The 57671-nt window shown below is 44.1% G+C and carries 48 protein-coding genes (1 of these 48 only partly in view); 16 read left to right on the top strand and 32 right to left on the bottom strand.

Features of this window, described 5'->3' with window-relative positions; genetic code table 11:
* From J699_RS12840 to J699_RS12860, 5 genes are all read right to left on the bottom strand, one after another.
* Positions 1–4382: the 5' portion of an RHS repeat-associated core domain-containing protein gene (locus J699_RS12840; RefSeq protein WP_032882769.1), read on the bottom strand. Its footprint begins 412 nt before the window's first position; only the first 4382 of its 4794 coding nucleotides appear in the window; the start codon lies at positions 4380–4382; its stop codon lies beyond the left edge, outside the window.
* Positions 4383–4452: 70 nt separating this feature from the next.
* Positions 4453–7641 carry a type VI secretion system Vgr family protein gene (locus J699_RS12845; protein ID WP_032882767.1) on the bottom strand — a complete coding sequence of 1063 codons (3189 nt, stop codon included), beginning with the start codon at positions 7639–7641 and terminating at the stop codon, positions 4453–4455.
* Positions 7642–7824: 183 nt separating this feature from the next.
* Entirely contained in the window at positions 7825–9009 is a 1185-nt protein-coding gene (locus J699_RS12850; protein ID WP_032866968.1) for a cyanate transporter, read from the bottom strand.
* Positions 9010–9012: 3 nt separating this feature from the next.
* Positions 9013–9474, bottom strand: a complete 462-nt coding sequence (locus J699_RS12855) for a nucleoside deaminase (RefSeq protein WP_032882782.1) — start codon at positions 9472–9474, stop codon at positions 9013–9015.
* A 16-nt stretch (positions 9475–9490) separates the two neighbouring features.
* On the bottom strand, positions 9491–10159 hold the full coding sequence (locus J699_RS12860) for an ankyrin repeat domain-containing protein (RefSeq protein ID WP_032866966.1): 669 nt from the start codon (positions 10157–10159) through the stop codon (positions 9491–9493).
* Positions 10160–10373: 214 nt separating this feature from the next.
* Here J699_RS12860 and J699_RS12865 point away from each other — a divergent pair, with 214 nt between their 5' ends.
* The 3 genes from J699_RS12865 to J699_RS12875 all read left to right on the top strand — a co-directional run bounded on the left by J699_RS12865 (position 10374) and on the right by J699_RS12875 (position 13203).
* Positions 10374–11237: a LysR family transcriptional regulator gene (locus J699_RS12865; RefSeq protein ID WP_032866964.1), complete on the top strand. Its 864-nt coding sequence runs from the start codon at positions 10374–10376 to the stop codon at positions 11235–11237.
* A gap of 180 nt (positions 11238–11417) precedes the next feature.
* Positions 11418–12281 carry an alpha/beta fold hydrolase gene (locus tag J699_RS12870; RefSeq protein WP_032866962.1) on the top strand — a complete coding sequence of 288 codons (864 nt, stop codon included), beginning with the start codon at positions 11418–11420 and terminating at the stop codon, positions 12279–12281.
* A complete protein-coding gene (locus tag J699_RS12875) occupies positions 12271–13203 on the top strand; it encodes a metal-dependent hydrolase (RefSeq protein ID WP_032866959.1) in 933 nt (310 codons plus the stop codon). The genes J699_RS12870 and J699_RS12875 overlap by 11 nt, the downstream gene beginning before the upstream one ends.
* A gap of 116 nt (positions 13204–13319) precedes the next feature.
* Here the strand turns inward: J699_RS12875 and J699_RS12880 are convergent, their stop codons facing one another.
* Positions 13320–14801, bottom strand: coding sequence for a flavin-containing monooxygenase (locus J699_RS12880; RefSeq protein ID WP_032866957.1), 1482 nt, complete (start codon positions 14799–14801; stop codon positions 13320–13322).
* Between the two features lie 343 nt (positions 14802–15144).
* Between J699_RS12880 and J699_RS12885 the strand changes: the two genes are divergently transcribed.
* Positions 15145–16140: an AraC family transcriptional regulator gene (locus tag J699_RS12885; protein WP_032866955.1), complete on the top strand. Its 996-nt coding sequence runs from the start codon at positions 15145–15147 to the stop codon at positions 16138–16140.
* Positions 16141–16212: 72 nt separating this feature from the next.
* Here J699_RS12885 and J699_RS12890 read toward each other — a convergent pair whose 3' ends face one another.
* The 14 genes from J699_RS12890 to J699_RS12955 form a co-directional block, all read right to left on the bottom strand.
* On the bottom strand, positions 16213–17406 hold the full coding sequence (locus J699_RS12890; protein WP_032866953.1) for a hypothetical protein: 1194 nt from the start codon (positions 17404–17406) through the stop codon (positions 16213–16215).
* Positions 17407–17553: 147 nt separating this feature from the next.
* On the bottom strand, positions 17554–19194 hold the full coding sequence (locus tag J699_RS12895) for a thiamine pyrophosphate-binding protein (protein ID WP_032866950.1): 1641 nt from the start codon (positions 19192–19194) through the stop codon (positions 17554–17556).
* Between the two features lie 38 nt (positions 19195–19232).
* Positions 19233–20699 carry an aldehyde dehydrogenase gene (locus J699_RS12900; RefSeq protein ID WP_032882766.1) on the bottom strand — a complete coding sequence of 489 codons (1467 nt, stop codon included), beginning with the start codon at positions 20697–20699 and terminating at the stop codon, positions 19233–19235.
* Between the two features lie 12 nt (positions 20700–20711).
* The gene (locus tag J699_RS12905; protein ID WP_032866946.1) at positions 20712–21503 is read right to left on the bottom strand and encodes an aspartate dehydrogenase; all 792 of its coding nucleotides are present in this window, start codon (positions 21501–21503) and stop codon (positions 20712–20714) included.
* A gap of 9 nt (positions 21504–21512) precedes the next feature.
* Complete coding sequence (locus J699_RS12910) at positions 21513–22307, bottom strand: SDR family oxidoreductase (RefSeq protein ID WP_032868222.1); 795 nt, start codon at positions 22305–22307, stop codon at positions 21513–21515.
* Between the two features lie 22 nt (positions 22308–22329).
* A complete protein-coding gene (locus J699_RS12915) occupies positions 22330–23145 on the bottom strand; it encodes an alpha/beta fold hydrolase (protein ID WP_032866943.1) in 816 nt (271 codons plus the stop codon).
* Positions 23146–23178: 33 nt separating this feature from the next.
* Positions 23179–23700, bottom strand: a complete 522-nt coding sequence (locus tag J699_RS12920; protein ID WP_005231167.1) for a cupin domain-containing protein — start codon at positions 23698–23700, stop codon at positions 23179–23181.
* A gap of 34 nt (positions 23701–23734) precedes the next feature.
* Positions 23735–24958, bottom strand: a complete 1224-nt coding sequence (locus tag J699_RS12925) for an MFS transporter (protein WP_032866941.1) — start codon at positions 24956–24958, stop codon at positions 23735–23737.
* 40 nt (positions 24959–24998) lie between these two features.
* Positions 24999–26210: an NAD(P)/FAD-dependent oxidoreductase gene (locus tag J699_RS12930; RefSeq protein ID WP_032866939.1), complete on the bottom strand. Its 1212-nt coding sequence runs from the start codon at positions 26208–26210 to the stop codon at positions 24999–25001.
* Positions 26211–26237: 27 nt separating this feature from the next.
* Positions 26238–27170: a VOC family protein gene (locus tag J699_RS12935; protein WP_032866937.1), complete on the bottom strand. Its 933-nt coding sequence runs from the start codon at positions 27168–27170 to the stop codon at positions 26238–26240.
* 11 nt (positions 27171–27181) lie between these two features.
* Positions 27182–27946: an SDR family oxidoreductase gene (locus tag J699_RS12940; protein WP_032866935.1), complete on the bottom strand. Its 765-nt coding sequence runs from the start codon at positions 27944–27946 to the stop codon at positions 27182–27184.
* The gene (locus J699_RS12945; protein WP_032866933.1) at positions 27939–29006 is read right to left on the bottom strand and encodes an aromatic ring-hydroxylating oxygenase subunit alpha; all 1068 of its coding nucleotides are present in this window, start codon (positions 29004–29006) and stop codon (positions 27939–27941) included. Before J699_RS12945 ends, J699_RS12940 begins: the two co-directional genes overlap by 8 nt.
* 17 nt (positions 29007–29023) lie before the next feature.
* On the bottom strand, positions 29024–29323 hold the full coding sequence (locus J699_RS12950; RefSeq protein ID WP_009516007.1) for a recombinase-like helix-turn-helix domain-containing protein: 300 nt from the start codon (positions 29321–29323) through the stop codon (positions 29024–29026).
* 24 nt (positions 29324–29347) lie between these two features.
* Complete coding sequence (locus J699_RS12955; protein WP_005231180.1) at positions 29348–29653, bottom strand: non-heme iron oxygenase ferredoxin subunit; 306 nt, start codon at positions 29651–29653, stop codon at positions 29348–29350.
* A gap of 268 nt (positions 29654–29921) precedes the next feature.
* Here J699_RS12955 and J699_RS12960 point away from each other — a divergent pair, with 268 nt between their 5' ends.
* Positions 29922–30734 (top strand): IclR family transcriptional regulator, encoded by an 813-nt coding sequence (locus J699_RS12960; RefSeq protein ID WP_032866931.1) that lies wholly within the window; start codon positions 29922–29924, stop codon positions 30732–30734.
* A 61-nt stretch (positions 30735–30795) separates the two neighbouring features.
* On the opposite strand, the gene J699_RS12965 is transcribed toward J699_RS12960, so the two are convergent.
* The 3 genes from J699_RS12965 to J699_RS0218590 form a co-directional block, all read right to left on the bottom strand.
* A complete protein-coding gene (locus J699_RS12965) occupies positions 30796–31602 on the bottom strand; it encodes an SDR family NAD(P)-dependent oxidoreductase (RefSeq protein WP_032866928.1) in 807 nt (268 codons plus the stop codon).
* A gap of 139 nt (positions 31603–31741) precedes the next feature.
* The gene (locus J699_RS12970; protein ID WP_032866925.1) at positions 31742–32191 is read right to left on the bottom strand and encodes an SRPBCC family protein; all 450 of its coding nucleotides are present in this window, start codon (positions 32189–32191) and stop codon (positions 31742–31744) included.
* A gap of 268 nt (positions 32192–32459) precedes the next feature.
* On the bottom strand, positions 32460–32735 hold the full coding sequence (locus J699_RS0218590; protein ID WP_032866923.1) for a hypothetical protein: 276 nt from the start codon (positions 32733–32735) through the stop codon (positions 32460–32462).
* A gap of 225 nt (positions 32736–32960) precedes the next feature.
* Here J699_RS0218590 and J699_RS12975 point away from each other — a divergent pair, with 225 nt between their 5' ends.
* Entirely contained in the window at positions 32961–33383 is a 423-nt protein-coding gene (locus tag J699_RS12975; protein WP_032866920.1) for a hypothetical protein, read from the top strand.
* A 64-nt stretch (positions 33384–33447) separates the two neighbouring features.
* Here J699_RS12975 and J699_RS12980 read toward each other — a convergent pair whose 3' ends face one another.
* Positions 33448–34170, bottom strand: a complete 723-nt coding sequence (locus tag J699_RS12980) for a hypothetical protein (protein WP_032866918.1) — start codon at positions 34168–34170, stop codon at positions 33448–33450.
* A 260-nt stretch (positions 34171–34430) separates the two neighbouring features.
* On the opposite strand from J699_RS12980, the gene J699_RS12985 reads away from it, so the two are divergent.
* Positions 34431–35504, top strand: a complete 1074-nt coding sequence (locus J699_RS12985; protein WP_032882764.1) for an AraC family transcriptional regulator — start codon at positions 34431–34433, stop codon at positions 35502–35504.
* A 6-nt stretch (positions 35505–35510) separates the two neighbouring features.
* On the opposite strand, the gene J699_RS12990 is transcribed toward J699_RS12985, so the two are convergent.
* Positions 35511–36452, bottom strand: a complete 942-nt coding sequence (locus J699_RS12990; protein ID WP_032866914.1) for a LysR family transcriptional regulator — start codon at positions 36450–36452, stop codon at positions 35511–35513.
* Positions 36453–36549: 97 nt separating this feature from the next.
* Here J699_RS12990 and J699_RS12995 point away from each other — a divergent pair, with 97 nt between their 5' ends.
* The 3 genes from J699_RS12995 to J699_RS13005 all read left to right on the top strand — a co-directional run bounded on the left by J699_RS12995 (position 36550) and on the right by J699_RS13005 (position 40433).
* Positions 36550–37749, top strand: a complete 1200-nt coding sequence (locus tag J699_RS12995; protein WP_032866912.1) for an MFS transporter — start codon at positions 36550–36552, stop codon at positions 37747–37749.
* Between the two features lie 271 nt (positions 37750–38020).
* Positions 38021–39310 (top strand): serine hydrolase domain-containing protein, encoded by a 1290-nt coding sequence (locus J699_RS13000; RefSeq protein WP_032866910.1) that lies wholly within the window; start codon positions 38021–38023, stop codon positions 39308–39310.
* Positions 39311–39518: 208 nt separating this feature from the next.
* Positions 39519–40433 (top strand): LysR family transcriptional regulator, encoded by a 915-nt coding sequence (locus J699_RS13005; protein ID WP_032866908.1) that lies wholly within the window; start codon positions 39519–39521, stop codon positions 40431–40433.
* Positions 40434–40538: 105 nt separating this feature from the next.
* On the opposite strand, the gene J699_RS13010 is transcribed toward J699_RS13005, so the two are convergent.
* The 3 genes from J699_RS13010 to J699_RS13020 form a co-directional block, all read right to left on the bottom strand.
* The gene (locus tag J699_RS13010; protein WP_032866906.1) at positions 40539–41933 is read right to left on the bottom strand and encodes an amino acid permease; all 1395 of its coding nucleotides are present in this window, start codon (positions 41931–41933) and stop codon (positions 40539–40541) included.
* A 96-nt stretch (positions 41934–42029) separates the two neighbouring features.
* On the bottom strand, positions 42030–43592 hold the full coding sequence (locus tag J699_RS13015) for a CoA-acylating methylmalonate-semialdehyde dehydrogenase (RefSeq protein ID WP_032866905.1): 1563 nt from the start codon (positions 43590–43592) through the stop codon (positions 42030–42032).
* Positions 43593–43654: 62 nt separating this feature from the next.
* Positions 43655–45037 (bottom strand): aspartate aminotransferase family protein, encoded by a 1383-nt coding sequence (locus J699_RS13020; RefSeq protein ID WP_165569289.1) that lies wholly within the window; start codon positions 45035–45037, stop codon positions 43655–43657.
* A 96-nt stretch (positions 45038–45133) separates the two neighbouring features.
* Here J699_RS13020 and J699_RS13025 point away from each other — a divergent pair, with 96 nt between their 5' ends.
* Positions 45134–46066: a LysR family transcriptional regulator gene (locus J699_RS13025; RefSeq protein ID WP_032882763.1), complete on the top strand. Its 933-nt coding sequence runs from the start codon at positions 45134–45136 to the stop codon at positions 46064–46066.
* Between the two features lie 91 nt (positions 46067–46157).
* On the opposite strand, the gene J699_RS13030 is transcribed toward J699_RS13025, so the two are convergent.
* From J699_RS13030 to J699_RS13045, 4 genes are all read right to left on the bottom strand, one after another.
* On the bottom strand, positions 46158–47444 hold the full coding sequence (locus tag J699_RS13030; protein ID WP_032866899.1) for a DcaP family trimeric outer membrane transporter: 1287 nt from the start codon (positions 47442–47444) through the stop codon (positions 46158–46160).
* A 238-nt stretch (positions 47445–47682) separates the two neighbouring features.
* A complete protein-coding gene (locus J699_RS13035; RefSeq protein WP_032866897.1) occupies positions 47683–48357 on the bottom strand; it encodes a class I SAM-dependent methyltransferase in 675 nt (224 codons plus the stop codon).
* 73 nt (positions 48358–48430) lie between these two features.
* Positions 48431–50125 carry an AMP-binding protein gene (locus J699_RS13040; RefSeq protein WP_032866895.1) on the bottom strand — a complete coding sequence of 565 codons (1695 nt, stop codon included), beginning with the start codon at positions 50123–50125 and terminating at the stop codon, positions 48431–48433.
* Positions 50126–50234: 109 nt separating this feature from the next.
* Complete coding sequence (locus tag J699_RS13045) at positions 50235–50852, bottom strand: TetR/AcrR family transcriptional regulator (RefSeq protein ID WP_032866892.1); 618 nt, start codon at positions 50850–50852, stop codon at positions 50235–50237.
* Positions 50853–51000: 148 nt separating this feature from the next.
* Here J699_RS13045 and J699_RS13050 point away from each other — a divergent pair, with 148 nt between their 5' ends.
* Genes J699_RS13050 through J699_RS13070 form a run of 5 tightly spaced genes read left to right on the top strand, consistent with a single transcriptional unit; the run spans position 51001 to position 57514 of the window.
* Positions 51001–52173, top strand: coding sequence for an isovaleryl-CoA dehydrogenase (locus J699_RS13050; RefSeq protein ID WP_032868219.1), 1173 nt, complete (start codon positions 51001–51003; stop codon positions 52171–52173).
* A 24-nt stretch (positions 52174–52197) separates the two neighbouring features.
* Entirely contained in the window at positions 52198–53799 is a 1602-nt protein-coding gene (locus J699_RS13055) for a carboxyl transferase domain-containing protein (RefSeq protein WP_032866889.1), read from the top strand.
* A gap of 9 nt (positions 53800–53808) precedes the next feature.
* A complete protein-coding gene (locus tag J699_RS13060; protein WP_032866886.1) occupies positions 53809–54612 on the top strand; it encodes an enoyl-CoA hydratase/isomerase family protein in 804 nt (267 codons plus the stop codon).
* Between the two features lie 11 nt (positions 54613–54623).
* On the top strand, positions 54624–56615 hold the full coding sequence (locus J699_RS13065; protein WP_032866884.1) for an acetyl/propionyl/methylcrotonyl-CoA carboxylase subunit alpha: 1992 nt from the start codon (positions 54624–54626) through the stop codon (positions 56613–56615).
* Entirely contained in the window at positions 56612–57514 is a 903-nt protein-coding gene (locus J699_RS13070; protein WP_032866882.1) for a hydroxymethylglutaryl-CoA lyase, read from the top strand. Before J699_RS13065 ends, J699_RS13070 begins: the two co-directional genes overlap by 4 nt.
* The last annotated feature ends 157 nt before the right edge of the window (positions 57515–57671 follow it).

Here is a 57671-nt window from a genome sequence, read left to right as displayed (position 1 = left end):
TGCAAATTATAAATTTTAGAACCTCCTAATACTGAAAAACCGCCTGAGCATATAACATAATCAAAAAGTGGCTCTACGGCTATTTCACATTGCTTTCCTGTTTTTAGCCAACAATCGTAATTCCGTTGACCTTGATATGCTATACCCGACTGGGCACTAGCAGGAATACCAAACATTTCACCATAATTAAAACTATTCAACCCTTCTGGATCAATCCATTGATTCGGATTATTTACATAAGCGGAGGTATTCATACCGCCCTCAAGTCCTATCGGATCTTTACTCATATACCTTGCACTATACGGCTCATAATAACGATAACGGTTATAATGCAGTCCTGTTTCATTATCGTAATACTGACCTTGGAATCTGAGATTACTCTGCTCAAATGGATTGTCCTTATTGAGCATTTGAATCTCCAGTGCAGTCCCCCATGTATCCTGAGTAATTTCCCAAACACATTCACCTGCGGCATTGCTCAGTGTTTGCGGTGTTCCGACTTGATCACAATGATAAAAAGCTGTTTGCTCTAAAGCCACACGGTTCTTACGTGTATCGCAGCTCCAAATTGGATCTTTATAAACCGAATAAGGCTTGTTGAGATATTCACTATAATCAGGTGTTTCTATGAGCTGAATAAAACCCTGATCCCCCGCCTGCATTAACGGTACAAAACTATCAGGCTCGTAAACATAATGTTTAGTATAGCTGTTCTCGGGATGGTTCGAATTTTGGCTAGATTCCCAAATCATCAAATCACCATCCCAACCAAATAAGGTGAAGTCTTGATTTGATGATTTCTTATATAAACGACGTCCAAAGACATCATAACCATACTGAGTTACTTGCCCATTAAAATTACTTTGAATTAAGCGGTTATGATTGTCCCACGTCAGCTTTAAGGTTTTACCATTTTGCGTGGTTTCAATTACATTGCCTTGTACATCATATTGATAATGCTTGCCTTGATACTGCTTGATTAAATTGTTTTTGGCATGTGTTGTCTGGTTCATTGGGTCAACCAGATTCCCCGCTGGATCGAACTTAAAACTCTCGTTTTTATGCTGACTTTGCGTTGAAATCAAACGTCCAATCGGATCATATTGATAATTAAGCTGTCCTAAACGACTGTCTTCAACTTGGGTGAGCAAATAGTTTTTATCGTAATGATAATGCCTATGCGCTTGATAACGGAGTCGATCTGAGGTTTCTTGCTCAGGCGCAATCTGTTGAGAAATCAATAACCCGACATCATTATAATGCTTGGTTTGTACCAAACCATTTGCCAAGAAACGTACCGTTTCACGATGAAAATCATCACGTTGGAAAGAAACAACATCCTGCTGGTTAAACGCAATTCCGTAGATATGTCCTGAACCATAGCTCAGATTGGTCTGCTGCTGTCCATCTGGGCGAATGATTTTAACCAGATTGCCCAGTTCATCATATTCATAACGTAGTACAGCCGTTAGATTCAACATCTTATAATGCTGGTGTTCACGCACCAATTGCCCAAGCTGGTTGCGATACATTTGAACTTGGCTCTCAGCATTACTGGCTGAGCTTAATTGTTGATTTAAATTATATTCAAATTGCTCTGTCTGGCTTTGGTGAGTATGCAGATTGGTATAAGTTTTTGAAGCAATCTGTCCATCCTCATAATAGCTAAATTCGGTCAGAATATTGGGTTGTCGAATCTGGAATAATAGACCATTTTCACTATAGCTATATTGCTTTTCTTCACCATCAAATGCTTGTTCACGAACTAACTGACCAAACTTGTTATAGCTGAACTGGTATTCAGCCTGATTCTGGTTAATAAGTTTTTGGATACGACCCTGCTTATCCCATTGATAGCCCACACGGTGTTGATTGGCATCAATGCGTTGTTCTAACAGGCCGACAGTATTGTATTGATATTGAGTGGTTAAGCCATTGGTATCGGTGTGTTTGAGTAGACGCCCTTCTTGATCATGCTCAAATAGTTCTTTCAAGCCATCTGGATAAACAATCGCTTGAAGTTGCCCTTTATCTTTACCTTGCATACTATACAGATATTGAACTTTCTGTTCATTTGCCGCTTGCTGGGCACTTAGATCACCTTCCTCATCATATTCCCATGTACTGCTTTTGCCCGAACAATCAGTATAAGACAGCATTTGCCCTTGATCATTATATTGGATTTTCTTGATACCTCCTTTGGCATCAATCACTTCCACCACTTGATTATTGCTATTGTATTTATATTGAGTGACATGACCTAAAGGATTAATCTCTTTACTGACATTGCCTTGTGCATCATATTCACGTTTCCAGATATTGCCTTCTGGATCTTTGGTCTCGGTTAAATTGCCTTGTTCATCATAAGCAAAGCGAATCACACCACCATTCGGCTGTACAATTTTCGCCAGTTGGCCCTGATCATTATATTCTTGCTGAGTTTCCCGACCTTCAAAGTCAATCTGTCGGGTGATGCGTTTTTCACCGTCACGAGAATACCAAGACTCTCGACCATCGGCTAAACGAGTACGATAGGTAAAACCATCCAGATCGAAATAATAATAGGTTGGTACATCATAGGCATCGTAAACTGCAACTTGACGTAAACGCGGATGCCATTTCAGTTTGGTATGGAAACTGCCGTCATCCGCCCATTCTTCAATGGCTTTGGCATTTGGCAACGTCGATTCATAGCGAATATTTTGTCCACGGCCTGTACGATCGGTATAGCGCGTTAGCTGATGCGCCTGATTATATTCGTATTGACGTGCGTGCCCATTTTGATCGAAAGCTGTGATCAGATTACCTTGTGCATCATAGTGATAGCGTGCCCAAGGCTCAATTTGATCATCCACAAATACAGCAATAATCTTAACTTGCTCATTAAAAGCAAATTTTAGTTGGTGCTGAGCCTGTTCAAACTGGAAATCAATAGCTTGAAGATAAGCAACACCATCTGCCAAAAGGTAACTTAGGCTAATTTTTTCATTGGTGTTTTCATTGAATTGTTGGATTAAATGATAGGGCTGACCAAGACCAAATTGATGAAAATGGAAACTCCAGTCACCACCAAAATTTAATAATAAATCACCATTTTCAATTGGGTGAACTGTCATTCCCTCAAAAGGAACCGTGTAAGCCTGCTGCAAAATCGTGGATGGTAAGGCATGTTTACGCCCCTTCGCATCAATGAAGATATAACCTTGTGGCTTTGGCAGGATCACATTGGAAAAAGGCATCATCCAACGAGCACCCATCATCCCCTGATCAAACTCATCCATTTGCGAGTTATATTGGCGGCTAAATACAAAACCAACTTTAGGTAAATAGAAATCGGCATGCTGAACCCGCTCTGTGCCAATTGAATAACTGATACTCTGACCCGTCTCTGAACCATTACCTTCACAAGGCGGTGCATTCAACGCATCTGCCTGTAAGCTCACAAACTCTAAGGTATCCCCTTTGGTATGGCGCTCATATTCTCCCGTCTGGTTAATCGGCACACTGGCATTGCCTTTATTTTCGCTGGCCTGAATCGCAGTTAAAGTTTGTTGTAATAACCAGGCCAAGCTGTATTTCTGCCCTGCATTGGCTTGCTGCTGTAAAGTCTGGCTTAAGGTTGCGATTGCTTGTATTGCTTCTTGTTGCAGGCGTGTTTGAATATTTGGTTGTAGTTTAGGGTTTAAATCTGCCTGACTCGGTTTACCGATTAAATCAATCAGTGGTGCAGCCCAATTGCTAAATTTAAGTTTGGGGTCTCTTTTCTCGGCTGTCACACCTGCCGACGTTGCAGTCATGCTCGCACTTATTGGTGTCGCAGGCACGGACAAACTCGTAAGAATACTGCTGCCTAAGATCGTTGCCTGTGAGAGCAAGGTCGCTAATTTGGCTTGCGTTTCTTGTAAAAACTTTTCTAAATCACCTGCGACCATCGCATTCAGATGCAGGCCCAAGCGTTTAATATCCGCTTCTTTAATTTTTCCATTTTCTGGATATAAACATTGTGACATTAGACCAAACATCGGACGTAATGCCATACGCGCATGTGCTTCATTGCTTGGTTCCGCAAATAAACCAATTAAATTTGCAGCGAGCAATGCACCCTGTTGTACTGCAGCATCCTCTGTCTTGCTGTCAGTCGCGTATAAAATTAAATCCAGCACACTGCCTGTTAAAGCAAAAATATTGGCTACCGTTGCCGTATTTGCACTACCTTGTAATTGTTCTAAACTAGTATTGCCACATACCTGTAAATAAAGCTGGATTTGCTTGGCAATCATTTGCAGGTCAGTTACCGTGTGTACGCTGTCCAAATTAAAAACAGCAAGTTCAACCTTCGATGCTTTTTGATCTGTTGCCTGTTGTCTTTTTTCCGTAGCCATCAATCTCAAACCCTTAATTTATTTCAATACATCTATTTTTTAAATTGCTGCGTGTGAATTAAAATCTGTCCTAACCATTGTTCTGACCATGAAAACGATCAACGATGCCTTGTTGAAGAATCGAATCCATTTGGGTGGCCTCCGCCAATTTTGTAGCCGCCTGATCTTTTACAAAACCCACACCCTGTGCTTTGATCATGTCAACCGACTGGCTCGAATTCATGGCGAGTTGTGCCAAGCTTTTCATTTGGTCTGGAGAAATATTAAGGTTCAGTTGCTTTGAAACAGCACTTAAAGCGGTATTACTGACTTGATCCTTGATTTGCCCAACCGTCTGCTCAACCAAACCATTTAAGGTATTTTTACCTATATTTTTAAGACTATTTTTATCCATTGAAACTAAACTGCTGGTCAGCTGTTGCTTCATGTTCTGTCCCAATGCATTGCTTAATGAGGCGGCAACTTTTTCTACCGGCTCTGCCCAAGTATAATCACGCTTAAAGTCACTACTTGATGCCCATGCACTAGTCTCATCTTTTTCAAAAATGACCTTGGCTGCGCCTGGTGCAATGCCTGTCACTTGAGCAAAACCATTTCCATCCAGTTTGCCAGTCAGTTGCTTACCCAGAGAATCAATCACTTTATAGCTGTTCTGCTTAAAGAAATTATCTCCCCCATAACTTCTTAATAACTGTAGCGCGCCTTTTAGTGATTTTGCTTGTGGTAACTGGGGTGCATTGCTGTTTGCACTCGCGCCTGAGGCCAGTAAATGCTGTCCCGCTTTCACCTCAAACTTGCCACCTGTAGTCGGAAAAATTCCTGAACCATTCAGTTTGATCTGGGAACCTCCGGCAGTAATCATAATCTCTTTCGGACTAGTAATTTCAATCCGATCTTCGGTCGAGATAATTTGAATACCTTGCTTGGCAAGTAAATCCATACCATCTGACTGAGCATGCGCTTCAAATTTACCTTTCGCAGCCACCTGTTTAATCCCATTCTGTGCAGCAAACACACTGATTCTGTTTTGCGCATGCGTAATCAGATTTTTCTGCGTGCTCAGATTGATACTGTCACCGGCAAACTGGTTGATCTGCCCATCTGCAGATAAATGAATATCTTCATTGCTACTTAAACCGATACCCGCAGGTGAGTTCAGCAATAATAATGATTTTTTAAATTGCGCAATTTTCTCTTGAATCTGTTCAGCGAATTCTTTGAGTTGATCAACGGATTCAATTTCATCGGTCTGCTGGTTCTTGGCCACTTCGCTTAAGGCTTTAGCATTGTTTTGGTTGCCTTCAAGCTGTTGCTTGGCAGGTTGCGCATCCAGATGTTCGCCTTGCGCCTGATCCTGTTTGTGCGTGGAAAGCAACAAACCTTCGCCAGCACGAACCGCACCCCATTGATCGGTACGCAGCTCAAAACCTTCACCGCGGTCTTCACTTTCCGCTGTGGCTTTCGGATGGCTCAGCTTCCCAAGGTTCAACTGGCTGGCAGCATGGCTGCTTTGCAGTTGTGCGCTGATCTGTCCAGTAGTGTCATCAAAGCGTAGCTGGTTAAAGCCTTCGCCCTGATATTCTTTCGATTTGATCCCGGCCAGTTTTTTGGTATCTGGCAGCTTACCGGCATTGTCGAATTTGCTTGGACTGCGATGCGCTTCGTGAATGCGTCCGACCACAAAGGGACGGTCAATATTGCCATCAAAGAAATCAATCACCACGATTTCATCGATACGGGGCAAGAAGCGTGCACCATAGCCTTCTCCTGCCCACGGGGTCAGTACATCGACCCAGGCTGAATCAGTATCGTTGTCATTGGCCCCTGCACCACCGTCGTGGCTGTGGTCTTCACTACGGGTAAACAGGAAACGGACTTTGATCCGTCCCCATTCATCCACGTGAATTTCTTCGCCGCTTGGGCCAACCACTTTGGCACGTTGCGGTGAAGCGGCTGGACGGTGTTGTAATGGGTTAAATTCAGGAACGGTTTTGATATTGCGGCGTTGCAGGATCAGTTGGTTGGCTTGGCGTTCGTCACTCTCTTTTATTTGCCAGTTACTTTGAGTCAGTAGCTGATGAATCTGCTGGTGCAGATCTTTAGGCAAGTTGTTCTGGTTGTAGAAGTGTTTGCCTGTGATCAGGAATTCTTTATCACTGCCATCGTGTTGGTCTATTTCAGGGTGTTCGGCCAGTTCAAACCAGTAACCGACATGGGTGTCACGGACGGTGGTCTTCGCCACGAACTGTTTCGATTGCAGATCGTAATATTGTCCGAGGTTCTGATTGAGCTTTTCTATCTGTGCATTGCCGGACTGGGTTGCACCATCTTCACTATTCAGGTCTTGCATCCATGCCGGTGAAAAATGCCAGGCCTGTTCCAGACCAAGACTGGCATTGTCGTGTTGTTCGCTGTGTTTATGCGTGCTTTGGACACTGCCTGCACCATCTTCCTGTTCCAGTGCATCGGCTTGCCAGCGTTGTACATGTACGCTGCTCGGTTGTAATGAGCGTTGTCCGACCAGACTGGTCATGCTGTCGTATTGTTCGGTGGCACTGCTGCGGTGATAACGGATCTGGCGACGCTCTAAAGCTTGGTACTGGCTATTGTCGTCAATCAGACGCAGTTTTTGTGGCTGAATCGCAGCACTACTTTGTGGAACGGTTCGTTCTGCTTCATCTACCAGCCAGTTGATGCCTTCGCTACGTAGCAAACGGGTGAGAAAGTCATAGTCGCTCTCATTGGACTGCATTATGAATGGGCGGACATCGGAATCCTGACTGAGTCCACTGAGGTCCAGCGTTAGGCTAGAGGCAAATAAGGGGCTCTTTTGTTGCCATTCTTTAAAGACAACTTCCACCACATCACGCACACTCTTGTTCATAAACACGCGGCTGTTACGGCGTTGTTTCCACAGTGCGGTTGGGTCTTCGAGTGTGAGTTTATAGAGGGTTAAACTACCGTCCGACTGGCCTTGCAAGGCTTGGGTGATAATGCCCGTGACACGGCTGAGTTGTCCCTGATCGGTGACGGTATCAATCGCGGCCTGGCTGCCGATGAACTGTTTCAAGGGAATGCTGGCATTGGTCGACAGGCAGATCAGCTCAGCCTTAAAACCGGCATTCAGCGCATGCTGGCCATCAATGCGTTGCAGGAAAACTTGAGTATTTAAATTTTGATTCGAAAACTGAATATGAATGGCACGTTTTTGTGCTGTAAGGCCTAAACTTTCCAGAGCCTGAAAAATATTGTTCAGCATTTTTTATAGAACATTTCATTAAATTTGCCATATTTTACTCAAAAAAACGATTTAATGTCTATACAGTTCTGTCTATAGATGACCATAATTGTCACATTCTATTTATTTTTTTAAACTTCCCTGTTAAGTACCGCATACGCTGCTGCTCAAAAAGATGTTTCCCTTTGTTCAACTGCTGCGAATTTATTTTTTCAAACAGATGGCTTTACCGTAATGTGTTGGGTTGAGCCTGATCACCAATATGGCCACCAGCACGACCATGGCAAAGTGCCAGATCCAGCCGAGCGTATAATGACCTGTGATGCCATGAAATACTGCAAGCAGCCAAGGCGCGAACGCTGCAAGCAAAAATCCGCCGCCCTGCATCAAGGCGGAAAGCTGTCCGGCATGGGCAGGATCAGCCAGATGATCAAGTACCACAATCATCAGCAAGGCAAAACAGCCCCCCAAGCCTGCACCTAAAGTCACCACCCAAAAATAAGGCAAAGATTCGGGGATAAAAGCCAGACCTGCAAATCCAAGCAATTGCATGATCAGGGTTAAGGCAATCCAGAGACGGCGATCCTGATTGCTTCGGGATAAATAAGGCAACAGCAGCGCTGCCGCAGCCTGACTCAGTGTCAGTAGCGCCATCAGATTACCGCTCGCGGTCGCACTCCAGCCCAGTTCCTGATAGGCAGGCGCCAGCCAGGCCACGATCGAACTATAGCCGCCATTAATCAGTCCAAAACAGCAAATCAATAACCAGGTACGTGGCTGTCTCAACAACACCCCAACCGATGGCAGGGTGTATTGAGCTTTTGCAGGTCGAGCTAAAAAACAATTAGCCAGTACAAATGCAGCCATTGCAGGCACGCTAAACACAGATAAACCAATTTTCCAGTTTCCGGTCATGCCGGTTATCAGAGGTGCAATCAAGGCGCCCAAAGCGCCACCGCCCATCAACATGGCAGAATACAGTCCCATCATCGGCCCCAGATGATCCGCAAATTCTCTTTTGATCATGCTCGGAAAACTGGCCTGCACAATCGCCACACCAAAGCCAATAATGGCCGCGGTCAGAATCAGGAATCCGCCATTCGGACTGATAAAACGTAATGCACAGCCGAGACAGATAATTGCTAAAGCCGTCAGAATGGCCTTACGTTCACCCAAGGCACTTTGTATCGCCGGTCCAACGAAGGCAATGATGCCCATCAGCAGCATCGGCACCAAGGTGAGTAAGGCGATGCCTTGCAAACTCAGGCCAGTTCCCGTTCTTATCGAATTCGTGACCGGCCCGATACTGGTCATAAAAGGTCGCAGATTTAGCCCGACCAATGCCACGGTCGCGATGAGTAACGGACGATGTTGAGGAGAAGTCAGCATGATTCAGACCAGTGATTTCCAGTATGCATACAAATCGGGCTTGTGCTCCAGCCGTACAGGAACATAGCGAATCTGCATCGACTGCTCGGCAAAAGGCTTGGCCAGGTCGGCATAAATTGCAGCGGTAGATAAGCCAAAGGGTTCACCCGCTTCATTTGAGTAGGCATAAGTCACGGCTTGTATACCTGCCATACGCATGGCAGCCATACACATCGGACAGGGATGTCCACTGGCAAACACCGAACATCCTTCCAGATTGGCCGAGTTCAGCTGTTTGCTGGCTGCACGGATGGCCTGTAACTCTGCATGCGCAGTGGGATCATTGCTGCTGAGAATCTGATTCACACCAGTCGCAATGACCACGCCATCCTTGACGATCACTGCCCCGAATGGACGGCCACCCGTCTCACTATTTTGATAAGCCAGTTCAATGGCCTGACGAAGAAAATCTGTATCGTTATTCATGTTCATACTCTCAGCCTTATTTTGCACCAGCCGCCAATAATGCATTTTCAATCGTCTTGTAACCGCGTGCCTGAGCATGAGCCAATGGCGTTACGCCATCACGATCAGCCAGATTGACATTGGCACCTGCCTTAATTAGAAGGTCGACGATTTGCTGATATCGCGTGTCGCCATTGCCCAGCATGATGGCTTCCAGTAATGCCGTCCAACCCAGATGATTGACATGATCAACATTCACACCAGCCGCAATCAGGGTTTTTACCGTGTCTACATGTCCCCGCTCAGCCGCAGGAATCAAGGCTGTCCCACCATAACGATTGGTACTTTTCAGGTCTGCACCATGTTGCAAGGTCATGGTCAATATCTCCAAATGGCCTCTTGCACCTGCATAGAGATAAGGACTGTCCTGAATATCGTCCTTGGCATTGACATCAGCTCCCGCCTTGATCAATGCCTGTGCCGCCTGAATATGGTTGGCGCGTGTAGCAATCATCAGCGCGGTTGCACCCGACGGGTCACGTGTATCAATGTCTGGACTTTTAGACAAAAGTTGCTCGATTCGGGCCACATCATTGTGTGCTGCCGCCTGATGTAAAGCATTATTTTGCATCGTATCTCCTGAGCTGGCATTACCACAGGCAGATAATGTCATCACCAAAGCAGCCACGATTAAAGACTTGTTCATCGACTTCCTCCAAAGCAACAACAGAAATACAGCAAAGATCGGGACACCCCTGTTGGTTGCATCATTGCTATCCTTCCAGTCAACCCATTTATAAGTTGAGCATAGCGAGATTCCCTACTATTTAAAAATTAAATTATTGAATCAAATGTATTAAGATAATGAATACCCAGGTAATGTTTAAATCTTAAAAAATCCCCATCAATGAGTGACGGCCATGTTTGATCCACGTTTACTCCGTGCTTTTGTCACGATTATTGACGCAGGTAGTTTTACTCTCGCGGCCGAACGCTTGCACATGACGCAATCAACGGTTAGCCAGCAACTGGCAAGGCTGGAACAAGCTACAGGAAAGCAGCTGATTGATCGTCATGCCCGGCCAATGCAGCTGACCAGCGCAGGTGAATATCTGATTAGTTATGCCCGACGCATTCTGGCACTGCAGCAAGAGGCCCAGAATGTGCTCGGTGATCCAACAGGCACCATCCCGATTCATATCGGTTTGCCGGAAGATATTATGAATACTGACATGGCGCTGGCATTAAGTGCATTTAGCAAACAGCATCGTAGTATTCGGCTAGATGTAACCGCTGGACTGAGTCGGGATCTGATGGAAGGCTATCGAAGTGGACAATTTGATCTGGTGATTGTGAAAGAAGCCATTGCCAGTGCGGATCGTCATGCGACTTTTCCAGAGCAAATGGCATGGTTTGAAAGTATCGATCATGGCGGGAACTGGTCTGATCCAGTTCCACTGGTGACCTTTCCACAAGGCGGGCTGTATCGGGAAGACATGTTCGAGCAAATTGAACGTGAACGGCGACATTGGTATATCGCATTTACCAGTAATAGTCTCGCCAGTGTACTGGTGGGCGTTGAAACAGGGCTGGGCTTGTCACTGCTCCCGGTGGCAACCACCTGGGGCTATCGGGTACGTGAATATTCTGGGCTGGGTCAGGCTCATCCCATGACGGTTTCGATCTATGCCTGGGATAAGGAGGGTCCGGTAGCTCAGCTGGTCGAGCAAATGACTGCGGTGCTGCAACATCGTTTTGATCAGAGCAGAACCGCAGGAGGATGAATCTGAACTAACCTCTCCAATCCATCCATCTACCGTCTTTAAGTGCCAAGTCTTAGGCCAAATGTGCCAAAAATAATAGCCATGGCACAGGAAGTTAAATCCCTTCATTTACTGTCAAGACAGCCTCCACAACGCTGACTACTATCCAGAGCAATAGACAGCTTTGATGAGTAAGTCAGTATGGTCAAACAGACAGAGAAACGATATAGCCAGTATAGCCGTAATAATCTGATTTTTAATGTGATTGATTCAGGACCAATCGATGGCAAACCGGTTATCCTATTACACGGTTTTCCCGAAACGGCACACAGCTGGCAAGCCACCAGCGCACTACTGAATCAGCAAAACTTCCGCACCTTTGCCATTGAGCAACGTGGCTATAGTCAGGCAGCGTCACCCAAAGGCCGTTTTCAGTATGCCATTGCCGAGCTGGCTGCCGATGTCAAAAGCTTTATTGATCTGCTGGGCCAACAGGTCTATGTGATTGGTCATGACTGGGGGTCCATTGTGGCCTGTGAGTTGGCCCGGCAACATCCCGAGCTGGTCAAACATCTGACCTTGATCTCGGTGCCACATACCGGCGCATTTCTAAAGGCGATGCTCACTAGCACACAGTTCTTTAGTTCTTACTACATTGGCTTTTTCCAACTGCCCTTTATTCCTGAACTGTTTTTTAAAAGGGCCACCACACTCAGCCATTTGTTGCTGAAAAACTCAGGCATGAATGCCGAACAAATTAAAAATTTCCAGCAATATCTCATTCAAGAAAACCGGATCGGTACAGCGATTCACTGGTATCGCAGTATGCCACTGACACCGATTCTCTCGACTTTTCAAAAAGTAAACGTGCCGACCCTGTTTATCTGGGGGGATAAGGATATTGCCGTGGGCAGGAAAAGTGCCCAACTCAATAAAAAGTTTTTTACTGGCTCATATCAAGAGATCTATCTGGATGCCACGCATTGGATTCCTTCCCAAAATGCCGAGCAATTGAGCCATCATTTTATCAATGCCGTGAATGGAGGAGAAGCTCATGCATCCTAAACAACGACTGGAAAATCATTATCTTGAACAGCGCCGTGTTCAATTTGATTTTAGTATCACCCCCGAACACTGGATTTATGACAATCCATTTGCCACCCACTTAATCAATGCGGTTCACTTGATTTTACCGGTTGGCGAGTTATGGATGTGCCGGACCTTTAATCAGGCACTGCCTTATGTGACAGATGAGAAGCTTCGCGCCGATGTCAAAGGCTTTATTCATCAAGAAGCCCACCATGCTGCTGCACATAAAGTGGCACAAGACTATTTAAGGCATTATGGCTATGAAATTGATGAGTTTATTGCCTCATTAGATACGATTGCCAAACAGATCAACACTGCTCCTTTAGGCTTGGGATTTTCCAAAAATCTGGAACATCGCTGGCTGATTATACGCGTGGGCATCTCCGCCGCGGTGGAACATTTTACCACCATGCTAGGCACCTGGTGCCTGAATGACCAGCCATGGCAAAATAAGACTGCGGACGAGATGATGTCTGATCTGATGACCTGGCATCTGGCGGAAGAAGTTGAACACCGCAGTGTTGCTTTTGATTTATATATGCACTTATGCGGTGAGGAAAATAAAGTCTTTGCCTACTTGCAACGTCAAATCATCATGACGGCGGTGGCCCCTGGCTTCACCTTGGCCATTTATCAATGCTTCAAAAAATTGGCACAGCAAGATGCTCAAGCCAAAAGCTTTCATCGCTATGGTCTGCTGCGCTCGTTAGCGCAAACTGTCATTGAAAATGGCCGTAGCAAACAGGTGCCGAGCTTTTTCTCGATGATGTTGAGCCTAAGGCATTGGCTAAAACCGAGCTATCATCCATTTTATGAGGGCGATACTTTTAAAGCCTTACAGGTTATCGATAACTCGCCTGCAGTCAAAGCCTTAACCCAGCAGTTGCGAGTGTGTTAAGCAATTCGATAGTACTTTCCCCCTTTTAGGCACGTCCCCGTGCCTTTTTTTATTTCTTCTGTTTAGCGCATAAATAAAAAGCCTTATTTTAAACAAGGCTTTTCAAAACAGGTTTATTATCGGTAAAAGATATAACTATAATGATCAAACTGCTTTAAATCATTTATCATATATTGAGTGGTCCAGGGATAATTCACCACATTGGTTTTATGCTCATCAAGATAATAACTGGCACATCCACCCTGATTAAATACAGTACCGGCAAGTTTATGCTGTAGCTTCTGGTTATACTGCTTATCGGCATGGCTATTTAACTCAAAACCTTTCAGCTGATTATCCAGAATAAATCGAATGGCTTTAACCGCATAATTGACCTGATTTTCAGCAGCGCTAATCAGGGAATTATAACTGATACTATTTGGACTCAGCAGCATAAAGGCATTTGGCAAATCTTTAACTACACAACCTTTATAAGCTTGAACGGTCTGATCTTGCCAGACCTCATCCAGTATCACGCCATTTTTGGTCATGATCCGCTTGGCAATCGGTGGTTTTGCCACCTCAAATCCGGTACTCCACACAATAATGTCCAGTGGAATTTCTTTGCCGTCCACAAGCACGCCGTTTTCTGTTACTTGGGTAAGACCTTGATCAAACAACTGTACATTGTTGGCCGCTAATGCCGGATAATAGGTATTGGAAAATAAAATCCGCTTACATCCCAGGGTAAACTTCGGTCGGACCTTTTCTCGTAATACCGGGTCCTGAATCTGGTAATGCATCCAGTTAATCAAGCCTTTACCGACCAGATCCAAGGTCTTGGGTTGATTGACGCTGGCACTGAACATATCCATGGAGATACTGGTCACTTTACGTAGCGAATGCATGGTAAAAGGCACTTTTTGCTGAACATTCTTAGAGGCATCATGAAGCGCCAGATTCGGTTTTGGAATCACCCACGGTGCGGTGCGCTGAAATACATACAGCTGATCAACAATCGGCTGGATTGCAGGAATAATCTGTATCGCAGATGCCCCGGTTCCTACCACCGCAACGCGTTTATGGCTTAAATCGACCGAATGATCCCATTGTGCCGAATGAAAGACTTTACCGTTAAAGCGATCCAGTCCCTCAACTGCCGGGGTCGTAGGTTCACTTAAAGGCCCGGTAGCAAAAAACACAAATCTGGCGGTATAGTTGCCCTGACTGGTTTCGACCGACCAGACATGATCTTCAGTTGACCAGTGTGCCGTATACAGTTCGGTATTAAATAAAAGATGTTGATGCATATTAAAGCGCTTGCTGACATCTTTAATATATTGCTGGATCTCCTTCTGTTTTGCGAAAATATGACTCCAGTTGGGATTCGGTGCGAATGAGTAGGAATAAAGCGATGAGGGAACATCACATTCACAACCGGGATAGGTATTTTCTCGCCAGACCCCACCGACCTCGCTTGATTTTTCAATCACAATAAAATTATTGATGTTTTGCTGTTGCAGCCTGATGCCTGCTGCAAGTCCAGAAAAACCGGCACCGATAATGATCACATCAAATTGATGTTTATTTACCACAGGCTTTTGCTTTAAATCTGGCATTTTCCACTCCAAAATATAAAAATCTTGTTACCTCAATCAGTTAATATATTCACTAAATTATTAACAGACCTAGCTATGGAAAATAATTCGGTTGCCTGATAAAGACTTGACCTTGAATGCCAAGTTAAAATAAGCAAAGTCAAATAAAGAAATGAGAAAAACATTATATTTTATTAAGTTTAAATTTATCCTATCATGTACTTTGAGTATTAAATTCTGTCCTATGATGATAAATATCTCGAGCACTATATCGGTTAAAATAATAGATTGATTTAATCATGATAATCGACTGACGGATCGAGACAGAGTTAAAGTATTAAACTTTAAAATGAGCTGAGTAATTATGACTGAAATTCCAAGCATTCCCTCAGTTCTTCTGGAACTGATTGAAAAATATCTCCAGCAAAAAAAAATATCGAATTTACAGCTCAGTGAATTGAGCAAGCAATATGCGCATCAACAGCGAATGCCCTTGTATAAATGGAGCAACCTGCTTGAAGAAATCTACCAGCAGCATCCTGTGCCAGTGATGGGATATTATATCGGTGAGTTGGTCGAACCGCATCATATCCATATCATGGGCTATCTGGCACTTTCAAGTCCTGATTTATATGGTTTTTTAAACAGCTTCAAGAACTTTCAACTGATCCTGCAAAACTCCGCTGCTTTCTCAATTACACATACAGCAGATCAGTTTTGCATGTGCTGGACTCCGGTCACAGAGAAGAATTCACAACTGACCAATGAGGTTCTCATCTCAGGTATACTCAATACCATCCGCAAAATCCTGCACCGTCCAGATATCAACGCTTTGAAAATCGAGTTTTCTGCTGTTGCGCCAGCAGATACCACTGCATATCCGGAAGTTTACGGTTGTCCTGTGAGCTTTGATGCCGATGCATTAAGACTGTGGCTACCGATTGAAATTCTACAGTTACCGATTCCGAGCAGCGATCCTCATCTCAAAAAGATTCTTGACCAGCAAGCCGAAGCCTTGCTCAAGAGTATTCCCAATCCGGATACGTTTTTAAAAGACTTGCAACTGCTCATCGTGCATATGCTAAAAGCAGGTGAACCATCAGCAGAACATATTGCCAGACAGCTGAATCTGTCCTTAAGAAGTTTTTATCGCAAACTGAGTGGCTACCAATTGCAATACAGCGATCTGGTCAAAAGCATTCGTCTGGAACTGGCAAAAACCTATCTCAGCAGCTCAGAACTCTCGCTCACAGAAATCGCCTTCTTACTGGGTTATGCAGAACAAAGCGCGTTTAGCCGTGCCTTTAAACAGTGGGAAAATATGTCTCCGTCTGATTATCGAAAAAACCATCTTGCCTAGCCCACGCTTAAAAAGCAAAAGGGGGGAATCATCGACATGATTCACCCCTCTCAAGAATTTATAGATGAGGGTTTAGAAACTAAAGCCTATATTGAGATTGATGCGGTATAACCATTGGTCACTATAGGGTGAAACCGTTGAGGTATAACCTGTGGCATTAGAAGCCCCGCCGATAATATTGGAGTTTTTACCCCAGGTATAATCAGCCCAGACCATAAACGGCGAAGCAATAAACATCATCCCGGTGGTATTCATTTGTGAAGCCGACCAATCATCACGTTTCTTGTCCATATAACTATAGTCATTATAGAAACGGATGGCCTTGAGTTTGCCCATATTTTGCACCGGCAAGGTATAAGCCAGATTTAAACTGGCCACCGTGGCTTCTGACGCAATGAAATAGGCAGGCGTAAAGCCGTTATTACCCATCAAGGTCACATCATTGCTCACGCCATCCGGATTTTTGGCATCATATTGATAATGAATCACCGAGCTTTGTAAATTAAAGCGCTTGTAATTATTGTCGCTATGCAGACCGACCGCATAATATTGACCATTTTTATCAGTGCTCTTGTTATGCAATTGCGCAATCGCACCCGACACACCAAATTCCTGCTTACCAAATTCAGTTTCCAGTTTACGCACAATACGGGTATTAAACTGATGGCGCTTTTCATTCTGGTAGGCTTTTTGGGTTGGGAAAGCATTTTCAGCCAAATCATCATAAGTGGCACTTTCAGGCGAATAGCGCAGGCTGGTATCCAGCATTTGCGGATAATAGCCCAGTTTGATATCCCAGTCCTTGTTATTAAAATTCCAGTTCAATCCGGGTGCGATATTATTGCCATAGCCCAGGAAAAACGGAATATGGTAAGTCCAGCCATTTTGCGGATAAGGATAAATCGCAAAAGGTTTGTACACCAGACCGGCTTCAATACTGTTGTTCTGGTCAAGATTGTAGCCGACATAAGCTTTCTCGACTGAACGCTTTTCCTGATCCTGAAACAGGTAACTGGCATTAATATAGGCATCGTCAAACTTGCCTTTCAGGTCGATCCTGAAAATATCAAAATACAGCTTACCGAATCCGCCATTCGGTCCATCCCAAGCTTCATAACGCTGATTCAGTCGCACCACCCCGCCGAGTTTAACTGAATCGGTTCCATCTTCACTTTTCCATTCTAGGGCTGAGCTTTGTGCAAACACCTGGGATGGTGTACCCAAATAACATGCAGCAAGCATCGCGACCATCACTGTCTTTTTCATCGGTTGTTCCTTCGCTTTCGTCCCAACGATCCTGTTGGTCTTGTTGTTGTTTTACCTATAAAACATAGTTTTTATTGCGTTATGGGCAAAAAATTTTGCCCATAACGCGGTCTTCACATCAGCACGAACTGCCAATGCTCAGTGGGATTAGTACAGTTTTTTCTGTGGCGGACCTGCGAAGTTCAATGGCCCAATTGAATGCATATCCAGCTCAATTACGCTTGGGCCCTGAAAATCAACCGCTTGCTGAATCACAGTCTTGAATTCATCCGCACTGCCTACTTTCCAGCTCTTCACGCCCATGGCTTCGCCTAAGACTTTATAGTCCGGGGTATGCAATTCATTGAAATACTGGCGACCACCAAAGTAGTTATTTTGAATGCCACGCATTACGCCATAACCGCCATCATTCATGATCATCAGCACCATATTGGTATTTTCTTGCGCCATGGTGGCGATTTCGCCGATGCCTAACATCAAACCGCCATCACCGACCAAGCCAATGACTTTCTTGTCAGGATTGGCAATCGAAGCACCAATCGCAGTGGCCAATCCCAAACCAATGGCACCTGCTAAAGAGTGAATATTCTGGTTTGGTGCTTGTACCGGGAATAAACGGCTGCCCCAGGTACTGCCTGACATGGTAATGTCACGTACAAAAATACCGTCTTGCGGTAATGCAGCGCGTAAGTGATCACAGATCAAAGCGTACTGATCTAACTGGGTACGTAGCGCATCGATTGCTGCCTGTTTGGCCTGTACCACGGCTGCATCATAGTCTGCGTCAACTTTAGATACGCCTTGCAAGCCGCTTAATACACGTTGCAATACATCTTTGGCATCGCCACAAATGAAATTGCGAACTTTATAATTACGCTGCTGTGCGACTGGATTGGCATCAATCTGGATAATATTGTCAGGGAATTGCACTGAATAGGTTTTGGTTTCATTACTGCGTAACCGAGAACCCACGACCACCAATAGATCAGCCTCCTTGAGCAGCTGCTCTACGCCAGCCGAGTTATGGAATGCACCTAGGCTACGCGGATGATCATCGGCCAATACGCCACGCGCATGGGTTGATGACACTACAGGAATACCAAGATCAGCAATCGCCTTGACTTCTGCAACACTGTTCAGCGTGCCACCACCAATCCAGAACACTGGACGTTTAGCTTTTTTCAGTTCTTCAACGATTAAGTCGATTTCGATCTGTTCAGCCTGTGGCAATTCCAGTGCTTTCACTGGGCCCAAGTTCAGCGGCAAATCAATTTCTGCTGCCTGTACATCAATCGGCAACTCGACACTGACTGGTCCCATCGGCACTGTCGTGGCGACACGAATCGCTTCACGAATCACACCCACCGCATTGTCAGGGCTGGTAATACGGAAAGCAGCTTTGCTTGATGCACGTAAGAAAGTCAGTTGATCTTTGGTTTCATGAATAAAGCTGGCATCACGATCTAAATATTCACGTTCCACCTGCCCAGTTAAATGCAACACCGGACTGCCTGCATTCATTGCTTCAATCAGTGAACCGACTGCATTGCCTGCACCTGCACCAGTACTGGTGAGCGCCACACCGAGTCCTTTAAAGCGTGAGTGACCATCTGCCATGGTGACCGCCCCCGCTTCACCGCGTGCCGCCACAAAACGGATTTTTTCACGACGACCCACTGCATCGGCAATCGGTAAGTTATGGATCGAGATTACCCCGTAAATACTGTCTACTTGGTGTGCTTCTAAAACACGGGCGATGGCTTCGCCGACATTTACACGTTCTGTCATTTGTATATTCCTCAAAAACGGTTCATTCCATGAATGTATTAATTCGCCCAAGGATTTGGCTGCTCGCTTAATCCCATATAGATACTTTTTTGTTGCATATAAGACAAAATGCCCAATCGACCTTTTTCACGCCCGATACCACTTTCTTTAAAGCCACCAAAGGGCGCAGAAATCGAGAATTTCTTATAGGTATTGATCCAGACTGTACCGACTTCTAAGGCACGGGCAATTTGCCATGCCTTACGATAGTTTTCCGTCCAGATGCCTGCAGCAAGTCCAAAACAGCTGTCATTGGCTTGGGCAAGCAAATCTTGTTCATCGTCATATTTCATGACCACCAGTACAGGGCCAAAAATTTCTTCCTGACAGGTTTGTGCTGAATTACTTAAACCTGTGATGATGGTTGGCAAGTAATAGCTGCCTTTGGCAAAATCACCTTCGGTTAAGGCATGGCCACCGACCAGCACTTGACCACCTTCTTGTTTTGCCAATTGGACATAGGCATCGACAGAGTCCAGATGTTTCGGATTAATCAACGAGCCAAGATGTACGCCTGCGGTTTCCGGATGCCCAACCCGTAAGCCTTTGGTGATCTCAACCAGACGATTGAGGAACTGATCATAGATGCTGCTGTGTACAAATAAACGTGAACCTGCAATACAGGCTTTTCCAGCCGAACTAAAGATGCCGTAAGCCACACCCTTGGCTGCCAGTTCAATATCGGCATCTGGCAATACAATCGTTGGAGACTTTCCACCCAGTTCCAAAGAGGTGGTGATCAATTTATCCGCTGCTAAATGTGCCAGATGACGGCCCGTGGTGGTTCCACCGGTAAATGAAATTTTACGTACCAGAGGATGCTTTACGATTGCATCACCAATCACCGAACCACGTCCGACCAGTACACTGAGTAAACCTTTCGGTAGTCCTGCTTCTTCAAAGATTTTGGCGAGTTCCAATGCGATCAAAGAAGTCACTTCTGCAGGTTTTAGAATTACGGCATTACCACCCGCAAGCGCAGGTGCCAGTTTCTGTACTTCACTAGCAATCGGCGAGTTCCACGGAGTAATTGCAGCCACCACGCCCACAGGTTCATGCACGCTCATGGTCATAAAATCTGCGGCACGTTGCGTGGTCAGCTCATCATTTAAGGTTTCACAGGCTGCTGCCACATAACGCGCTGTTGCCGCTGCACTTAGGGTCAAGGCACGGGTTTCAGCCAATGGCTTGCCATTATCACGGGTTTGTAACTTTGAAAGTTCGTCCACACGCGCTTCAATAATGTCGGCCACTTTATATAAAATACGGGCACGTTCATGCGGCATGCTGTTGCGCCATTCCGCCTTACGCCAAGCCGCATCTGCCTTTTCAATGGCTTCATTGACATCATCCAGACTCGCCGTTGAAATTTCAGCATTCACCGATTGATCTGCTGGAAATAAACTTTGAATCGTAGCGCCTTTACCTAATCGCCATTCACCTGCGATATAAATTTCCTTTACCATGATCAAATCCTTTTAAATCTGAATTGCTTCAACGCTATTGCGACAAGCGCGAATCACACTTAATGCAGCCAAGGTTGAGGTTTTGGGATTACTTGCCAATGGCACCCCCACCAGTTCAATGGTCATTTCACCAAACACCCCTTCCGCTACAATGGTGTGTTTGTTTTTGTTGATATTTGGATCAACCGTCAGCTCAACCAGGGTCTCATCCATCCCCAGTCCAGCCAGTGCAATCGTGGCAGCCACATTTGCATTGGCTGGAAACTTCAACGCAGCTTCTCTGGCTGTACCACGGAAAAAAACCGTTGCTTCGCTAACCTGATCAAGGTCGACCAGTTGTTCAGCATAGCTGCCACGCCAGCTTTTCGGACTCTTACAGCCCTTGTAAGTGACCTTTTCCAGACCGCCTTCTTTGGCCGCAGAGATGCCATCAATCCCGGCAATTGCACCCGCTAATAAATGCAGATGCGCATCATGTTGTTCTGCCGTGGTTTTCAGTTGAATTAAAAATTCGTTATCCGCCAGAGTGCCCACTGAAATCAGGCCAATGGTCCAGCCTTTTTCCAGCACTTTTTGCGCATGTTCTTTCACTGCTGCCTGACCAGCCACTTCAATCACATAGTCCGGTGTACCCTGACATTGATCAATTGAAGAAATGACCTGTACATCAGCCGCAACCTGCGCCCGTACTTTTTCGACACTGCGTGCAGGGACCACAATCCATTTAAGTTGCAGGTCTTGAGGCATATGCGCATACACTTCTGCTGCCATGGCGCCAAAACCGATCATCATCAACTGTTTCATGGGAACACCTTATAAATGTTTGTTAAATCCACCAGAAACATCCAGTGCCGAACCTGTGGTATAGGATGCTAAAGGTGATGCAAGGAACACCAAGGCACGTGCCGGTTCTTCCGGCTTGCCTAGACGTTGCATGGGAATGCCACGGTTTTTGGCAATGTTGCCGGTCCATTGTTCCCAAGTAGCATTGGGATCAGAACGGGTTTCAAAACGGCGTTTCCACTGGGCTGATTCCACCATGCCCAACAGGATTGAATTGACCCGAATGCCGTACTGGGTAAATTCATGCGCCAGTGAATGGGTTAGATTCAGCAATGCCGCACGTGCAGATGATGTCGCAATCATGTGCGGTTCAGGTTGTAGGGCCAGCAAAGAATTGACATTGGTAATCGATCCACAAGCCGACTGTTTTAAATCATCCAAAAATGCACGTACTGGATGTAATACACTGAAATACTTCAGTTCAATCTCTTTCATCCAGTCTTCATCCTGAGTATCTTCAAAATTAGATACACGGCCCTGACCTGCGTTATTGATCAGCATGTCGACATTGCCCAGATGCTGATTGACCTGTTGGGCAAAGCGTTTCACATCTTGTTTATCCAAAACATTGCAAATACTGGTGAAGATGTTGGCATGCGGATATTTTTCTAAAATATATCGTTTTGATGCTGCCAAACGCTGCTCATCACGACCGCACCACGCCACCTTGGCGCCTTCTGCAACTAAAATTTCGACTGCAGCCAAACCAATGCCTGACGAGCCACCTGTGACAACTGCTACTTTTCCTTCAACTTGGAAGCTCATATCCATATCTCTCGTTTAAGTCTTAATGTGCCGATAAAACAATGTCGTTAAACTGTTCAGGTTGATCGACATAACTCAGATGACCTGCATCTGTAATGAGATGACATCGGCTCAAATGCATTTCTACAGCCAGTTCCTTGATCGCTTGCGCAGGTGTAATGCCATCCTTGTCACCCGCAATGACCACACAAGGAACTGTCAGTTCTGTTAAATAATTTCGAATTTCGTCATACGCCAGCAAATAAGATGCTCGGGTAAAACCGTCTAATGTCAGTTGCCCCATCACTTCACTGACCAATGCCAGTGCCTGAGGGTCCTGTTTATAAATCAAATGCGGTCCACGGCTGGCAGCCATGCCTGCATTGCCCAAGCTTTTCAACATATTCGGGCGTTTTTGATAAACCTGTGCTTTAGTATCTTCATCGGAACGTTGATAACCTTGTGCTGCATTGGCAAGCACTAAAGTCTGTACCCGTTCAGGATAAAGATGGGCAAAAGCACTAGCCTGTAAGGCACCCAATGAATGACCAATCAGCATGGCTTTTGCAATGTTCAGCGCATCCATCAACGCCAATACACGTTCTGCATAATCACTTGCATCTGGTTGATCTGTGCTTAAGCCATCGGATAGGCCATAACCCGGTGCATCCCAGGCAATGACATGAAAATGCTGACCAAGTGTCTCTAGCTGGTTAATCCAGGATGCTGAACCCGAGCTAATCCCGTGTAGCAAAATCAGCGGCTGGCCTTGACCTGCTTCGCGATAAGCCTGCACAGCGCCATTGACGACAACGGTTTTAACGGGATAGTGAGTTAAGCGCTCAGTCAGGGTCATCATGTCATTCCTTCTACAGTTATGAAATCAATCGGATTAACGTTTGATTTGAGACAATGGATGCTCAGGTGGATAGTTCGGAATGGTCGGTTTCCCCGCACCCAACATCACACACATCAAGGCATCTTCCTGACCCGGATTGAACAGGCCACGATAAATTCCAGGTGGAATTGAAATCAGGTCACGCTCTTTCAGTCGGGTTTCGAATTTTTCGCCGTTATGTTCAATGAACAGGTCAATTTCGCCACGTAACATGAAAAACACTTCTTCCACATCGTGATGAATGTGCAAAGGCCCTTCGCACTGTGCTGGAAGTACCATGGTTGAAAAGGTGAAGTTTTCTGCTGGAACCGTATTGCCATCATTCACCACACCGGTTGCACCTGTGCCCATATAACGCATTTGTGCACGGCGATATTTCGGGTCGTAATCTGCCTGAAACTTTAAGGCATCGAAATCATATTTACGTGTTTCAAAGCGTGCGATACGGGTATTTAACCAGTCTTGTAAGCTTGTACCTTCAGGTTGTGTCCATGATTCAAATTGTTGAGTAGTCATGTTTGAACTCCTAGGTTTTTGTTCAATAGTTTGATTAATAACGTTTCAATAAAGGAACCAAGAAAAACGATCCGATCACGGCGACGGCTGCCAGGAAAGTAATTCCTAAATTAAAACTGTGGGTTTGCATCACGATGTAACCGATCAGAACAGGTGCAATTGCACTGGCAAAATTCCCCATTCCGTTGAAAATTCCACCTGCAGTTGCCCCCACATCGGCGGTGGTGACACGGGCAAGTAAAGCGAATACGGCTGCGACACCAAAGCCCCACGCCATTGCGCTTAAAGACATGGCCGCAATCACTAAAATCGGGTCAGTCATAATGACCATGACATACATAAAGATGCCCGCAACAAACAGTCCACTGAAGACCTGAACGGCACGGCGACCCAGTTTGTCGGAAAGGAAAGCTCCAATCACTTCACCAATCAGCATGGCAATAAATGGCAAGCTTGAATAAATACCAAACTCTTTGAGGTTAAAGCCTTTGTCCTGAATCAGATAAGAAGGCACCCAGCTATTTAAGCCCCACAGATAAGTCATCAAGGCAATATTGAAAATACATACCAGCCAGAATGAGCTGTTTTGCAATAACAACTTGGTATTGTGAATATGGCCTTTGAAATTGACACGTTTACTGGTCGATTCCAGTTCAATGGTTTTCTTGAGTTGTAAATTACGTAACCCAAAAGCAATCGCAAGTAATGCAATCACCGTTAACCCCGCCATCACAAAAAATGTGGTGTGCCAGTCATGCTTCGCAAGTACTGCTGCGGTAATAGGAAAACCCAGAAATGCCCCAATCGGTGTTCCTAACAGGAACATGGTGGAAGCACGTGCCTGCTGGCGATCGGTATAGGTTTGTTTGACAATGGCATAAGCCAGTGCAAACAAAGGTCCTTCAGCGAGGCCGAGTAATACACGTAAAATCAACATGCCCGTGTAATTGGTGGTAAAGCCCATGCAGAACATCAGGATGCCCCACGATGCAACGCTCCAGAACAGCATTTTCTTGGGATTAAAAATGTCACCGAGGAAGCTTAAAAACACCGAGGAAAACCCATAAGCCAGCAAGAAGCTGGTCATCAGCCATCCGAGCTTTGCCTTATCTTGTGCAATCCCCATAGCACCTTGAAAGTGCGGGTCTGCAAATAACACGGCAATACTAATCTTGTCGAAGAATGCCAGTACGACACACACCATCAGGACAAAAGCAGGAACCCAATGCTTTAATCCACTTTTTTCTTCATTACTCATACTTCATTCCTTCGATTGAGTCATGAACCGGATTTAATGTTTATGGTTTTAATTTCATGACATTAAATTCAGGGTCTGCTAATAATTTTGGGTCTAACACGGTATTCGACTGCATCCAGCGCTTTGCCAGTTTGACCAGTTTTGAATCATTGATGGCGATCATGTTCAACAAACGGTTCTGATCATCCAGATATAGATAACTGCATTGATCCTCTGCGCTTTTGCGAACTACAATCTGCCCGGTTTTTTCAGCTTGATAGGTGCCTAAGATCTGAATATTGAAGTGATACTGATCTGACCATAACCACGGAATATCGCTATATTCGGTTGCAATACCCAGCATTGATTTTGCTGCGGCAATCGCCTGATTCTGTGCATTGGCCCATGACTGGATGCAATAGCCAAGCCCCGGATGAATCGCCACATCACCTGCAGCATAAATATCCTGGTCAGACGTCTGTCCAAAACCATTCACCACAATGCCATCCTTAACGTCCAGACCTGCATTGACACCCAGTTCTTTGGCAATATCCGCACCGGCACCGACCACCACACAATCGAACAGTTCACTTGCATTCGGATGATTCACCACTTCAACTTTTTGCTGACCGGCTTCAATCAAATGCAGGTTTTTACTGTCTAAATGAATCTGGGTGCCCTGCTGCTCATGCATGTTTTTCAGAAAATTAGAGACATCGGGGCTGACACTACGTGCACACAGACGATCGCCATATTCAAAAATATGCACTTCCTTACCCTGTTTACGTGCGGTCGCAGCAATTTCCAGACCGATCCAGCCCCCACCAATCACAGCCAGCTTTTGTGAATGCTGCAAGATTTCAGCCAAGCGCTCACAATCCTGAACATTGCGTAACGTCACCACATTCGGAATAAACTGCCATGTATTCACAGGCACACGCGCACGACTGCCGGTGGCGATCAATAATTTGTCATAGGGTAAAACTTGACCGTTTTCCAGAACCACCTGCTTCAGCTGACGATCGACCTGTGTGGCAAGTGCTGGCTTGTGCCATTGAATATTGAAATCCTGTACCTGCTCTGGAGAAAACAGATGCAAACTTTCATAAGTCGCTTCTTTTGAAAGTACCTGTTTTGACAAGGGTGGGCGTTCATAAAATACTCGATCTTCATTAGAGACCACATGAATTTCACCTGAATATCCATGCTGGCGCAAAGTACTGACGGCCCAACCTGCGGCCTGTCCTGCACCCACAATTACGATTCTTTCCATAGCTTATTCTCCCTGCCTGATCTGTACTTATGCAGGTTTAACCTGCCGACGGGTATGATCATCCAGACCGCCTTCAATCGCCCATTCTGTAAAGAGTTCCAGACGATGCTCTTCAACACGTGGCTGCCACTCTTCGGTCAGGTAGTCATCATTGGTGTAATACTCAAATGCGCCACCAAGCGGTGAATTGACATACCAGAAATAAGCTGAAGAAATCGGATGACGTCCCGGGCCAATAAAGGTTGACCAATCAGAACGGTTCATGTGCAGTCCACCACCAATCACCTCATGGATATCACGAACGACGAATGCGACGTGATTGAGTCCTGCAGGTTTATTTGGAATCGAAAGCAGGAACAGATCATGATGGAAACCCTTACCGCGACAACGTAAGAATGCACCACGATTGCGATAAGCATCCGACAAGAAGAAACCTAGCTTTTCGATATAGAACTGTTCCGTCTTTACTAAATCAGGCGTGAAAAACACCACATGACCAATCGCTACGGGTTGCCCCTTGTCATAAACAGGGCTGGCTGCATTGACACGCTGTACGTTGCCGTACTGGTTAATGCCTTCAGTTTTCAAGTCAGGTAAATCCTGGGTAAAGCTTTTCTGGAAACGAATGGTCATGCCATTCGGATCTAGACACTGCACCATATCCGCAGTCGCCTTATAACCCTCTACATCATTTAGACGAAGTGCTAAATTTTCCAAATCCTGTGCAACATCATCTAGCCCCCAAGTCACTTCACGTAAAGTTGAACCTGACTCAATGGCTTTTGGTAAACGCTGGTCATCACAATCAAATAAGTAAATCTTGCTACCGTTTTGTGTCTGGTAAAGATCCGTCCCTTCAATATCTGACTGACTTTGCTTGAGACCGAAATCTGCCAAAAATTTATTCGAAGCAGCTCTGTCTTCAACGCCAAACTTTAAAATCTCAATCCCTGTAATCATGAGATGACTCCTTAATTAAAGACAAAACCGCCATTTACTGGAATATTCTGTCCTGTCACAAACGAGGACAAATCTGATAGTAAATAAAGGGCTGTTCCGTTCAAATCCTGTGGTAATTGCTGACGTTGAATCGCACGACCATTCACATATAAATCATGGCGTTCTTGTGGCACATAGGCTGTAGCTTCGACCAAAGTCAGACCCGGTGAAAGCGTATTGATACAGATATTGAACGGTCCAAGTTCTCTCGCCATGGAACGGGTCATGGCAGTTAATGCACCTTTGCTCGCCACATAGGCCATCAGATTCGGTGCGCCCCATAAAGCGGTATCCGAAGCCACATTAATAATCTTGCCTGCACTAGATTGCTGGAGATAAGGCACCGCAGCCTTGGTTACCAACCAGGTACCTTTGACATTGATGTTCATGACACGATCCCAGAGATCAGGGTCATAATCCATCATGCTTTTACCACCGACATTGGTTGCCAGTGCGGCACAATTCACCAGACCATCTATTCCGCCCATGCGTTCAGCCGCTTGCTGAACTGCTTGCTGGATCGAGTCGGCATTGGCCAGATCAATGCTTACCGCATCAACCTTTAAGCCTTGTGCTTGCAAAGTAGCAGCTTCTTCTTGTACCAGATCAGTCAAGATATCCGCCATGACCACTTGCGCACCGGCTTCCGCGATGGCTTGTGCAAAGTCCCGACCCAAGCCTCTTGCCGCGCCTGTGACAAGGACTTTTTTGTCCTGTAACAATGCGACATTAACCATGAACTTCTTCCTGCATTTCAATACTGTTCGACGTATTCAATGCTGCAATTTTCTTTAACTGTTTTTCCGCTTCTTTTTTCATTAAACGGCGTAAACGGGACAGACCAACATCATGTTGATACAGGAATTCGTGTTGACGGGCATTCGGTGCAAGATTTTCTAAAATAATGCGATCCTGTTCCAATACATCCCAGTGCAATTTTTCTAAGTGATTGCGGTAAAGGAAACGCCACACATTACGTTGCCAGCCACTAACTTTACGACAGCGCCAGAAAAATACACGGGTATTGTTGGCATCAATCGGGGTGGCATAACCCACAATCCAGAACTCGCCGCCTGGACCAAAGTCTTTACGATACGGGATTGAAAGACGTAACCAGCTTGCACCAGTATTGGCATATTCAACCCAGTCAAAATTCACACCAACCTGGCCTTCTTTTTCAAAAATAAAGCCATTTGGGGTTGAACGGTGTTTCATTTCCGCCGTACGGTCACCCTCTGCCATTGAGTGTGAAGTACAATGCAAATAACTGCCGTGCATCGGGTCCATGACATTATCAATCGCGTATTGATGATTCACTTTCCAGTCGGCCTGACATAAGAATGAACTCCATTCTTCACTTGCCAGTTGTTCAGGAAAATCCAGCGGCTTAGGTTCTTCATTGGCATCGATACCGAACCACATGAAAATTGCACCATGCTGTTCAATCACAGGATAGCTTTTGACACATGAGGTACCTTTCATTGGACAGTCATGTACCGCAGGCACATCTTCCACCACGCCATCATGACGGACTTCTACACCGTGATACCAGCAAGCAACACGATTGCCAAGATTCCAGCCCAAAGAAAGACGTGCGCCACGATGCGGGCAACGATCTTCCAAGGCATGCACCTGACCTTCTGCATCACGCCAAACCACGATATTTTCACCTAAACGGGTAATACCGACTGGATTTGCAGCCACTTCCCAGCTTGCTAACACAGGATGCCATTGGTCACGCAAACCTAAATCTAAATACTCTTCTACACTTGGAGTCACTGATACTGCTGCGTTCATCACTATTCTTCCTTGAATTAATAACCCAAACGTTGCATTTCTTCTGAGAACTTTTCAGAAGTCCAAAGCTCACCAGATTCACAGCGAAAACCTTGCTGGTTTAAAGACTGGACTAAATCAGTAAGTTCTGTCACACCGGCGGAAAAGGCTTTGATGAGATGTTGCACAAAATCCTGTTCATAGACCGTTGGCTCTTTATAACGCGTTTGCCAAACCAGCAACTCTGCCTGTCCCGGTATCTGAATATTGTTAATCCCTGCTTCGGTTGCTGGCGTGGCATGAATCCAGTTCGCTAGCTTCTCATTAAAAGTTTTCATGAGATTCCATCCTTAAAAATAAACTTATAGTTGAATTTGAACGTCCTGCCCTTCAACCCGTACCGGATAGGTGCACAAATCACGGCATCCCGGCCCACTCTTCAACTCACCTGTCTGGATATCAAAGATCGCCTCATGCAACGGGCATTCCACGGTCTGATCTTCGATAAAGCCTTCGGTTAACAAGGCATAGGCATGGGGGCAAACATTCTCGATAGCAAAATAATTGTCATCGATGAAAAATACGCCAATTTTCTTACCGTCGACTTCAATGGCTTTCGGCTCGTCTTCGGTGATGTCGTCTTGCTGACAAACTGAGATCCAACTCATCCTTGCATCCTCATTTGTTTTATATATAAAACATTATTTGATATAACAAACTTTAGATAAGAATACTCCCATGATGTTTTTTCTGTCAAATTAAATATATTTATAAAATTCAATATCTTGACTTTTAGAACACATTCTTTTACGTTTTACTAAAAAAATTTTGTTTTATATATAAAAAAATATTTTATAAATCTATTTGCAGTTACAATACAAATCGAAGAAAACGAAATGTACAGCAGTGTGCTTTTTTGATAGGAAAATTGAACAGATGAATTCAAGCATTGAAACAGACTCCCAAGAATCTGATGCAATAAAAAATGAAGAACGCTATTTAGTCCCTGGCTTAGTGCGTGGTTTGGCAATCTTGCAAGCGTTTAACCAGCAAACCCAAGAAATGACGATTACCGAAATTGCCGAAATTCTGGATGTTAACCGTTCCAGCGCTTTTCGCCTGATCTATACGCTGGAGTCTTGTGGCTTTTTACGCAAAGCCTCACAGAAAACCTATGCTTTGGACTCAAAGGTCATGGAGCTTGGCTTTAACAGCTTAGCCAGACAGTCCTTACTGGATTTAGCCACACCATTAATGAAAGAATTACGTGACCAAACCCAGCTTGCAGTGCATCTTTCAATTCTGGAAGGTACACATATTGTTTTTATCAACAATATTCAGTCCAATGGCACATTCACCAGTAATATTGGCCTAGGCACACGCTGGCCTGCACATGCAACCGTGATTGGGCAAATGCTATTGGCAGATTTAACTGAAGCCGAAATTAAAGAGCGTTATAAAGGTTTTAATCAATGGGACACTTTTTCTGAACTTACCCCGAAAAATCTCAAAGAGCTGTTACAGCGTCTCCATTTTGTAAAAACACAACGTTCTATGGTGAGTTGGGGCCACTATAACCATGATATGGCTGCTTGCGCTGCGGCGATTTATAAACAATCCACCAGTAAAATGGCCGCAGTTTTATCCGTGAGTTGTCCGCTTGGCAGTTATGATGAACAGTATTTTAGAAATGAAGTTGCCGAAGCGGTCATTCAGACCGCAGACAAGATTTCTAAATTCATTTACTAATATAAAAAGCAGCTTTCGCTGCTTTTCTTTTAACTCTGAATTGCCAAGTTCTGGTTTTGGCTTAAAGATCTGCTTCCAATTTATTTTTTAAACGTTTATCCATGCGCTGAAACAGTGGTCTGGACAGGTTCATCATCCAGGTCGGTACGGTATTTAACAGTGCATTGGCCACCAACCCGGTCTTGCTGCTAACACGATAGGATTTTTCAGTAATCGCTTTCACAATCCATCCTGCTGCCGTTGCTGTATCCAGCATTTTCATATGTTTATAAATTGCTGTTTTAGAAGACATCGGTGTTCTAACCATCGGAAAATACACAATGCTGACATCAATTCCCTTGTCCTTAAGCTCCATTGACAAAGAGCGGGAAAAAGATTCTAGCGCGGATTTACTGGCCAGATAGGCCGAAAACAAAGGAATAGGAACTTGCGTTGACATGGTCGAAATATTCACGATATGTCCTGCACCATTTTCCAGAAAATGCGGCAATATATGCAGGGTCATATTCACCGCAGCAAAATAATTAATCTGCATGGTGCGTTCATAATCATGTAAACGATCAAGTGACTCGAGTATAGGACGTCGGATTGATCGCGCTGCATTATTGACCAGCACATCAATCTTTTGATGCTCGGCCAAAATCAAGGTGACACAGGTTTTTAACTGTGCTGGATCGGTAATATCGGCCGGATAAATAAAGACCTGCCCCGATTGCGCCTGAATCGCCTTTTGAATACGTTGTAATTCTTCAGCACGCCGTGCAATAAGGCAAACTTTTGCACCTGCTTGTGCCAGTTGAATTGCCGCTTCTTCACCAATTCCACTGGAAGAACCAGTAATTATAATTGTCTTATTGCTGAGATCCATTATTTTCCCTTTCTATTGGATGGTGAACGTCTGATGGCGGGCTGTGCATTCTGCGGCGTAGAACTTGAATCGGTTTTTGCCACAGAATGCGATTATTCCAATAGAGAATATACCTAAATATCACCGCTACTTACGATGATCATTGAGGCTTGTATTGATCAATTTTTGTTGCAATTTGTTTTAGTCCACGTGTGGCTGACCACTTGAGTTGGGCCAAAACCACTGTTGCCATTAAAGGGATTTTGCTTTGTAACCAAATGCTATAGTTCAGATAGGTAATACCTTCTTTCTCTTCAAACTCCAGACGACCCAAATGGAAAGAAAACATAGGATTTTTTAACATTTGATATTCAATCAACTGATTAGGAATAATTTTAGTAGTTTCTTCCTGCATAAACCGAACAGGCCCTAGACCCATTCTTCTTCTTGAACCCACCCCATCTTTATTCTCCGAATCTTCAGCAATTTTTACCACCACGGAATTGAGTGGCCATAGAATCGTATCAAATATTCTATGTCTGCAAAAAATTGGAAAAACCAGATCTAAAGGTGCATTTATCTGTTGCTTCATCTCAATATATTTCGGCATCGTTGTTCTCTGCAATCGCACATAAAAATTCTAGAAATAGCTCATTCTTTTGTTAAAGCCCGACGAGGCATAAAACAGCATGTCAAACCAGATCGATCTTTTTCATCAAGTTCCATCTGCAACATGGTTGTTTACATCTGTAAAACCTGTATAAGAACAAAGCTAAGTGCTCAACCATAGAGAAGCGATAAAAAGATATCTTGACTCTCATTTTATAATTTAACGATGTGTGCCATTCTCTTTTAAAATAGTTGATTTTAAATAAAAATTAACACTCACATGTACCAAACATATTATAGACAAAATATACGGGAGCATCTTCCGGGTAGACATCGGTATCATTAACGACAAATAAGAGATTATTACTCAAAATAACTAAAGTATGATCATTTCGGCTCAAAACTACGCCTCTATCTATTTCTTTCTTATTCAACCTATGCACATCATTACTAAGCTTAATAAAATAAACCTTTCTGCCAACTTTTATCTCATTTGCATTAATTTTTTTATAGAGTCCACATTTTTTACAAATCCACTTTCTCATTATCAACTCAATAAAAATAAAATTATAATAATAAAAAGTTCAGGGTTAAATTAAACACAATAAACACTAATATTTAACATTATCTACTTTTAAAATTCTCAAATAAAATTTAAAACAAATTAGTCAATAAAAATAACCATAAAAGGCCAAGTATGGAAATAAGCAGAAAATTACAGTATACAAAGAAACTATCTTTAAAAAATCTACTAACCTAGATATAAATAAATGATGAAAAAAGTAAATACATTAGAGCCAATCAGAGCATTCGTAGAAAAGTTGATGCATTTAAAAACAACCAGCTATGTTGCAGCAGAAGATTGTTTCGCCGATGATTTTAACTATCTCACCAAGACTGTACCGCAAAGTAAAAATATGATTTTTAACTTTCTAGATGATTTTAACAATGATCAGTATCAATATAAGATTGAAAAAATAAAAACCGTACAGCAAACAGTGTATTTGGTTTATTTAAAGTGTATGAATCGACGTTGGAACAATATGGAAATAAATCCCCTGTTTGGCACAGATCGAATTCTGCTGATTATTAAACAGCTTGAGTCAGGGTGCTATCTCACAGAAGCTATTGATTTTAAAAAAAATGAATCGAATCCAATTTATACTGTGCTGGAAAAATTTAGCCGAGGCTAGATGTCGACTTGAGCATGTGCACAAGCAACAAGGAGCCTTGTGTAAGGCTCCTTGTATCATAAAATTAATGAACGCTTGCGGATGTCTTGGTTTTCGTATTTGCACTTACACCGAGTTTTGCATTCGCACCTGACTGACTCTGTCCTTTTGCCGAAGCCTTCAATTGACCATTCATTTGCGACTTCAAGCGAGCCTGTGTATTCGATTTAATTTTTTTGATCTTGTTTTTTTGAGTGCTGACTTTTTTAGTCAGACTTGCTTGTGTATCTGAACTCACTTTTCCAGCGGCTTTAACTGTACCAGCGCCATATTCTTTGGCGTTGCTGATGGCATTTTTACTGTGAGTAATCGCATTTGAACCTGCCTGAGTGGCTGCATTCACAGTCTGTTGAGCATGCTGTGAGCCTGCTTGCATTGAGGTATTCGCTGCATTTTGTACCGTCTGAGCGGCGTTAACTGCACCGTTAGCCGAACCATTGGCATTAACATTCACTTGGGCTGAACCATTGACTGCCCCTTGTGCATTTTTTACGGTTTCGCCAGTTTGACGGGCAATACCGGTTCCGTGATTGATCGCAGTACCCAACGTTTTTTGAGCCACCCCCACACCGGCATTCACTGTATTTTTCCCGGTATTTTTTACTGCACTAGCAACACCATTTACCAAATGACCAGTATCAACATTTGCCTGAGCTGAACCATTCACATGTGCGCCGACATGAGCAAAAGCCGAGACAGAAACAATCATGCTGCTTGTTACGATAGCGGTTTTGATCAATTTTTTCATTCCAGTTTCCTTCAAATTTAGACCATAAGAGAGACTTATGGAAACTGCATCATAGCGACTCAAAAAAGGGAAAATGGATATTTCATTAAAACTTTACAGCTTAATCACAAGGCGTAAAACACTGGGGAGAAATGATGGATTATACAATCCAAATTTGAAAGTGATTCAATTTCAGGGCATATTATCAACTTAGAATAGCAAAATTAGAATAAAAACAATTTTTTTAAATTATTTGCCCTTGTTGGCTAATATGACCCGCTATGAAAGAACAGACATTGATGATTCACAGTAACTATCTAAATATCCTGCTTGATACTGCTGCGGAATTTCGTATTTCAAAACAGGATCTTATAAAGAAAAGCCAACTTCCTTTATCCTTTTTTCATGAACAGCATCTACCTGAGAAAATTAAATTTAGTGACTGGATCAAGATCATTTCTTCGCTTCTCGAGCTGGTCCCAGATACAGGTATTGGCTACAGGTTTGGCCTGAATTGTCGTGTTACCTCACATGAAACATTAGGCTTTGCCATGCTTTCGAATGATACATTGGGTAATGTGATTCTTGATCTAAAAAAATATTTTAATATCCGTCTGCATAAGATGGAACTGAACATCCATAATCAAAATGATAAAGTCATCCTATCCATCCAACCACTTTATCAACTTGCCAAAGAAATGGAGTTAGAAAAACAAGAAACGATTAGCCAGTTCTTAACAGAAGCAGCGATGGTAAACATAATCACCAATCTTAAAGAAATTAGGGACTATGAAATTTCCGGCTTGCAGATACAGGTCAAGTGGGGAAAAAATCATTATCATTCTGGATTTGAAAAACGGCTCCCTCCATTTAAATTCAATCAGGAAAAAAACCAGATTATTTTTGATCTTAAATGTATGGATTTACCGCTTAAATTCAGCTGTAAATCAGCTTATAGTTTTGCCATTCATCATGTCAAAGAAGAGTATTTAATTTCTCAAGATCAGGAAAATCAAATTGTGTCCCTAGTCAACAAAAATATCAGACTGGTGCCACATGAGGGTTTTCCGACACTCACCGATACAGCCAGAAAACTGCGGGTTTCTGAAAGAGTGCTCAAGAGAGAACTGATGCTTGCCAATACCAGCTTTTCTTCATTGATACAGACCAAAAAATTTGCGCTGACCAAGCAATTGATTTCTTCCAATAAAAGTATTCAGGAAATCTCGGATATTCTTGGCTATAGCCATATCAATGCTTTTTCTAGAGCTTTCAGGGGCTGGACCGGTAAAAATCCCCGAGATTATATCCGCGAGCAAAAAAGTAGCCTAGGTTATGCACGTCCATTACATTAATCTATATCAACTTTTAGGCGGTGGGAGCTGGTTTAAAATATTAGGGGCCAATACTTCAAATTTTTTAATCAGGAAATCCAGAAAGAAGCGGATTCTTGGTGCGATATATTTGTTCTTATGCATAACCGCATAGATTCCGGCTTCCTGTATAATACCTTGGGTCAAAATCGCTTGTAGATTTCCTTTTTTCAGATCTGAAGCGACATCCCAGATAATTTTCCGTGTAATACCATGCCCCGCCAGTGCCCACATTCTGGCCTGAACACTGTCATTGGTTTCCCACGCGGTCTCCATATGTACAGTATATTTTAAGTTTTGCTGATCAAAATTAAAATAATATTCATTCAAGGGGCCATTTTCTGTGGTCAGTACAATGAATTTATGTTTTACCAGATCCGAAGGACGTTCAGGGATTCCATATTTTTCCAAATAGGCAGGTGATGCGCAAAGTACCCGCCAGTTGGGTGCCAGATAACGTGCCACCAGCAAGTCATTGTCGGGTAAGCCAAATCTGATCGCAATATCGATATCGTCATGGATCAGATTCGAATTTGAATCGGTCAAAGTCAAAGCAATACTGAGATCCGGATAAATTGCACTAAACTCTTCAATCCAGTGACTAATTAAATTACGCCCTAAATCGACTGAGGCCGAAATCCGGATCTTTCCTTTAACAGCAGATTGTTTATCCTGCAAGGCCATTTCGGCATCATCAATGGCTTGTAAGGCAATTTTACAATATCTTAAAAAAACCTGCCCTTCATCGGTTAGCCTTAAGCTACGGGTTGTCCGATCAAATAACTTAGCCTCAAGTGACGATTCCAGCTTGATCAGTCTGGCACTGGCAGCAGCGGGAGAAATTCCCATCTTACGCCCGGCCGCAGACAGACTTTTTAATTCGGTTGCCTCTACAAAGAGCCGCATATCACCTAAACGATCAGTTGCCATTTTAAACTTAGATTAGAAAGTTACTCAATGAATAAAGACATTATCAAATCGAACTCAATCAATCAAACTAATATCAACCAATATTTGTATTTGATTTATGAAACAACAAACCGAATGCCTCATGCCTACTGCCAATACAATAGCAAGCCCGGAAAGGCTTCCTTTGCTACAATTACTGGCATTGACCTTAGCCAGTTTTCTGGCCACAGCCAATGAAACCATTCCCGCAGGTTTACTGGACCAGATTGCGACAGGTTTCGTGACCAGTGAAGCCTGGGCTGGCCAAACCGTAACCCTTTGCGCATTAGGTACAGGAATCGCAGCGATTCCGTTGACGGTGCTGACCAAAAAATACCCGCAGCGTAATTTATTACTGATCAGCTTAATCACCTTTTCAGTGTGTAATCTGCTCACTGCCTTATCTACTCATTTCATTTTTGTTTTGTGCTTACGCTTTATTATCGGACTGGCAACAGGACTGGTATGGAGCATTCTGGCAACCTATGCACGCAGTATGGCACCTCCTCATTTACAGGGCCGTGCCTTGGCCATTGCCATGTTGGGAATCCCTTTGGCTTTAGCCTTAGGCGTACCGCTCAGTGCCTGGTTAAGTGCTTTTATTGGTTGGCGTAATATCTTTATTATTTTATCCATCACTGCACTGTTGTTGACAGTGTGGGTATTTTTTAAAGTTCCGAATTATCATAAAAACACCAGTCAGCGTTCTGTCGCATTAAAAACCGTGTTTACCATGCCCGGCGTACGCCCGATTTTATTTCTGGTCATGGCCTGGATTCTTTCGCATTATCTGCTCTATACCTATATCACCCCATTACTTACAGACCTTGGCTTAAAAACGCAGATTGATTTTATCCTGCTGGTGTTTGGACTGTCGACCTTACTCGGAATCTGGCTGATTGGTTTGCTGGTTGATCAACATCTAAAAAAGCTGATCTTCATTAGTCTCACTACATTCTTAATCATTTCAGTTTTACTCAGTCTCAGTTTCAACCATCTTGGTTTAATGCTTTTTACTGTATTTACTGTAATTTGGGGACTAAGCTTTAGTGGTGCACCTACCTTATTACAAACCGTATTAGCCAATGCTGCTCAGGAAAACGCAGATATTGCCCAGTCATTATTGGTCACGGTATTTAACCTCTCATTTGCCTGTAGTGGAATTATTGGCGGGATTTTATTAGAAACGCTAGGCACACATTACTTTCCTTTTTTAATTACATTTATCCTTGCAGTCGCACTTGAAGTCTTATTTATTTATAAGAAAATAATTTTTTAATTCGTTGGGGGATTTTTTCAATCCTCCTTAGTTTTTTCAGCTTATTTTAAATGTTAACTTAAAGTTAATATTTAAGCAGTATCATTTATTGATTCGTCTATTCTAAAAAAATATCTTAAAAGAATGAATTAAGTACAGGAGATTTATTTAAGCATCACTCTATTGCATTCAATATATTGTAAAAATGTATAGAATTTTAAATCTTATAAAACCTGGATCAATATTTAAAAGCTATGGAAATGCCGTATAGATTTACGCAAGGAATAAAAATATGAAATTAATGAAGACCGGAATTATTTTAGGAACATTATTTATGACAAGTCATACTTTTGCTCAATATGATTGTAAAAGTCTGGGTTTAAAAGACTGTCCATCGCCTGTAGATGCACAATTACCTCCCGCACATGATATGCTCTCCTGGACAGCAGCAGACAGAATCGTTGGTTTCAGAAATACCTATCGTTTATATGATGGCAGTGTGTTTCGTCCTGATCCCAAGCATATTCTTGCTCTTCCGAAAAGCGATTTGGACATTAAAGAAAATACGATCAGCTATAGCGTAAATAACAAAAAATACAACCTCGATGCTTATCTGAAAAATCAGAATGTAACCGGTCTGATTATTTTAAAAGACGGCAAAATTGCCTTGGAATATTATGGTCATGGCAACACCCCGACCACCTTATGGACATCGCGCTCAATTGGTAAGTCTGTGGTTTCAACTTTAATCGGTATCGCCATTAAACAGGGTAAAATCCATTCCATTGATGATCCGATTATCAAATATCTTCCTGATTTACAAGGAACCGCATGGCAACATGTGACCTTAAAGCAACTGCTGCAACATGCCTCTGGAGTAGAATGGAATGAAGACTATACCGATCCAGACTCCGATTTTGCACATATGACTTATTGTGAAGCTCAAGCACAGCCTGATCCATGTGTCTATCAGCTAGTCAAAAATGTAAAAGCAAAACATAAGCCTGGCGAAGTCTGGTCTTACAATACCGGCAGTGCATGGCTGGTCGGTAAAGTACTGGAAGCTGCGACAGGACAAAATATTGCTGCCTATTTACAGGACAATCTATGGAAAAAAGCAGGCATGGAACGTGAAGGTGTATGGCACTCCTACCAACGTAATGTGACGGACATGGGAGGCCATGGCTTCAATGCAACCTTAAGGGATTACGCAAGATTTGCACTTTTTGTTTCCCAGGAAGGACGCTTATCCAATGGAGAAAAACTGCTTCCGGATCAATGGCTCAAAGATTTAAGCCACTGGACTCAAGCCCGTAATTCGGTCACGCCTGAATATCCTAAAGGTCAATACGGCTATCAATGGTGGAATTATCATCCAACCTCAGACACCCCCTTAAGCTCGAAAAATATGGATGCGACCTTCTGGGGACGCGGTATATTCGGGCAACGCATGGCGATTAATCCTAAAAATAATATTGTGATGGTGCAATGGAGTGCCTGGGATTCTGCCCGTCCATCGGCAGAGATTGAAAATGAAAATGCCCTGTTCTTTAATGCCGTAACGAATTACCTGAATCAGTAGAGTCTCAGGACAATACTGGCACATCCAGTCAGTATTGTTCCCGCTTTAAAGCATAGTCCCTTAAAATTCAGCTGAGCGATCGGGTTATATTTCTAAAACAGGTTTTTTGCGCAAGCTGTATCCGCTTTTCAATAAGAAACAATCCAGCTACCCAAGCCTGTCATTAAGTCTATACAATTGTTTTCATTATTTTAATCTAGATGTGCGCATGAAAATAGAAGAAGAACTGACCCTGAAAAAAATCCAGATTTTTTTAGCGTTTATGCGCCATGGCAACTTGTCAAAAACTGCGGATGAAGTGCAAATCAGTAATGTCAGTGTGCATAAGGCCCTGCATTCACTGGAAAGTTCTCTGGGTTGTCCTTTATTTAAAAATGAAGGACGAAACCTGATCCCCCTGAAAAGTGCCTACGTGTTACAGGAGCATTCGCAACAACTGGTCCAGGACCTGCTCAATGCTGTCAATAAAACCCGTGAAGCGGCAGGCTTTGCTGCAAAAATTTTAAAACTGGGTTCACTCTATTCCTTGACGGTCAATACCATTCCCAATGTTATTAGCGGATTGAAATTAAGACGAGGTGAACTGGACATCCAGTTGCTGCTCAGCTCAAATCTGGATCTGGTCAAGAAACTGAAATCGACCGAACTGGATGCCATCATTGTAGCGCTAAATGACACCACCTGCGATGCTGATTTTGAAAAACTGCCGATGTTTCAGGACAATATTTATTTGGCTGTCAATAAAAACTCTGCATTGGCGACCCTGGACAATATCGACCTGAGCAGCTTGAAAGACGAAAAATTTTTAACCCTTTCACAAGGCTTTGCAACGCGCAATGATTCGGACATTTTGTTTGAAAAGGCTGGCATCGATCCCAAAGTGTTTTTACAAGTCAGTGATATTTTTACCTTGATCAGTATGGTCAGCACGGGTGTAGGCTTGGCCCTGTTGCCGGGGCGCATCTCAACAATTTATGAAAGCTCGGTCAAACTTATTCCACTACAGGCCCCTTATCAGATCAAACAGGAAATTGGTCTGGTGTTTCTTAAAAGTAAAGAGCGCGATCCAAATCTGCTGGCCCTGATCGCCGAGTGCCGTATGTTTGCAAGACAATATTTCTAATCATTCAGCCGTTTAATATTATTATTCCCTGCCCCCAGTTAATTCATTTCTATATAAAAATAGAACCTTAGCCGATCAAGACAAGGTTCTATTTTGCTTCTATTGCTATCCATCCAGATGCATCACCACAGTTCTAGTGGTTTTCTTCTTTCGGGTCACAATCAGTCCACAAATCACCACGCCTATGGTGACACTCAAGGATAAGGTGGTTTCATAACTATACTGCGGTGAAAAAAACATATAAGCCAATACACTCAGGATAATAAGGATCACAAACCAGGTTAGCCACGGAAATAACCACATTTTAAATGGCACTTCCACGCCAGATTTTTCTAGTTTTGTTCTTAGGCGTAGTTGTGAAAATGCAATCACCAGATAGACCAGTAAGGCAATTGAACCGGTACTGGAGAGTAACAACCCGAACACCTTGCCTGGAAATGCATAATTGATGACACAACAAATGAGGCCAATAAATGTTGAGGAGAACACCGCAACTGCAGGTACACCCGCGTAATTGATATGGGTAACTTTGCTCGGTGCTTCATGACGGGTACCTAAACGGAATAACATACGGGATGAGGTATAGATCGCCGCATTCATACAGCTTGCGACTGCAATAAATACGACCGCATCAATAATAAATTTAGTTCCGGGAACATTCAGGCTCATCAGGACATACTGGAAAGTGCCATACTTTTGCAAGTCTGGCGAGCGCCAGTCGACCAAGGCAACCGCAATAAACATGGAGACCACAAAGAATAGGATAATACGGTATAGCACCAGATTAGTGGCCCGTCTTATTTTCTGTTGCGGATTAGATGATTCTGCTGCTGCAATCGACACAATCTCCACACCGAAAAATGAAAATGCCGTAATCAGGATTGCGGCTAAAATGCCGCCAACGCCATGTGGCATGAATCCCGAATTGTTGTATAAATTGGCAACACCGCTGACATTTTGCGCTAAAGGCCAGAATCCGGAAATCGCCAATATACCAATGATAATAAATCCAATAATGGCAACCACTTTGATTAAAGAGAACCAGAACTCAAATTCACCAAAACTTTTGGTACTGAAAAAGTTGGCCAGACTCAAAAAAACGATAAAACAGAAGGCATAAGTGGAAACCGAAAAATAAGGAAACCATGAATATAAAATTTGCGCACCCGCAATCGCTTCGACAGGAATCGCCAATACCCAGAACCACCAATATAACCAGCCAATCGTAAATCCTGCCCAGGGACCTATCGCCTTACGTGCATAAGTTGAAAATGAACCGGTATCGGGTTCCAATACCGCCATTTCTCCGAGCATACGCATCACCAGAAACACCATGATGCTGGTGGTCAGGTAGGCCAGAATCACTGCAGGGCCTGCCTTGGCAATCGCCGCCGATGAACCGACAAATAAACCTGCACCAATCACACCGCCGATACTAATCATTGTAATGTGGCGATTTGAAAGTCCTTCGCCTAATTTTTTTGTTTTAACGCTATCCATATTTTATTCCTTAAAATAATTTGGGTTGGTTCACGACATGTTTTAATTCCTATCCAAAGAAAAAGGGAAAACTCAGGTTTTCCCTTGATGCAAAAATTAATTTAAAGTTGGCATCGCGAACTGTTTGGCTTCACGGACTTGCGCAGAAGGCCAGCGTTGGGTAATGGTTTTGCGACGGGTATAGAAACGCACGCCATCCGGGCCATAGGCATGCAGATCACCAAATAATGAACGCTTCCAGCCACCAAAGCTATGATAGGCCACCGGCACGGGTAAAGGCACATTGATCCCGACCATACCAACCTGGATATGACTGCTAAAATAACGGGCGGCTTCACCATCACGGGTATAGATGCAGGTCCCGTTACCATATTCATGCTCATTGATCAGTTGCATGGCTTGCTGCATGGTATCTACCCGCATCACTTGCAATACTGGCCCAAAAATTTCCTGTTGATAGCTGGTCATCTTCGGGGTGACCTGATCAATCAAGGTCGGCCCGACAAAGAAACCATTTTCATAACCGGCAGGTTTGGCATCACGACCATCAACCACAATTTTGGCACCTTGCTGTTCTGCACTCTGAATATAGGCTTGCACCTTATCTTTATGGGCTTGCGTGATCAAGGGGCCAAAATCATTATTGCTATCGGCATAATGCCCGAATTTCAATTTGTGCATTTCCTGGGTCAGCTTCTCAATCACAATATCTGCGACTTCATCACCAATCGCCACGGCGACTGAAAGCGCCATACAACGCTCACCAGAAGAACCAAAGGCAGCACCTAATAATGAAGTTACCACATTATCAATATCTGCATCGGGCATAATAATGGCATGGTTTTTTGCACCGCCCAAGGCCTGACAACGCTTGCCTGCTGCGGTAGCTGTACGATAGATATATTCAGCAATAGGGGTTGAACCGACAAAACTGACCGCCTGAATTTTTGGATGGTTCAATAAGGTATCAACCGCTTCTTTGTCGCCATTGACGACATTAAATCCCCCATCGGGTAAGCCCGCCTGTTTTAGTAATTCAGCCAGGAATAAGACGACTGACGGCGCTTTTTCTGATGGCTTCAGTACAAAGCAGTTTCCACAGACCAGCGCCATCGGGAACATCCACAACGCCACCATTGCGGGGAAATTAAATGGGGTAATACCTGCAACTACACCTAATGGCTGAAATTCACTCCACGAATCAATATCTGGCCCGACATTTTTTGAATATTCACCTTTGAGTAGCTCTGGTGCACCACAGGCGTATTCTACATTTTCAATGCCGCGTTGCAGTTCCCCTTTCGCGTCATGGGAAATCTTGCCATGCTCCTGTCCAATCAATTCACAGATTTTTTCAGCATTTTCTTCCAGTAACTGTTTGAACTTAAACATCACGCGCGCACGCTTGATCACCGGTGTGTCACGCCATGCCGGAAAAGCCTGCTCTGCCACGTGAACCACGTCATTGACCGTTTGAGAATCTGCAATTTCAACCACTTTACTGATTTCACCCGTTGCCGGATTATAAACAGGCTGTCTTTTGGCAGACTTGGACACCACCTTTCCATTGATAAAATGTCCAAGCACCTGCGTTGCCTGTGCTGCTTGACCGTCATGGCTTTGCGTCGTTTCACTTGAAAAATGTTCTAAGTTATTCATCTCTTATTCCTTGTATGGGATCATGTCTTCCGATTGATATGCTTTTGAGTTAAAAATTGAATTTATTTCACCTGATAAAGGGCATCGCCAACCGCATTCATCAATCTTGATAATTGCGCCTCGGTGCTATTAAACATTGGGCCAAACTGTAAGGTATCTCCGCCAAAACGGACAAAGAAACCGGCTTTCCAAAGTTTCATTCCAAGTTCAAAACCTCGGATCGTGGCATCACCATCGCGTGGCGCCAGTTGCACAGCACCAATCAGTCCACAATTACGGATATCCAGAATATGTGGTGCACCTTTTAATTCGTGTAGTAGCGTTTCAAAGCTTGGTGCCAATGCCGCAGATTGCGCCAATAAATTCTGTTTTTCCAATACATCCAGTGTGGCTAAAGCTGCTGCACAGGCGACCGGATGTGCGGAATAGGTATAACCATGGGTGAACTCAACCGCATGCTCAGGTAAATCTTGCTGCATGAACGCGTCATAGATGTCATGACTTGCCACAACGCCACCGAGTGGAATTGCACCATTGGTAATCTGTTTGGCAAAATTTAAAATATCGGGGGCGACACCAAAATACTCGGCTGCGGTCCATTTCCCCATACGACCAAAGCCGGTAATCACCTCATCAAAAATCAACAAGATATCGTGCTGGTCACAGATTTCCCGAAGTCGTTTTAAATAACCTGTGGGTGGCACAATACAGCCTGCAGATCCTGATACAGGTTCAACAATGACAGCCGCAATATTGGATGCGTCATGTAATTCGATCAACTTGAGCAGTTCATCTGCCAGCTCAATCCCGCCTGTTTCTGCACAGCCTTTGGTAAAACTCAAATCGGGTTGCAAGGTATGGGGCAAATGATCCACATCCATCAACTGACCAAACATTTTACGGTTGCCACCGATCCCGCCCAGGCTGGTTCCTGCGACATTGACGCCATGGTAACCGCGAGCACGGCCAATCAGTTTGGTCTTGCTGGGTTTCCCCTTAATCCGCCAATAGGCACGCGCCATCTTGATTGCAGTATCAGCTGATTCCGATCCAGAATCCGTAAAAAACACATGTTGTAATTTTTCAGGCATGTGCTGAATAATTTTTTCTGCCAGTTGAAACGACAAGGGATGCCCAAACTGGAAGCCAGGAGAAAAATCCAGTTTTGATAACTGCTGGCTCACCGCCTGCTGGATTTCCGGCAAAGTATGCCCTGCCCCACATGTCCATAACCCAGACAAGGAGTCATAGACTTCACGGCCTGTGCTATCCATTAAATAGGCGCCTTTTGCTCCCACAATGATACGGGGGTCTTTATGGAAGTTACGGTTGGCAGAAAATGGCATCCAGTGTGCTTGATAATTGAGGTTCATCTGGGCGCTTGGTGATGTTGCTTCCAATGCTTCATCACGGTCATTTGCGGTATCGATATCAAACATAATCACTCTTCTTGTTTTGTGGTTATCTCTGGAGTGTACAGAGCCAAATAGTTTTGATAAATTCAAATTGTCTTGAGTTTAGATATAAAAAAGCAAAACTAAATGAAACCGAAAAAATTAAATCAAGTGACTGATTTTGATATAAAACTTCTTAAGATATTTAAAACGGTTTGTGACTGCCATAGTTTTAGTTCCGCTGAAAGTATTCTTGGGATTAGTCGCTCAGCCATCAGTCTGCACATGAGTGATCTGGAAAATCGCCTAGGCATCCGGCTATGTCAGCGTGGCCGTGCGGGCTTTGCCCTCACCGACGAAGGACGGGAAATTTTGGAATATATCGAAGTTCTAACGGCTTCGATTGAAGACTTCCGTGCCAAAATCAACCAGATGCACAACCAGCTCAAGGGAGAATTTAATATCGGGATTATTAATAATCTGGTGACCATGCCCAGTCTGTATATCACCAATACACTGGCCCAACTTGCGGAAGAAAATGCAGAAGTGGTGATTAATATCAGTATGAGCACCCTTTCCGATATCGAATGCCGGGTACTGGACAACCGTTTACACGCGGGTGTGATTCCTCTGGTGACGCCATTGTCTGGACTGGATTATTTGCATTTATATGAAGAAAAGTCATTTCTGTATTGCGGCAAAAATCATCCTTTGTTTAATCATCTGGATGAAATCAAATCGAAGGATCTGAATAACTGGCAAGCGGTGCTGCCAAATTATGCGATAACCGCAGAAGCATCTAAACTACATCAACTTCTGGACTGTTCAGCCACCGCCAGTGACCGTGAAGGCATTGCTTTTATGATCCTGACCGGGAAATTTCTCGGCTTCCTGCCCGATCACTATGCCAAGAAATGGGTCGATGATGGTTTTATGCAACCGATTCTGCAACAAGTCATCCATCATAGCACCCCAATCTGCCTGATTACCCATAAAGGCAAAAATTACAATATGGTGTTAAAAGCATTTATGGACATCCTGAAGCAAAAAATTATACCCGTAGCGCCATCAGTTTCCTGACCAAACTTGCCTCCTTCATCGATATTCAACAACAGCTTGGTTGAAGAAGATCAATGAAGGATCAACCCTTAATAATCATTTCTCAGATGTATTAAAAATCATAAGTTGCCATCATGTTGACGCGATTATCAATCCCGTTACGGCCGTCAAAGGTTTCACGCTCGCCATAGACATATTCCACGCCCAAGGTGATGGGCTTGTACGGGTTGTACATCGCATTGATCCAGCCCTGCCATAACTCTTTATTCTGGGTGAGATTGTTTTTCTGGATTTCAGCAAAGCGATTGTCATCCTTGGCCTTCATATAGCCATAACCTAAAGTAGAGCGCAGCTGGGAATTAAACTGATGGGTGATGCCCGCAGAAATCGTATCGAATTCGTTGCTCTGAATATTATTTTGATCATCAATCACATAACTATTATTGGCCCAAAGCAGAAAGCGACCATCCCCTTTGACATGGTAATAATCAGCCTTTAAGAAGGTTTGCGGACTCAATTGATATTTGCCCCCTAGCCCCACACCCCATGCCCATTGCTTGTCGGTACTGGTTTTTTTCTCAGCCATAAACGTTCGGCCTGACAATAGCGAGCCATTGTCAAATTTATGATTGAGGCGTCCCACCAAGGCAGGCATACGCATTTCATTATCCGGATCTGAAGTTGCAGTATATTTTGGATCTTCAATCGCGACCGCAAAACTGGTGTTTGCCGAGAGCTTATCGCTATAGCGCAGCATCGGCGAACGTTGCAAGGCACCGCCCACAAAAGTTCCGGCATCCACCGTTTCCGGATAGTATTCAGGTGCAATAAACGTTGACCAGGTCTGACCGATCAGCCACTGATCCAAAGTGATATACGCATGACGGATACGGAATTGATCCCGCGTTGCTCCCCCAAAGAAATCCATTTCCAGCTTACCGCCCACTTCGCCAGCGACACTCGGTGTTTTAAAGTTTAGCCCCAGACGCGTGACATTGACGGTTGAATGTAAACGGTCTTTTTGCTGCGTTTCCTCTGCCGTGTGTTCCAGTGGCACACCACTGATATTGTTATACATAGTCGATGCACCTTTGGCCTGATAAGAGGCATCGGCACGGATATAACCATATAAATTGACCTCTGCACCGCCTTTACTCAGATTCAGCTTAGGGGCTGACGTCTCGGTTGCTTGGGGTGAAGCCGTCACAACCACTGGATTGGCAGGTTGTACAGGAGCTTTTTGCTGCACATATTGCTGCAACATCGCCCTTAATTCTTGTACTTCCTGTCGGAGTTGCGCAATTTCGGCCTGATCCGTTGCTGCATAAACAGGTGATATCACCGTTACAACCGACAGTGCCAACAGGCTTTTTTGTACCGTTAAAATAAACTTATCCATTTAAATCAATTTCCTTGTTCGCAGATCTTCCCGACCTTTTAAGATCATTGTTTATTTGTGTTTTTCCTTTGCCTGAAAGGCAATTTCACAGCACATTTTTTATTTTAAAAATCAACACCATTTGATTTATTTGGTTTTTAGCTCCTCTGTTTTAATCCTTGGTAAGTCTTTCTATTCTTAAATGGCAACAGCAAGCCAAAGCCGAATTGTCCAAACATGATAATCGCCACTGATCAGCTTAATTCTTCTGTGCAATCAGCCCCTGATAGGCCAAGGTCTGGCTAAAAACATGGACATTGCCCAAACCAGCCTGACTAAGCAGGTGCTGATAATCCGTGAAAGACAGCGTGTAAAAATCCTGTCCTAAACGTTCCATCATCGCCTGACTCTGCGCTGCACTCAGTCCATTGGCCTGGCATAACAACGGTAAGGCTTTCATTTGCAGTGTGTCTTCACAATGCATCAGATCGTAGGTCAATAAAATGCCACTGCTTTTTAAGCGTTTTGCCATCTCAAAAAAGAAAGCGGGCTTGTTCTCATGCGCAATAAAATGAGCAACGAGAATACAAAGTACGGCATCAAACCTTTGCAGTTCGGATAAACAAGTTGTCTCTCCATGTACAAAGTTAACGCGAGCTTGCTGCCCGATTGCCTGAATTTGCGCTTGAGCCTTTTGCAGCATGGCGAGAGAAGGATCAACAGCAGTAAAAGACCAGCTCGGATGCTTATTCAGTAAATATTCAAGCTCATAGCCTGTGCCGCAACCCACCACCAGAATATGCGCATCCCGTCTCAAACTGGCCTGTAAAATGGCATCGACTTGCTGATGCATCAGCTCGTAGCCCGGAATCAGACAACGAATATGCTGGTCATAACGCTCCACCACTTTCTGGCTATTAAAATCTTTGGCCATTTCATCCCCTGTTTTTTAGTCACGTGGCACTCAGCAATCGCTAAAATCCTGAGTGATCCCAGCGTGCTTAATTTTAATCAAAGACTTCTGCTGTCAGGTTTAACTCGGCACGCATGATTTCCTGCAATTTAAATTTCTGTGCTTTGCCTGAGGCCGTCATAGGGAATTCAGCAAAGAATTTGACATAGCGTGGCACTTTATTATGTGAAATATGTTCTTTGCAGAAGTGTCTAATACTGTCTTCATCACATTGATGATGTTCATGCAAAATAATGCAGGCGCAGAGTTCCTCGCCATAACGGCTGTCTGGCAGACCAATCACCTGAACATCCGAAATATCGGGATGGGTATATAAGAAATCTTCGATTTCCTTCGGAAACAGGTTTTCCCCGCCACGGATCACCACATCCTTGATGCGGCCTTTGATTTTGATAAAACCGTCTTGATCCATTTCTGCGATATCACCGGTATGCATCCAGCCTGCCGCATCAATGACCTCTTTGGTTTTTTCAGGCTCATCCCAATAACCTGCCATGACTGAATAACCACGGACACAAAGCTCACCCAGCACACCTTGCGGAACAATCTCGCCTTCCAGATCGACAATTTTGACTTCCAGATGCGGATGTACATGTCCAACTGTACTGACCCGTTTATCAATGGAATCATCAATATAACTTTGTACACTGACCGGTGACGTCTCGGTCATGCCATAACAAATGGTAATGTCAGACATGTGCATGCGGTCTATGACCCGCTGCATGATTTCTCGTGGACATGGACTACCTGCCATGATGCCTGTACGCAAACTGGATAAATCGAATTCGGTAAATTGCTCATGCTCTAACATGGCAATAAACATGGTCGGCACACCATAGGCTGCGGTGCATTTTTCCCGGTGGATGGTTTTTAAAGACTCTAGTGGATTAAAAACGGCGGCTGGATACACCATGGTTGAACCATGGGTGATACAGGCCAGATTACCCATGACCATGCCAAAACAATGGAATAAAGGCACCGAAATACAGACCCGATCCTGCGGGGTTAGCCCGATGCCTTCACCGACAAAATAACCATTATTGAGAATATTGTGATGAGTCAGCATGGTTCCTTTCGGATTGCCGGTAGTGCCGGAAGTAAATTGGATATTAATGGTTTCATCAAACTGCAAATGCTGGGCTAAAGCACTGAGCTGCTCAAGTTGCTGTGGTGTCGGCTGTCCGACCAGATCGCTAAAACGGTGAATACCGCTATGCTGTTGTTCATCAATTTTAATGACATATTTTAAATGCGGTAAACGTGCTGAATGAAGAACCTTATCTGTACTGAATGCTAATTCAGGTGCAATCTTGCTTAGTAATTCCTGATAATCTGTGGTCTTGAATTGAGCTGCAATGACCAGCCCTTTACAGGCCACCTTATTCAGTACGTATTCCAGTTCATGGCTTTTATAAGCCGTGTTCAGATTGACCAGAATAATGCCGGCTTTTGCGGCTGCAAACTGCGTCACGGTCCATTCCACACAATTCGGAGACCAAATCGCTAAACGATCACCCTTTTTTAATCCCAGTTTTAACAGGCTACAAGCAAAGGCATTGACTTCATCCTGCAATGCCCTATAGCTCAATCGTCTGTTCTGATGAGCACTGACAATGGCCTCCTGCTCCGCATATTGCGCACAGGCCTGATCAAATTTTTCTCCAATCGTCATCCCCAACAGGGGCTGAGAACTGGTTCCAGAGACATAGCTTAACCGTTGTTGTTGCATTGAATCACTCTCCTTGATTCTTTGTAATTCTGTTTTCAGTCATCTAATTATTTTGAGTACAGCTACTTTTCCAACATCCTGTTGTGTCATTCTAATGATGCTGTTGGCCTTACTTTTTTTGCACCGCATCCACACAAAAGTCAGCAATCTGCTTGGAAAAATAGTTTTTATACTGCTGATCAAACTTGATATTTTGTGCTGGATCTAAAGGTTCAACCACCACATAGGTCATGGCACCCACCACGCACAGCGCTGCGGTATTAAGATCCTCCAGCACAAACTCACCACTTGCATTTCCATCTGCAAGGATTTTCTTAATACTTTGTTTAATCAGCTGTTTCACACGGAAACGCTCATGTTCAACTGTAGAATCAACAGGTTCAAACATGAGTGAATAGGCCAGCTGAGGACTATTCAGTGCCCGTTTTACAAAGCTGGTGACGGCCTTATGTAATTTCTGCTGTGCGCTTAAATTACTTTCGGTAATCGAGTCAATCACCAACAGTTCGGTGTTAATCGCCTCGGATAAAACTTCAATCAGCACCTGACTTTTATTATCAAAGTAGCGATACACCAGTCCACTTGAAACACGTGCTTGCTCAGCAATAGTTTGTATCTGTGCGTCCTTGAACCCTCCCTCCGAAATCAATTTTCTGGCTGAACTCAAAATCGCTTTGCGATTTTGTTCCATCCGCTCCTGCATCAAAGATGATCGTTTATAGCTCATGAATTTTATTCTCTACCAAATAAAATGGATTGTAAATCATTTTATGAATCACTATTCACTTTTTCAAAAAATCATTGTATGGTACTTCTTAAGCACATACAACAACGCTTTTTGGAACAACAAATATAACCAATGGGATGACGATACAATGAACTTACGTAGCTTGAATTTTGGTCTGGATGAAACGTTAATTGCGCTACAAGATTCAGTAGCTGCATTTTGCGCAAAGGAAATTGCACCCATTGCCCAGCAAGTTGATCAGGACAATCTATTCCCGGCCCAGCTCTGGAAAAAATTTGGTGATATGGGCCTGCTCGGTCTTACCGTTTCTGAAGAATACGGTGGCACCAATTTAGGCTATCTGGCACACATCATTGTGCTACAGGAAATTTCACGCGCATCTGCCTCCATCGGGCTTTCTTATGGGGCGCATTCCAACTTATGTATCAACCAGATTAACCGTAACGGTAGCGAACAACAGAAACAGAAATATTTACCGAAACTGATTTCAGGTGACTTTGTCGGTGCTTTGGCAATGTCAGAACCGAATGCAGGTTCCGATGTGGTCAGTATGAAACTGCGTGCCGAGCAAAAAGGTGATCATTTTGTTCTCAATGGTTCGAAAATGTGGATCACCAACGGTGGTGATGCCGATGTACTGGTGGTGTATGCCAAAACTGATCCACAGGCAGGTGCCAAAGGCATGACCGCCTTCCTGATTGAAAAAGACATGAAAGGCTTTAGTCATGGCAGCCATTTAGACAAACTCGGTATGCGTGGTTCCAATACTTATCCGCTATTTTTTGACAATGTTGAAGTACCTGCCGAAAACGTGTTGGGCGGTGTCGGTAACGGTGCCAAAGTACTGATGAGTGGTCTGGACTATGAGCGTGCCGTATTAAGTGCCGGGCCGCTTGGCATTATGGATGCCTGTCTGGATGTGGTGATTCCTTACCTACATGAACGTGAACAATTTGGTCAGGCTTTAGGTGAATTCCAGCTTATGCAAGGCAAACTGGCTGACATGTATTCCACCTGGCTGGCATGTAAAGCCCTGGTCTATGCCGTGGGTGCAGCCTGTGACAAAGCTGATCATGACCGTAGCTTACGTAAAGATGCAGCAAGTGCGATTTTATATGCGGCTGAAAAAGCCACATGGATGGCAGGTGAAACCATTCAGACTTTAGGCGGCAATGGTTATATCAATGAATACGCTGCAGGCCGTTTATGGCGTGATGCCAAACTTTATGAAATTGGTGCAGGCACTTCTGAAATTCGCCGTATGCTGATTGGCCGCGAACTGTTCAATGAAACCAAATAATAATAAACAATAAGGACGCAGCGTATGAACCAATTACACAGCAAGATCAATGTTCGAAGTGAAGAATTCAAAACCAACCAGCAAGCCATGCAGACCTTGGTTGCAGACCTTCAACAGGTTGCTCAAAAAGTGGCGCTTGGTGGCGGTGAAAATGCCCGTCAAAAGCATCTCGCCAGAGGTAAACTGCTGCCACGAGACCGTATTGATCAACTGATTGATGTGGGTACCGCGTTTTTAGAAATTGGTCAGTTGGCTGCTTACAAAGTTTATGAAGATGACATTCCTGCTGCGGGCGTGATTGCAGGTATTGGGCAAGTCAACGGTGTGACCTGCATGATCGTCGCCAATGATGCAACAGTTAAAGGTGGCACCTATTATCCCCTGACTGTGAAAAAGCATTTACGTGCCCAGGAAATTGCTGAACAAAATCACTTACCTTGTATTTATCTGGTCGATTCAGGCGGTGCGTTCTTACCGATGCAGGATGAGGTGTTCCCTGACCGCGATCACTTCGGACGGATCTTCTATAATCAGGCCCGTATGTCGAGCTTAGGTATTGCCCAGATTGCGGTGGTGATGGGCAGTTGTACCGCAGGTGGCGCCTATGTACCGGCCATGTCAGATGAAACCATTATTGTCCGCAATCAGGGGACCATTTTCTTAGGCGGCCCGCCTCTGGTCAAAGCTGCGACTGGCGAAGTAGTCAGTAGTGAAGATTTAGGCGGTGGTGATGTGCATACACGTCTTTCGGGTGTAGCTGACCATTTAGCTGAAAACGATGAACATGCGCTTGCGATTGCACGAAACATTGTCGCGAACCTCAATAAAAAGCCAAATGCCTTAAATAAACAAGTTGATGAACCATTGTTTGATGCATCGGAACTCTATGGCGTGGTGCCAAGTGATGCACGTAAACCATTTGATGTACGTGAAGTGATTGCCCGTATTGTGGACGGCTCACGTTTTGATGAATTTAAAACGCGCTTTGGTTCTACATTGATTACTGGTTTTGCGTCCCTCTATGGTATGCCAGTCGGGGTTATTGCCAATAACGGGATTTTATTCTCTGAGTCTGCACAGAAAGGCGCGCACTTCATTGAGCTATGCACACAGCGCAATATTCCATTGTTATTCCTGCAAAACATTACCGGTTTTATGGTGGGTCGCCAGTATGAAAATGAAGGAATTGCAAAAAACGGTGCCAAACTGGTGATGGCTGTTGCCACTGCCAATGTACCCAAACTCACCCTGATTATTGGTGGTTCATTTGGTGCAGGTAACTACGGAATGTGCGGCCGTGCTTATTCACCCCGCTTTTTATGGACTTGGCCGAACTCTCGTATTTCAGTGATGGGCGGCGAACAAGCAGCAAGCGTACTCTCGACCTTAAAACGTGATCAGATTGAGCAAAAAGGTGCCGAGTGGTCAGCGCAACAAGAAGACGAGTTTAAACAACCGATTCGTGAACAATACGAGCGCCAAGGCCATCCGTACTATGCTTCTGCCCGCCTTTGGGATGACGGTGTCATTGACCCAGCGCAAACTCGTCAGGTACTCGGTTTAAGTCTTGCTGCTGCGATGAATGCCCCGATCCAGCCAACCAAATTTGGCGTGTTCCGCATGTAAGAGGTGTCTATGAGCTATCAATTTTTACAACTCGAACAACACGATCAGGTGGCCTATGTTTGGCTGAACCGCCCTGAATTGCACAATGCCTTTAATACAACCGTCATTGAAGAGCTACATGCCTGCTTTAAACAAATTAATACACGTGATGATATTCGCGTTGTGGTTTTAGCAGGTCGCGGTAAAAGCTTTTCGGCAGGTGCCGACCTCAACTGGATGAAACAGGCAGGTCAGGCACCTTCAGCTGAAAATGAAGCAGATGCCTTAAAACTTGCACAAATGCTGGATGCACTGGCAAGGCTAAAACAACCGACTATTGCCCGCGTGCATGGCATTGCCTTTGGTGGTGGTATGGGCTTGGCATCAGCCTGTGATATTTGCATTGCCAGCACCGAAGCCAAATTTGCAACTTCTGAGGTGCGTTTAGGGCTTGCTCCATCTACCATTAGTCCCTATGTGATTCGGGCAATTGGTGCAAGACAAGCCTCTCGTTACTTCTTGACTGCCGAGCGAATTTCGGCAGGTGAAGCCAAACACATTGGTTTAGCCCATGAAGTGGCAGATGCCGAAGATTTGGATAAAAAAGTTCAAGACATTATTGATGCGCTATTACTCGGTGGCCCGCATGCTCAAGCGGCATCAAAACAACTCATTCAAATGGTGAGCAACCAGACCATGAGCAATGACTTGCTACAACAGACAGCACATCATATTGCTCAAGTTCGTCAAGGTAGTGAGGCAAAAGCAGGTCTGAGTGCCTTTTTAAATAAACAGCAGCCTGCTTGGGTTTCTAGCTCGAATAACAACAATTAAGGACGATCATCATGTTTGAAAAGATTTTAATTGCGAACCGTGGCGAGATTGCCTGTCGCGTAATTCGTACAGCTAAAAAATTAGGGATTGCAACGGTTGCCGTTTACTCCGATGCAGACGCAAATGCACAACACGTCAAACTTGCAGATGAAGCGGTTTATATTGGTCAGTCCCCTGCAACGCAAAGTTATTTACAAGCCGATCGCATTATTCAAGCAGCAATTGATACAGGCAGCCAAGCGGTTCACCCAGGCTACGGTTTCCTTTCTGAAAATGACCAGTTTGCACTCGCTTGCCAACAACATAACATTTGCTTTATTGGCCCGCCAGTGGATGCCATTTTAGCAATGGGTTTAAAAGCGACCTCTAAAGCTTTAATGGAAAAAGCAGGTGTTCCTTTAACACCGGGTTATCACGGAACCAACCAGGATGCCGATTTTCTGAAACAACAGGCAGATCGCATTGGCTATCCGGTTTTAATCAAGGCCAGCGCTGGCGGTGGTGGTAAAGGCATGAGTCTGGTTGAACGCAGTGAAGACTTTCTGCATGCCTTAGCGTCTTGTAAACGCGAAGCCAAATCGAGCTTTGGTAATGATGACGTCTTGATTGAGCGTTATGTGATTCAGCCACGACATATCGAAGTACAAGTATTTGGTGATACCCACGGCAACTACGTACATTTGTTTGAACGTGATTGTTCGGTACAGCGTCGCCATCAAAAAGTACTCGAAGAAGCCCCTGCGCCACAAATGCCAAGCGAAAAGCTAGATGCAATGCGTCAAGCGGCCATTGATGCTGCACGTGCGGTAAATTACGTTGGGGCAGGTACGGTTGAGTTTATTGTGGAACAAGACGGTACGGCGTATTTCATGGAAATGAATACCCGCCTACAAGTCGAACACCCTGTTACCGAAATGATTACCGGTGAAGACTTGGTTGAATGGCAGCTTCGTGTCGCTTATGGCGAAGCTTTGCCTAGACTACAAAACCAATTGCAAATTCACGGCCATGCGCTCGAGGCACGAATCTATGCAGAAGAACCTGAAAAAGGCTTTTTACCTGCCATTGGTAAAATTGACTATTTGCACTACCCAACGCAAAACCAATATGTACGTGTCGACAGCGGTATTGTAGAAGGCGATGAAATCACGACCTATTATGACCCAATGATTGCCAAACTGATCGTCTGGGGTAAAAGCCGTGAAGCGGCACTCATTCAAATGCAACATGCGCTCAGCCAATTCCATGTCGATGGCTTAGGCAACAACATTGCCTTTCTGGAAAAAATTGTACGTAGCGAATCGTTTAAACAAGCCAAGCTTGATACCAATCTGATTCAACGTGAACATGATTTTCTATTTAACACGCAACAGACAAAACCTGAGCTTATCGTCACAGCAGCATTTATTGAGTTTCTTAGCAAACTCGATAGCAATTGCTCAAGCCAGAAACAGCTTTGGCAAGCTCAACCCCTATGGCGTTTAAATATTGCTTATCAGCACAGTATTAAACTGAACTATTCAGATCAGCCCATTACAATTAAATTTGCCTCAAATAAAGATGGCTTCACCGCAGAATATAACGGTCAAAGCTATCCGATTTCAGGTGAATTGATCGATGCACATACGGCCTCTGTTCAAATTGCTGGGACTCAACAAAAGCTATCGTTTAACCAAAGTCAGCAAGGCATTACCTTATTCCAAAATGGACAAAGCTATAAGTTTGCTTACATTCGCCAAGACTTTAATCAAGCAGATCACCAAGCCGATGAAGGCCATCTAAAAGCACCAATGCCGGGTGTGGTCACTCAAGTGTTAGTAAGCGCAAATCATAACGTGAAGAAAGACGATATTCTGATGACGCTTGAAGCCATGAAAATGGAATATACCATCCGTGCACCTAAAGACGGCGTGATTATAGATTCCTATTTCCAAGTCGGTGATCAGGTCAAAGCTGGCGACGAGCTTGTGGAATTTCAGCCTGCGCAGGAGGAAGTTGCATGAGTGAGTTTGTCAAAATCGTGGAGGTCGGCCCCAGAGATGGCCTGCAAAACGAAAAACAGGCATTAACCGTTGAGCAACGCTTAAACTTCATTCATGACCTGATTCATGCAGGTCTAAAATCGATTGAAGTCGGTTCATGTGTGTCGGCAAAATGGGTGCCGCAAATGGCGCAGAGTGATGAGCTATTTAAACAATTGCCCCAAACAAGCGATGTGCAATTTAGCCTGCTCACGCCCAATATCAAAGGTTTTGAAACTGCTCAAGCAGTAGGATGCAAAGAGGTGGCGGTATTTACCGCAGCTTCGGAAAGCTTTACCCGTAAAAATATTAACTGCTCAATCGACGAAAGCTTTGAAAAATTCACGGATGTGCTAAGTGCAGCCAAAGCACAGCATATCCGTGTGCGCGGCTATGTCTCCTGTATTGTCGATTGTCCCTATGAAGGCGCAATTGCCCCAGAGCAAGTGGTAAAAGTTGTGAAACGACTGTATGACATGGGCTGCTATGAAGTGTCTTTAGGTGAAACCATTGGCACGGCAACACCAAATCGAGTTCAGAAAGTCTGGCAAGCCTGCCTTGCTGAACTCGATAGCACCGTTTTAGCTGGGCATTTCCATAATACCTACGGTATGGCGATTGCCAATATTTATCAGTCTTTACAGCAAGGCATTCGTGTTTTTGACTCGTCTCTTGCAGGACTAGGGGGCTGCCCTTATGCCAAAGGTGCCTCTGGTAATGTAGCGACTGAAGATCTGTTTTATCTACTCTCTCATATGGGCTTCGAAACGGGCATTGATCTGGAAAAACTGATGCAGGCCAGCCAGAATATTAGCAAGGTACTCAACCGAAAAAGCTTGTCGAATTATGCCAATGCGTATGGGCAAACCAAGTGTGCCTAATCATAAATTAAAATAGCTCAGCATCTGGTATAAGGCTTAATATTAGGCAAAGTACCAGATCATCCTCTCTCATCTTTATCTCATTTCATTCAGGAATTGGGATTAAATTCTTCATGCAATTTTTTTAAAATTTATGGTTTATCTCTGTATGAAATGC

Source organism: Acinetobacter sp. 1000160, assembly GCF_000588715.1.
Lineage (GTDB): Bacteria > Pseudomonadota > Gammaproteobacteria > Pseudomonadales > Moraxellaceae > Acinetobacter > Acinetobacter courvalinii.
Note: the sequence above shows the minus strand (reverse complement) of the source record. Positions and strands in the feature narration are given on the sequence as shown.

Bases quoted from the DNA above. Each gene is read 5' to 3' on its own strand.
- J699_RS12845 (WP_032882767.1), bottom strand. From the start codon at position 7,641: ATGCTGAACAATATTTTTCAGGCTCTGGAAAGTTTAGGCCTTACAGCA.
- J699_RS12850 (WP_032866968.1), bottom strand. From the start codon at position 9,009: ATGCTGACTTCTCCTCAACATCGTCCGTTACTCATCGCGACCGTGGCA.
- J699_RS12855 (WP_032882782.1), bottom strand. From the start codon at position 9,474: ATGAATAACGATACAGATTTTCTTCGTCAGGCCATTGAACTGGCTTAT.
- J699_RS12860 (WP_032866966.1), bottom strand. From the start codon at position 10,159: ATGAACAAGTCTTTAATCGTGGCTGCTTTGGTGATGACATTATCTGCC.
- J699_RS12865 (WP_032866964.1), top strand. From the start codon at position 10,374: ATGTTTGATCCACGTTTACTCCGTGCTTTTGTCACGATTATTGACGCA.
- J699_RS12870 (WP_032866962.1), top strand. From the start codon at position 11,418: ATGGTCAAACAGACAGAGAAACGATATAGCCAGTATAGCCGTAATAAT.
- J699_RS12875 (WP_032866959.1), top strand. From the start codon at position 12,271: ATGCATCCTAAACAACGACTGGAAAATCATTATCTTGAACAGCGCCGT.
- J699_RS12880 (WP_032866957.1), bottom strand. From the start codon at position 14,801: ATGCCAGATTTAAAGCAAAAGCCTGTGGTAAATAAACATCAATTTGAT.
- J699_RS12885 (WP_032866955.1), top strand. From the start codon at position 15,145: ATGACTGAAATTCCAAGCATTCCCTCAGTTCTTCTGGAACTGATTGAA.
- J699_RS12890 (WP_032866953.1), bottom strand. From the start codon at position 17,406: ATGAAAAAGACAGTGATGGTCGCGATGCTTGCTGCATGTTATTTGGGT.
- J699_RS12895 (WP_032866950.1), bottom strand. From the start codon at position 19,194: ATGACAGAACGTGTAAATGTCGGCGAAGCCATCGCCCGTGTTTTAGAA.
- J699_RS12900 (WP_032882766.1), bottom strand. From the start codon at position 20,699: ATGGTAAAGGAAATTTATATCGCAGGTGAATGGCGATTAGGTAAAGGC.
- J699_RS12905 (WP_032866946.1), bottom strand. From the start codon at position 21,503: ATGAAACAGTTGATGATGATCGGTTTTGGCGCCATGGCAGCAGAAGTG.
- J699_RS12910 (WP_032868222.1), bottom strand. From the start codon at position 22,307: ATGAGCTTCCAAGTTGAAGGAAAAGTAGCAGTTGTCACAGGTGGCTCG.
- J699_RS12915 (WP_032866943.1), bottom strand. From the start codon at position 23,145: ATGATGACCCTGACTGAGCGCTTAACTCACTATCCCGTTAAAACCGTT.
- J699_RS12920 (WP_005231167.1), bottom strand. From the start codon at position 23,700: ATGACTACTCAACAATTTGAATCATGGACACAACCTGAAGGTACAAGC.
- J699_RS12925 (WP_032866941.1), bottom strand. From the start codon at position 24,958: ATGAGTAATGAAGAAAAAAGTGGATTAAAGCATTGGGTTCCTGCTTTT.
- J699_RS12930 (WP_032866939.1), bottom strand. From the start codon at position 26,210: ATGGAAAGAATCGTAATTGTGGGTGCAGGACAGGCCGCAGGTTGGGCC.
- J699_RS12935 (WP_032866937.1), bottom strand. From the start codon at position 27,170: ATGATTACAGGGATTGAGATTTTAAAGTTTGGCGTTGAAGACAGAGCT.
- J699_RS12940 (WP_032866935.1), bottom strand. From the start codon at position 27,946: ATGGTTAATGTCGCATTGTTACAGGACAAAAAAGTCCTTGTCACAGGC.
- J699_RS12945 (WP_032866933.1), bottom strand. From the start codon at position 29,006: ATGAACGCAGCAGTATCAGTGACTCCAAGTGTAGAAGAGTATTTAGAT.
- J699_RS12950 (WP_009516007.1), bottom strand. From the start codon at position 29,323: ATGAAAACTTTTAATGAGAAGCTAGCGAACTGGATTCATGCCACGCCA.
- J699_RS12955 (WP_005231180.1), bottom strand. From the start codon at position 29,653: ATGAGTTGGATCTCAGTTTGTCAGCAAGACGACATCACCGAAGACGAG.
- J699_RS12960 (WP_032866931.1), top strand. From the start codon at position 29,922: ATGAATTCAAGCATTGAAACAGACTCCCAAGAATCTGATGCAATAAAA.
- J699_RS12965 (WP_032866928.1), bottom strand. From the start codon at position 31,602: ATGGATCTCAGCAATAAGACAATTATAATTACTGGTTCTTCCAGTGGA.
- J699_RS12970 (WP_032866925.1), bottom strand. From the start codon at position 32,191: ATGCCGAAATATATTGAGATGAAGCAACAGATAAATGCACCTTTAGAT.
- J699_RS0218590 (WP_032866923.1), bottom strand. From the start codon at position 32,735: ATGAGAAAGTGGATTTGTAAAAAATGTGGACTCTATAAAAAAATTAAT.
- J699_RS12975 (WP_032866920.1), top strand. From the start codon at position 32,961: ATGATGAAAAAAGTAAATACATTAGAGCCAATCAGAGCATTCGTAGAA.
- J699_RS12980 (WP_032866918.1), bottom strand. From the start codon at position 34,170: ATGAAAAAATTGATCAAAACCGCTATCGTAACAAGCAGCATGATTGTT.
- J699_RS12985 (WP_032882764.1), top strand. From the start codon at position 34,431: ATGAAAGAACAGACATTGATGATTCACAGTAACTATCTAAATATCCTG.
- J699_RS12990 (WP_032866914.1), bottom strand. From the start codon at position 36,452: ATGGCAACTGATCGTTTAGGTGATATGCGGCTCTTTGTAGAGGCAACC.
- J699_RS12995 (WP_032866912.1), top strand. From the start codon at position 36,550: ATGAAACAACAAACCGAATGCCTCATGCCTACTGCCAATACAATAGCA.
- J699_RS13000 (WP_032866910.1), top strand. From the start codon at position 38,021: ATGAAATTAATGAAGACCGGAATTATTTTAGGAACATTATTTATGACA.
- J699_RS13005 (WP_032866908.1), top strand. From the start codon at position 39,519: ATGAAAATAGAAGAAGAACTGACCCTGAAAAAAATCCAGATTTTTTTA.
- J699_RS13010 (WP_032866906.1), bottom strand. From the start codon at position 41,933: ATGGATAGCGTTAAAACAAAAAAATTAGGCGAAGGACTTTCAAATCGC.
- J699_RS13015 (WP_032866905.1), bottom strand. From the start codon at position 43,592: ATGAATAACTTAGAACATTTTTCAAGTGAAACGACGCAAAGCCATGAC.
- J699_RS13025 (WP_032882763.1), top strand. From the start codon at position 45,134: ATGAAACCGAAAAAATTAAATCAAGTGACTGATTTTGATATAAAACTT.
- J699_RS13030 (WP_032866899.1), bottom strand. From the start codon at position 47,444: ATGGATAAGTTTATTTTAACGGTACAAAAAAGCCTGTTGGCACTGTCG.
- J699_RS13035 (WP_032866897.1), bottom strand. From the start codon at position 48,357: ATGGCCAAAGATTTTAATAGCCAGAAAGTGGTGGAGCGTTATGACCAG.
- J699_RS13040 (WP_032866895.1), bottom strand. From the start codon at position 50,125: ATGCAACAACAACGGTTAAGCTATGTCTCTGGAACCAGTTCTCAGCCC.
- J699_RS13045 (WP_032866892.1), bottom strand. From the start codon at position 50,852: ATGAGCTATAAACGATCATCTTTGATGCAGGAGCGGATGGAACAAAAT.
- J699_RS13050 (WP_032868219.1), top strand. From the start codon at position 51,001: ATGAACTTACGTAGCTTGAATTTTGGTCTGGATGAAACGTTAATTGCG.
- J699_RS13055 (WP_032866889.1), top strand. From the start codon at position 52,198: ATGAACCAATTACACAGCAAGATCAATGTTCGAAGTGAAGAATTCAAA.
- J699_RS13060 (WP_032866886.1), top strand. From the start codon at position 53,809: ATGAGCTATCAATTTTTACAACTCGAACAACACGATCAGGTGGCCTAT.
- J699_RS13065 (WP_032866884.1), top strand. From the start codon at position 54,624: ATGTTTGAAAAGATTTTAATTGCGAACCGTGGCGAGATTGCCTGTCGC.
- J699_RS13070 (WP_032866882.1), top strand. From the start codon at position 56,612: ATGAGTGAGTTTGTCAAAATCGTGGAGGTCGGCCCCAGAGATGGCCTG.